The sequence below is a fragment of the Streptomyces sp. NPDC088554 genome (assembly GCF_044752945.1).
GTDB lineage: Bacteria > Actinomycetota > Actinomycetes > Streptomycetales > Streptomycetaceae > Streptomyces.
In genome coordinates, this window is sequence record NZ_JBIVMF010000012.1 from 1 (window position 1) to 47593 (window position 47593).

At 69.7% G+C, this 47593-nt stretch carries 29 protein-coding genes, 1 tRNA gene and 4 pseudogenes; 15 read left to right on the forward strand and 19 right to left on the reverse strand.

All coding sequences use genetic code 11. The annotated features are described in order from the left end of the window. Positions 1-54 precede the first annotated feature (54 nt). Positions 55-813, reverse strand: coding sequence for a reverse transcriptase domain-containing protein (locus tag ACIP8W_RS15705; protein WP_402203342.1), 759 nt, complete (start codon positions 811-813; stop codon positions 55-57). A gap of 661 nt (positions 814-1474) precedes the next feature. Here ACIP8W_RS15705 and ACIP8W_RS15710 point away from each other — a divergent pair. Continuing rightward, positions 1475-1723, forward strand: a pseudogene (locus tag ACIP8W_RS15710) (tyrosine-type recombinase/integrase); the annotation flags it as partial. An 87-nt stretch (positions 1724-1810) separates the two neighbouring features. Here the strand turns inward: ACIP8W_RS15710 and ACIP8W_RS15715 are convergent. Continuing rightward, the gene (locus ACIP8W_RS15715) at positions 1811-2497 is read right to left on the reverse strand and encodes a DUF6193 family natural product biosynthesis protein (protein ID WP_401957683.1); all 687 of its coding nucleotides are present in this window, start codon (positions 2495-2497) and stop codon (positions 1811-1813) included. Between the two features lie 23 nt (positions 2498-2520). Continuing rightward, the gene (locus tag ACIP8W_RS15720) at positions 2521-10323 is read right to left on the reverse strand and encodes a ricin-type beta-trefoil lectin domain protein (RefSeq protein WP_402203344.1); all 7803 of its coding nucleotides are present in this window, start codon (positions 10321-10323) and stop codon (positions 2521-2523) included. A gap of 582 nt (positions 10324-10905) precedes the next feature. Here ACIP8W_RS15720 and ACIP8W_RS15725 point away from each other — a divergent pair. Beyond that, positions 10906-14520 carry a DNRLRE domain-containing protein gene (locus ACIP8W_RS15725; protein ID WP_402203346.1) on the forward strand — a complete coding sequence of 1205 codons (3615 nt, stop codon included), beginning with the start codon at positions 10906-10908 and terminating at the stop codon, positions 14518-14520. A gap of 111 nt (positions 14521-14631) precedes the next feature. On the opposite strand, the gene ACIP8W_RS15730 is transcribed toward ACIP8W_RS15725, so the two are convergent. From ACIP8W_RS15730 to ACIP8W_RS15745, 4 genes are all read right to left on the reverse strand, one after another. Beyond that, positions 14632-14970: a hypothetical protein gene (locus tag ACIP8W_RS15730; RefSeq protein WP_401957677.1), complete on the reverse strand. Its 339-nt coding sequence runs from the start codon at positions 14968-14970 to the stop codon at positions 14632-14634. A 314-nt stretch (positions 14971-15284) separates the two neighbouring features. Further along, positions 15285-16142, reverse strand: a complete 858-nt coding sequence (locus ACIP8W_RS15735) for a cellulose-binding protein (RefSeq protein WP_401957675.1) — start codon at positions 16140-16142, stop codon at positions 15285-15287. 179 nt (positions 16143-16321) lie between these two features. Beyond that, positions 16322-18643 (reverse strand): SUKH-4 family immunity protein, encoded by a 2322-nt coding sequence (locus ACIP8W_RS15740; protein WP_402203348.1) that lies wholly within the window; start codon positions 18641-18643, stop codon positions 16322-16324. Further along, positions 18640-19617 (reverse strand): SMI1/KNR4 family protein, encoded by a 978-nt coding sequence (locus tag ACIP8W_RS15745; RefSeq protein WP_402148247.1) that lies wholly within the window; start codon positions 19615-19617, stop codon positions 18640-18642. The genes ACIP8W_RS15740 and ACIP8W_RS15745 overlap by 4 nt, the downstream gene beginning before the upstream one ends. Positions 19618-20030: 413 nt before the next feature. Here ACIP8W_RS15745 and ACIP8W_RS15750 point away from each other — a divergent pair, with 413 nt between their 5' ends. Both ACIP8W_RS15750 and ACIP8W_RS15755 read left to right on the forward strand, forming a co-directional pair. After that, positions 20031-20531, forward strand: a complete 501-nt coding sequence (locus ACIP8W_RS15750) for a YwqJ-related putative deaminase (protein WP_402148249.1) — start codon at positions 20031-20033, stop codon at positions 20529-20531. Positions 20532-20533: 2 nt separating this feature from the next. Next, on the forward strand, positions 20534-21025 hold the full coding sequence (locus ACIP8W_RS15755) for an SUKH-3 domain-containing protein (RefSeq protein ID WP_401957666.1): 492 nt from the start codon (positions 20534-20536) through the stop codon (positions 21023-21025). Positions 21026-21115: 90 nt separating this feature from the next. Here ACIP8W_RS15755 and ACIP8W_RS15760 read toward each other — a convergent pair whose 3' ends face one another. After that, entirely contained in the window at positions 21116-22459 is a 1344-nt protein-coding gene (locus ACIP8W_RS15760) for a sensor histidine kinase (RefSeq protein WP_402203350.1), read from the reverse strand. A gap of 164 nt (positions 22460-22623) precedes the next feature. On the opposite strand from ACIP8W_RS15760, the gene ACIP8W_RS15765 reads away from it, so the two are divergent. From ACIP8W_RS15765 to pth, 6 genes are all read left to right on the forward strand, one after another. Further along, positions 22624-23523, forward strand: a complete 900-nt coding sequence (locus ACIP8W_RS15765; RefSeq protein ID WP_402203352.1) for a hypothetical protein — start codon at positions 22624-22626, stop codon at positions 23521-23523. Further along, positions 23509-23580 (forward strand) — tRNA-Gln (locus ACIP8W_RS15770). Before ACIP8W_RS15765 ends, ACIP8W_RS15770 begins: the two co-directional genes overlap by 15 nt. A gap of 111 nt (positions 23581-23691) precedes the next feature. After that, positions 23692-25140: a bifunctional UDP-N-acetylglucosamine diphosphorylase/glucosamine-1-phosphate N-acetyltransferase GlmU gene (gene glmU, locus ACIP8W_RS15775; protein ID WP_402148254.1), complete on the forward strand. Its 1449-nt coding sequence runs from the start codon at positions 23692-23694 to the stop codon at positions 25138-25140. A 127-nt stretch (positions 25141-25267) separates the two neighbouring features. Beyond that, positions 25268-26245: a ribose-phosphate diphosphokinase gene (locus ACIP8W_RS15780; protein ID WP_401957655.1), complete on the forward strand. Its 978-nt coding sequence runs from the start codon at positions 25268-25270 to the stop codon at positions 26243-26245. Positions 26246-26536: 291 nt separating this feature from the next. Continuing rightward, complete coding sequence (locus ACIP8W_RS15785) at positions 26537-27121, forward strand: 50S ribosomal protein L25/general stress protein Ctc (RefSeq protein ID WP_401957653.1); 585 nt, start codon at positions 26537-26539, stop codon at positions 27119-27121. A gap of 147 nt (positions 27122-27268) precedes the next feature. Continuing rightward, positions 27269-27865 carry an aminoacyl-tRNA hydrolase gene (gene pth / locus ACIP8W_RS15790; RefSeq protein WP_401957650.1) on the forward strand — a complete coding sequence of 199 codons (597 nt, stop codon included), beginning with the start codon at positions 27269-27271 and terminating at the stop codon, positions 27863-27865. A 109-nt stretch (positions 27866-27974) separates the two neighbouring features. Here the strand turns inward: pth and ppc are convergent, their stop codons facing one another. Beyond that, on the reverse strand, positions 27975-30704 hold the full coding sequence (gene ppc / locus ACIP8W_RS15795) for a phosphoenolpyruvate carboxylase (RefSeq protein ID WP_401957648.1): 2730 nt from the start codon (positions 30702-30704) through the stop codon (positions 27975-27977). A 213-nt stretch (positions 30705-30917) separates the two neighbouring features. On the opposite strand from ppc, the gene ACIP8W_RS15800 reads away from it, so the two are divergent. The 3 genes and pseudogenes from ACIP8W_RS15800 to ACIP8W_RS15810 all read left to right on the forward strand — a co-directional run. Beyond that, a complete protein-coding gene (locus ACIP8W_RS15800; protein WP_401957647.1) occupies positions 30918-31907 on the forward strand; it encodes an acyl-CoA desaturase in 990 nt (329 codons plus the stop codon). Continuing rightward, complete coding sequence (locus ACIP8W_RS15805) at positions 31904-32611, forward strand: TetR/AcrR family transcriptional regulator (RefSeq protein ID WP_401957645.1); 708 nt, start codon at positions 31904-31906, stop codon at positions 32609-32611. Before ACIP8W_RS15800 ends, ACIP8W_RS15805 begins: the two co-directional genes overlap by 4 nt. Positions 32612-32711: 100 nt before the next feature. Continuing rightward, positions 32712-33367, forward strand: a pseudogene (locus tag ACIP8W_RS15810) (Uma2 family endonuclease); the annotation flags it as partial. A gap of 153 nt (positions 33368-33520) precedes the next feature. Here the strand turns inward: ACIP8W_RS15810 and ACIP8W_RS15815 are convergent. Further along, the gene (locus tag ACIP8W_RS15815; RefSeq protein WP_402203355.1) at positions 33521-34366 is read right to left on the reverse strand and encodes a trans-aconitate 2-methyltransferase; all 846 of its coding nucleotides are present in this window, start codon (positions 34364-34366) and stop codon (positions 33521-33523) included. 114 nt (positions 34367-34480) lie between these two features. Here ACIP8W_RS15815 and ACIP8W_RS15820 point away from each other — a divergent pair, with 114 nt between their 5' ends. After that, on the forward strand, positions 34481-34978 hold the full coding sequence (locus tag ACIP8W_RS15820; RefSeq protein WP_401957640.1) for a MarR family winged helix-turn-helix transcriptional regulator: 498 nt from the start codon (positions 34481-34483) through the stop codon (positions 34976-34978). On the opposite strand, the gene ACIP8W_RS15825 is transcribed toward ACIP8W_RS15820, so the two are convergent. The 9 genes and pseudogenes from ACIP8W_RS15825 to ACIP8W_RS15865 form a co-directional block, all read right to left on the reverse strand. Further along, the gene (locus tag ACIP8W_RS15825; RefSeq protein WP_401957638.1) at positions 34979-35764 is read right to left on the reverse strand and encodes a LuxR C-terminal-related transcriptional regulator; all 786 of its coding nucleotides are present in this window, start codon (positions 35762-35764) and stop codon (positions 34979-34981) included. A 412-nt stretch (positions 35765-36176) separates the two neighbouring features. Next, on the reverse strand, positions 36177-37304 hold the full coding sequence (galK, locus tag ACIP8W_RS15830) for a galactokinase (RefSeq protein WP_401957687.1): 1128 nt from the start codon (positions 37302-37304) through the stop codon (positions 36177-36179). A 95-nt stretch (positions 37305-37399) separates the two neighbouring features. Beyond that, complete coding sequence (galE, locus tag ACIP8W_RS15835) at positions 37400-38482, reverse strand: UDP-glucose 4-epimerase GalE (protein ID WP_402203357.1); 1083 nt, start codon at positions 38480-38482, stop codon at positions 37400-37402. Next, on the reverse strand, positions 38479-39522 hold the full coding sequence (galT, locus tag ACIP8W_RS15840) for a galactose-1-phosphate uridylyltransferase (RefSeq protein WP_401957635.1): 1044 nt from the start codon (positions 39520-39522) through the stop codon (positions 38479-38481). Before galT ends, galE begins: the two co-directional genes overlap by 4 nt. 339 nt (positions 39523-39861) lie before the next feature. Next, positions 39862-40590 (reverse strand): LuxR C-terminal-related transcriptional regulator, encoded by a 729-nt coding sequence (locus tag ACIP8W_RS15845; RefSeq protein WP_402148271.1) that lies wholly within the window; start codon positions 40588-40590, stop codon positions 39862-39864. Positions 40591-40821: 231 nt separating this feature from the next. Next, the gene (locus ACIP8W_RS15850) at positions 40822-42552 is read right to left on the reverse strand and encodes a PQQ-binding-like beta-propeller repeat protein (RefSeq protein ID WP_402203359.1); all 1731 of its coding nucleotides are present in this window, start codon (positions 42550-42552) and stop codon (positions 40822-40824) included. A 95-nt stretch (positions 42553-42647) separates the two neighbouring features. Further along, complete coding sequence (locus tag ACIP8W_RS15855) at positions 42648-44528, reverse strand: PQQ-binding-like beta-propeller repeat protein (RefSeq protein ID WP_402203361.1); 1881 nt, start codon at positions 44526-44528, stop codon at positions 42648-42650. A 231-nt stretch (positions 44529-44759) separates the two neighbouring features. Next, positions 44760-44996 (reverse strand): annotated as a pseudogene (locus ACIP8W_RS15860) (ABC transporter C-terminal domain-containing protein); the annotation flags it as partial. 62 nt (positions 44997-45058) lie between these two features. After that, positions 45059-46592 (reverse strand): annotated as a pseudogene (locus ACIP8W_RS15865) (ABC-F family ATP-binding cassette domain-containing protein); the annotation flags it as partial. Between the two features lie 309 nt (positions 46593-46901). Here ACIP8W_RS15865 and ACIP8W_RS15870 point away from each other — a divergent pair. After that, the gene (locus ACIP8W_RS15870; protein WP_401957625.1) at positions 46902-47453 is read left to right on the forward strand and encodes a hypothetical protein; all 552 of its coding nucleotides are present in this window, start codon (positions 46902-46904) and stop codon (positions 47451-47453) included. Positions 47454-47593 lie beyond the last annotated feature (140 nt).

Genomic DNA, 47593 nt, shown 5'->3' on the forward strand with positions numbered 1-47593 from the left:
GGGAGATTATCTGGCCGCCACCAGGGACACCCACGAGGCCACCAGCGGGGAAGATCACTGGCCGCCCACGGGGAGCACTACGAGGCCGTTGACATTCCATGGCGCCATCACGTGCTCGTCGAGCGCGGACAGCGCGATGTTGAAGATCAACGGGGACAGGATGCCGCCCTGGGGTGTGCCGGTGTGGGTGTTGCGCTGCTCACCGAGTTCGGTGAGCACACCGGCCTTGAGGAACGCCTTGACCAGGGCCAGCACGCGTTTGTCCTTGACGCGCGCCCGCACTCGATCCATGACGAAGGAGTGTGAGAGGTTGTCGAAGGCCGCCTCGATGTCCGCGTCCAGCACCCAGCGGTATCCCCGGGTGCCGAAGTGGTGGATCTCGGCGATCGCGTCGTGTGGCCTGCGCCGGGGCCGGAATCCATACGAGACCGGCTCGAAGTCGGCCTCGAAGATGGGTTCCAGCACCAGTTTCAGCGCCGCCTGGACGACACGGTCGGCAAGCGCGGGAATGCCCAGCTTGCGGACCTTCCCCGACCCGCCCGGTTTGAGGATCTTCCTCTCCCGCACCGGCAGCGGCCGGAACGAGCCGTCCCTGAGGGCGGCCCGCAGATCGTCCAGGAAACCGGGGACCCCGATCCGCTCCTCGATCCCGGCGACCGTCAGGCCGTCGACACCGGGAGTGTTGGCCCCCTGGTTGCCCGCGACCCGGTCGAACGCCATGAGCAGCGTGGCCGGGTCGTGCACGAAGTTGAACAAGTCATCGAACCGGCGGCCCGGATCGGCCGCCGCCCAACGGTGAAGCTTGGTCTGCATCCCCGATACCCTCGCCCATGACCCGGCAGGTCCCGGACGCGGAGCGCCGCCATTCAGCGGTGCTTCTTCCGGCATTACAGTCTCCAGTCCTTCTCGAAACCGCTGCCGCCCTTCCCCATGTGCGCGGGCTTTCCCCGGCTCGGAGTACTACGGCGGCTCCGCCCCGTCCCAGGCCGATCGGCGGTCGGTGAGCCCAGCCCCAACGCCCGCGCTGGATGCGCGGGCTGAGGGCAGGCCCGGGACAGTTCCCGTGTTCACAGTGATTCGCTCGTCGAAGTAGGAGCCCGACTATGCCCCTGCGGCATCGCTGCGAGTACGCCGCAGACCTTCCTCGCAGCCTCCCTGGCAGCTCGTACCCACCGCCTCAGGAGTTCCCCGCCCACACGCTCGTCGGGTGCGCGCCGCTCCCGGCCCAGATCCACCAGGTTCGAGCCGGTGTCGCATCAAGGGGGTGTCACACGCCGGTTCCTCGCGTACTCCTCTCCGTCCCGCTAGCCGAACCCGCACCATCTGGCAGTACTGGCACGTCCCGGCGTTGTCAGGGCTGCTCCCACCCTCCCCGGCACCACCCGGATCAGGCTGCCCCCAGCTCCACCGTCCCGCTGCGACGGGATCAGCGATGAAGGTCTCTCACCTCCACTCGAACCACTGCGCCTCACGGCGCACCCACGACCTCCGCCACTCCACCGCCACCCTGCTCCTGGAACAGGGCGTCGAACTCGTCGTGATCAAGGAACTCCTCGGCCACGCCCACATCGGCGTCACCGCGACCGTCTACGCCCACGTCCGACTCCGTCTCCAACGCGACGCCATCGACACCCTCAGCACCGCCCTCGGCACCCCGGAGATCGCCAAGACGGTCAACAGCAACGACGACGAACCGCCGCCCTGCCCCGCCCTCGTGCGCTGACGTTGCCGTCAACTACTGCCGTCACCCAACGCAGGAGCCCCGCCGGACCAAGGTCGGCGGGGCTCCTCATTTACTGAAGTGAACGTGTCATTCGTTACTCGCGAGAGCTTCAGAAGCCACAGTAAGAGCCTCCCTCAAAGAATCTACGACCGTCGGGTCGAGCAATCGAGGATTCTCCACACGGTAGGAACCTCCAGAAAGTGGAGTAATGCTCACTTCCTGGGCCCCTTGCTCTCGGCGCACCGATCTAAGCCGTAGCGTTCCATGGCTGAGAGTTGGGAAGGAATAGCCGAACCGACCATCTGCGTAGGCCGCTTCCACAAGCGGGCGCTCCTCGGAGAACTCCTCAGCAGTCCGCAACCAATTCCACTGAGCGGGTACCGAGTCTCCCGACTCGTGGGCTCTCGCGAGCCGCCCCGGCATCATGAATTGGAACCTTTCAGCGAAGTCATCCACCGAAATGCCATCCCGCCATGCAGCCAATGCCTCAATCAGATCGCCTAGATCATCGGTGGCACCCTCAGCCCATGTGAATCCCTGCCCCTGGATTGCTACGTAGAAGGTCCTGCTTTGGCTACTGAGCTGAATAGAAGCCCTTCCGTGACTCGAATCCAGCTCAGCCGTGGCTAGCAGGCCAGGTCCCGATGCGTAGTGACTGTAGAGCCGTCCCAGGTCGAGATCTTTCTTTGCCGACGCTAGCTCCATCGCCGAGATGAGGCCGCCCGCAGCGAAGAGGTCTGGGTAGAGACCTGGGTCAAGCGAATCCATGCTCATGAACCCCCCTTCGGTTCGTTTCGCTAGCAGCCACAGAACTTCCCTGCATCCGATATGAAGGGCCTGAGCCTACCGAAGCTCGCCCAATCTGGTTCCGCGACATCGACTCTTTCAAGAGCCCCCTTCGCGTTCGGTCGATAGAAGTTAATGGAGGACCATGACCGTTCGCCATTACCGACAGCTCTGGCGATCCAGCCCATCTCCATATCAGTGGCGTACGCTCCTGGCTGGAGCCCGGTCTTCGCCGATTCAGTGAAGTTGCCCAAGCCGCGGAGATTTACGTGAAGCGTCACCGACGAGTCCCGGATCGCGTTCTCCACTGGGCCCTGCCATGCGTCAGGAGCATAGCCGCCAAAGTGCTTGAACCCCTCACCGTCCGCCCATGAATAGGTGCCTTCCGCCTTCTGCCCCAGCGCCACGTTGCAGTTGTGGACGAGTACCGGCGTCGCGCCCGCCAGCACATAGTACGTGTGGTGATTCGTGACGGTGAGGTTGTGGACGGTCTCCGTGGTGGCTGTCCAGCGTTTGATCGCGGTGATCTGGACGAACGTTCCGGCGCTGGTCCGGAGCCATTGGCCGGCCTTCAGGTCGGTGGCGTCGATCCAGTCGTTGAGCTCCGGGACCCAGAAGGGGTGGCCGTCCGTGGCCGTGACCGTGGCGTTCACCGAGCCGATGTCCCCGTCACCGGCCGTGGTGATGGTGATCTGGACCAGGTTCTTGGTTCCCTGACCGGTGATCTCCGCCGACACCGTCTCCACCGTGGTCTCACCCGTGACCGGGTCGGTGGCCAGGACCTTGTCGCCGTTCCTGATGTCCTCGATCCGCTTGCTCGTCCCATCGGCCATCAGAACGAGAGTGCCCGGCGCGAAACTGTTTCCCGTGGCGCACGAACCACCGCCCCCGCTAGGGCTGTTGGTCCGCACAGCGGTGTTGCCGCGGGCAGGGCTCGCCGCCTTCGCACCGCTGCCACCCGTACTGGACTTGGTGAGGTTGGCCCTCGCCTGTCTCTGCACAGGTTTACCCGTGGGAGCCTTCGCACGGGCGACCCTCGCCCGTAGCTCCTGCGCCGCCGCCGCGGCCTTCGCCTTCCTCGCCTGCGCGGCCTTGCGGGCCTTCTCCTTCGCCGCCTTGATCCGCTTCGCGGCCTCGGCCGCCTTACGCGCCAGCTCGATGATCTGACGCGCCTTCGCCTGCGCCGAACGCCACGCGCTGATCGCGCTCATCGTCGCGTTCAACGCGTTCCAGATCTTCTTCGACTTGGAGAAGACCGCGCTCCACGGAATCGCGTCCATCGCCATCGACGCACACGACCACAGGTCACCCCGGGTGAAACAGCCCACCACGTCGTTCCAGCCCAGGAACTCCTTCAGGACCGCCCAGCCGACGTCCCGGATCACATCCATCATCGACCGGCTCAGCATCGACCGCGCCCACGACTGCTCCCCCGCCGACGGACCGCCCACCGCCTCGTTGCCGCCGGCCGGGGCCAGGCCCGACGGGTCGGAGAAGGTCATGGGGTTGTTGTTCGCGTAGTTGTAGCCGTTCATCTGGACCGGATCGCTCTGGTCCAGCACCGGGTCCGCCGACAGGAAACGTCCCGTATACGCGTTGTACTCCCGCGCCCCCAGATGCGTCAGCCCCGAGCCCGCGTCCCTGTCACCCCCCACAAACCCCCGATGGCTCAGCCACGTACCCGCCTCGGCACGCTCCACACCGAACGGATCCGTCTTCGACAGTTTCACCGTCTGTCCCGATGACAGCGAAACCTCCGCCATCGGCGTCCCGTGATGGTCCGTCACCAGAGCGAACAACGCACCATTGCTGCCACCGGTCAACGACACCCGTCGCATCACCGTCGGCGCACCCGGCTGGCTGTAATACCGCTCGGTGTACGCGTGTTCCCCGGAGGCGTTGGTGGCGACCGTCGTATCACCCAGATACAGCGTGCGCTCACCGCCGCTGACCGCCAGCAGCCGGTTGCCACCCGCGTCATAGATGTACGACGTCACATCCGAGGGTGACCAGAGCTGACCCGCGCCCGAACCACACGTTGTGATCTGGAGTTGCGTGCTGTTGGCCGTGGAGCCGCCCGGAACGTCCAGGCAGCGCCCCGACGACACATGCTTCAGCCCACCCGCCGCGGTCACCGTCCACTGCTGGTTCGCCGCACCCGAGCAGTCCGCGAGAACCGTGAGCGCGCCGTTCGCCGTGGCGTTGCCCGCCGGGATCACACACTTACCCATGATCTTCAGCGCACCGGTGCCCGACTGCGTCGAACCAGGCGCGTCGATACGGAACTTCTGCGCCTTCGACCCGTTGCACGCATGCAGCTGGATCGCCGTACCCGCCGCCGCTTCGCCCCCTCTGGCGTCCAGGCACTTCTTGCCCAGGCCCACCCAGGGGCCCGCGCCATTGGCACCGAAGCCGGTGACCTTCTCGACCTTGCCGTCCCAGGTCCAGGTCAGCCCCTGCTCGTCGCCGCCCACCACCTGCTTCGTGGTGTTGCCGCTCACGTCGTACGTGAGGGTGGCCGCCTCGTTGATCTGCGCCCCGGTCTCCGTCCGGTACTTCGACGTCATCGAGGTCAGGGTGTGCGGCTGCGAGCCGTCCTTCTTGCCGTATGTGTACTCGGTGGTGGCGTCCTTCGAGGTGTCGCCGCCCGGGTGGTGCGCGACGAGCTTGGTGCGGTTGCCCATCGTGTCGTACGAATAGGTCTGCCAGTAACCGGAGTTGGCGGCGGTCACATTGAGTGTTCCATCCGCGTTCACCGGGTCGGCCGTGCTCTTGCCCTTTGCCGCGCAGGAGTCGGCGTTCGGCGTGGTCCACGCCTGGGTCAACTGCCCCTGGACGTCGTACCCGAAGCACTGACGGTCCGTCACGCCGTCGAGCCGGTCGGCGACAGTGGTGACGTTCCCGGAGTCGTCGTAGCCGTACGTACGGGAGTTGACCCGGGTTCCGGTGGCCACCGATGTGTCGCCGGCGTTCTCGCGGTCCGTGATCGTCCGGGTGAGCCGGCCCGAACTCTCGTCGAAGAGGTTGGTGTTCCACACCCGGTAGGGCTGCTGGCCCGTGACGGTACGCAGCACCTCGCCGTACGGGCTGTACGAGGTCTCCGCCGTGTACCAGTCCTTGCCCGATGTCGAGATCGGCAGTCCGGCCTCGTTGTAGCGGACCACGACCCGTTCGGAGCCGAGCGCGCCCGCCGCCGGCAGTGTCACCGCCTCGGCGAGACCGGACTTGGTGTACTCGTACGTGTAGTCGTAACTCTGCTTCAGACCGTAGGCGGCGGCGATGTCCTCGGGCAGGGTGACGCGCTGACCGGTCGGCTGGTAGTCCGTGTTGTACCCGGTTACCTGGGTGGTGTACGGCTTGCCGTCGGTGTAGCGGGTCGCGGCCGCCGGAAGGCCCTTGGCCCCCGCCATGTCGTAGGTGAACTTGGTGAGTTCGGTGCCCTTGGCGTCGTTCAGCCGCTGTCCGGTGGGGCGGGACAGCTCGTCGTAGCCGGTCCACACGGTCACCCCGGAGGCGTTCTCGACGAGGTACGGCCGGTTCAGCTCGTCGTACCAGGTCCGGGAGGTGCCGGTGTCCGGGTCGGTCGCGGCGGTCAGCCGGCCGCGCACGTCGTACGTCCAGGACCAGGTGTTCTTGCCGCTGTCGCGCGCCGCGATCTGGTCACCGCGCGCGTCGTACTCGTACCGGGTCGAGAAGTACGCCTGCGGACCGCTTCCGGTGAGGGTGTCGATCCGGACCGTACGGCCCAGGGCGTCGCTGTACGTACGGGTGGAGGCGGAGCCCTTGGGCTCGGTCACCGTGGTGTAGTCGGCGCCGTACTCGTACGTCACCGCCTTGCCGGGCTTCGCGCTGCCGTCCTCGTACGGTGTCTCGGAGATCACCCGGCCCAGACCGTCGTACGCGTACAGCGTGGCGTTGGGCACCTGGTACTCCGACTTCAGCGAGAACAGCTGGGCCGAGGGGGCGCCGGTGGCGTAGTAGGCGTTGTTGGTCTTCTTGACCGTGCCGTTGGGGCTGTAGAGGACATCGCTGATCAGCCGGCCACGGCCGACCGCGGGCGTCTGGGTCTGCCGTTCGCGGCCCAGGCCGTCGTAGATGACGACGGATTCGGCGTAGGTGTCGTCCTCGCCGAGGGTCTCGGTGACCACCGAGACCGGCTCACCGATGGTGGTGTTGTAGGTGAAACGCACCGACGGCGGGTCGTTCTTGTCCTGCCCGGCGCTCCAGCCCTCGGTGGAGCGGCCCAGCGCGTCATAGGCGAAGACCGTGGTCCGCCCGTTGGCGTCGGTCTCGCTGAGCGCGGTGCCCCGGCCCGGCTCCACCACCGATATCGCGGTGTGTTTCAGGGGGTTGCTGGTGGCGACCTCGTGGACCTGACCGTTGTCCGGGGTGTAAGTGACGGTGCTGGTCTGCCCCTTGGCGTCGGTGGAGGAGACGACCCGGCCGTAGGAGTCGTAGCGGGCGCTGCCCGCCTCGGTCCAGCGGCCGCCCTTCTCGGTGACGTCCAGGGTGCTGGTGGCCAGACCCTTGGTGGGGGCCTCGCCGAACTCCTTGCCGTCGTATGCGACACGCGCGCCGGAGATCCAGTCGGAGCCGGTGGTGTTGTCGGCATCGGCGCACAGACCAGTGACGGTCAGGGATTCCTTGGAGAGCCCGATCAGGTGCTCGGCGGTGTTGTGGACGTAGGAGAGCGTGGTGCAGGTGTCGTCGTCGGTGTTGTTACCGGCCCCGGCGCTGTAGTCGTTGTACTCGTTGATCCTGACCGGCAGGCCGTAATCGCTGTCGTACTCCGTGGTGGTGCGCAGTGTGCGCTCGGTGCGCTTGTCGTCACCGCTGCCGGAGGACTTGGTGATGTCACGGCTCTCGGTCTCCAGCACCCGCCATGCCTTGAGCGCGGGTATCCCGTCCTCCCGGGCGCGGGAGGCGAGCTGCACCGCTTCGGGCCGGTCCACACTGCGGGTCAGCCAGTCGGTCGCCGTCTCCGAGGTGTAGGTGACGCTCTCCGCGACCCGGCCCTGGAAGGGCTCGCTGTCCTTCGCGATGGTCTCGCCCTCGGTGTCCTCGACCGTGACGGACCGTTTGCCGTCCTTGGGCAGCGGATCGCCGTCCATGCCCCGGAAGTAACGGACCTCGCTCATGCTTCGCGCGGTCTGCTGGTAGGAGGCTGTGGACTTCTCACCCGTATAGGTCTTGACCCGGGCGAAGCCGCGCCACTGATCGTAGGTCCGGGTCTTCTTCTTGGAGAACTCGGCCTGGTTGAAGGCCCAGGCGCCACCGTCGAGGTACTCGTACGACGTCCTGCTGGACGGCACACCGGTCAGCGCCGGCATCTCCTCCACGAAGTCGACGACGTACTTGTTGAACCACGAGATGGTCTCTTTGTCCGAATCCGGGTGCCAGTACACGGGGAAGCAGAGCCCGGTGTTGGCCTCCACGGCGGGGAACCCGGAGCCGGTGGCGCAGGGGCCCGTCGGCGCCTTGTACACGACGCGCGTCTCGCCGCCGTACTCGCTCACCACCCGGCCGATCCGCAGCCGGTCGAAGGACGGGCCGGTGTCGTTGGCCGGCTTGACCCGGTTGGCCATCGGCTTGGTGTTGGCGAGGAAGCTCACCGGGTTGAGGGTCTTCGTCTCGCCGGCGGTGTCGTACCCGGTGCGGGTGACGGCGGAGAGCCACAGCGCGGTGCCGTAGTCGGTGTGATCGGCCGGCAGGGTCTGGCTGAGGTTCCAGTGGTCCACCCTCGACAGTTCGGTGGACCCCTTGGTGCGCTGCGCCCAGGTGGTCACCTTCGCCAGCCGCTTGCGCGACCAGAAGGTGGGCACCGGTACATAACACTCCTTGCCGGTGGCACTGGAGCAGTACAGATCGGCGGGGGTGTCGTACCAGATCCGGTTCTGGTCGAAGTTGCCCGAGGTGAAGTTCTCCTCGGAGCAGGTGAGTTGACCCTCGGCGAAGCAACGCTCGGCGACGTCGAAGGTGACCTGGGCGATGGGTTCGGCGGGGAAGAGGGAGCCGGCACGCAGTCCGTAGTCGATACGGGAGAGGTAGCCGCCCCGTACGTAGGAGACCGGCTTCTTGTACGCGTTGTTCCGCGCGTAGTGGTTGGTCTCCTTCTTCCACCACAGACTCATCGCGTTGTCGCTGGTGTCCACGACGTAGTCGAGGTTCCAGCGCCATGCCTGCCGGCAGAAGGATTCGGCGAAGGTGGCGCGGTAGCAGGGCTCGCCCTTCTGGTTGCCGGACACCGGCACGGTGAACACCGAGTCGGTGACCTGGTCGCCGGTGTTCCAGCCGGGCAGCTTGTGCCGGCCGAAGTAGTACTGGGTGCCGTCCCGGGTGGTGACCCTCCAGTACTCACCGTCGTTGTCGCCGTTGTCCAGCTCGGTGTTCTTCAGCAGTTCGACCTTGGAACCGTCGCCGCTGGAGGTGACCCACTCGCCGCTCTTGTCGTCACGGACCAGTTCGGTGGTGGTGCCGCCGAGGGTGAGGGTCGCGTTGTCCGATCCCCAACACAGGTCGGCGGTCTTGTGCTTGGCGTTGTTGCCGTCCTTGATGTCGTCCCGGCAGCTGCGGTACGCGCGGGTGACGGATCCCGCGTTGTACTCCCAGCCGTCCCCGATCCAGGAGGGCTGGTTGTTGGAGGCGGAGGTACGGCCGTCCACCACCTGGGAGTTGTAGCCGAAGGCCACACTCGGCGAAGGGCCGCCCGGCACCTGGGGCACGTTCAGCGGGTAGGTGTAGCCGAAGCCGCCCGCACTGCTGCCTGCCGACCAGGAACCGGCGGCGACCAGCGGGGTCGCGGAGAAGTCGCCCTTGGAGCCGGATCCTTTGTCGGTGCTCAGCAGTACGGAGCCGCCGGAACCGGCCGAGGCGGCCGCCTCGGCCGAGACGGGCAGGAGGGTGCGCAGCCCGGTGTCGGCCCCGGCGGCCGGATCGCTCCAGGGAAACTCACCCGCCGGGCGGTTACGGAAGAGGGCATCGTTCGTGGTGCCGGTGCCCGCTGCGGCGACCTGGGCGGCGTCTCCGTCCGTCGCGTCCGTCCCGCCGATGCGCAGTGCCGCCACGTCGAAGGTGGCCAGGATGCGGCGTTCATCGCCCTGCACCACGTTCTCGGTGGCGACCTCGGTCGGCTCGGCGCACTCCTCGGACCCGGGGTCGGTCAGAAAGCAGGCCGGGTACTGCACGAAGGCGAGCCGGTCGGCCCAGTCCGCGCCGTACAGCTCGGCGAACTTGGTGTATTCCAGCGCGATCACCGCGTCGCCCTCGGCCTCGGCCGGCGGGGTGACGGTGAGGGCCATGCCCTGGATGGAGGTGGCCTCGATGGCGGCGGGGGTGGCGAGTTCGACCTGCCAGGTGCCCTCCAGCGCCTTGGCCTCGGCGCCGGTGGCCTTCTCCGGCGCGCCGACCTCGACCGGCAGATCACCGACCTTGACGAGGTCACCGGCGGCGAGTCCGGCCAGCCGCTGGCTGACGTTGCCGCCCGCCGGCGGCTCGACGGCGACCGGCTCGTAGTCCTCGCGCTGCTCGGCGTCGGTGGGGGTCAGCGCGGCAAGCTGCTCGTCATCGTCGCCGGGCGCCTCTTCGGCCTTCGGCAGATCGGCCAGCTCGACACCGTTGCGCCGGGCGTCCGGCGGCACGGCGACGGCCATGCCCGGCAACAGACCGGCCACCAGGGCCAGGGTCAGCGTGCCGATGAGGGTGAGCAGGCCCCGCTTGCTCGGCCGGTGGAGGGCGCGGAACGGCGCGACGCCGAACCGCGCCCGGCTCCGGGCACGCCGGAGTCGCCAGAACTGCCAGAACTGCGGTCGCCGCACGGCGATATCCCCCCACGCTCACTGCTGTGGGCACCAGCGGTGATCCTGTGATCACGCAGCGGCCCCCCCGATGAGCACGAATCCTGAGCCATGAATTTACTGAGCGTCAACCAGCTTTTGGTTGTGGTGATCTACCTCACCGAATAAATTCCACCGCGCGCTGACTAATGACGCGAAAAAACCATGTAGCTACCATGTGGGTTAAACGAGGGATATTTTCGTCAATTCACCACGCGATCACCAACGAGCCTTCAAGCGGACATAAAGAACAGATAAAACACCCGCTTTCGCCGCCTTGCGTACGTTTCTTCCACGCTGGTTCGCACCCCACCCGACCTGCTCCTTCGCGTACAGAAACGACTCGGGCGACCACGCCCCGCTTCCTCGGGCGCAGGAATCCCTGGCGTGTCTCTCATGGCATGGGCCATGCTCTTCCCTCACGCACCCCGGCAATGGCGGGGTGCGGCCGTGAGGTTTTTGGGAAATGGCATCGGACACGGGCGGTTGCCGGGGGCGTCGTCATCGCGCGTGACACCGGGGGCTTTCTGTTGCCCTGCCATTGAGGAGGGGGACTCCAGCACCGTGGAACGTCGTCGCTTCGGCCTGCCCGCATCCCGGCGCACCGCGGGGGGCGTGGCCGCCGTCATCGCCGCAGCGCTCACCTTCGGGCTGCTCCACGCCCCCGACTCCGGCCCACCGGACCCAGCGGCCGGGGGGCGCGGGGCAGGGGATGCGCGGACGCCCGGCCCGGCCGGGGCGCTGTCCGAGGACGCCGCGTTGGAACAGGCCGTCGCCAAGGGCAAACAGGTCGAAGTGGATGCCCTGCGGACCCCGACCTCGACCACCTACGCCCAGCCGGACGGCTCCTTCCGGCTCACCGTGCACGCCGCTCCGGTCCGTGCCGAGGTGGACGGGAAGTGGCGGCCGATCGACACCGATCTGGTCGAGGTCGACGGCGGCTGGGCTCCGAAGGCGGCGGCCGACCCGGTGGTCTTCTCCCCCGGCGGCGCCCGGAGCCCGGACACCGGCAAGCCGACGGCCGCCAAACGCGCCGTGTACACGGTGGGTGGTGGTGGGTCCGGTACGGGAACGGGCGTGGCCGCTGGATCCCGTACCACCGCCGGCTTCCTCACGGACACGGGCGTTTCGGGAGGCGCTACCCTGCGGGCCGCCGACGCGACGGACAACTACCACGACCTGGCCACCGTGAGCAGCGGCGGTCACGAGGCGACCCTGAGCTGGCCCGGCGAGCTTCCCGAACCGGTGATCTCAGGGCCGAGCGCGCTCTACCGGAACGTGTTCACGGATGTCGACCTGCTGCTCACCGCCAAGGACAGCGGCTTCAGCCATGTGCTGATCGTGCACAACGCCGAGGCGGCCGCCGATCCGGCCCTGGCCACGCTCTCCTACGGGCTGTCCTCCCCCGACCTGACCTTCCGGATCGACCCGGGCTCCAAAGTCGTGACCGGGGAGGACGCCACGGGACAGGAGGTCGTCATCTCGCCCACCCCGCATATGTGGGACTCGGCGGGCACACCGACCGTGGGGGCGGGGGAGAACTCGCCGCCCACCGACGGGACCGAGACACCCGGTCCCATCCCCTCCGATCCCCCGGACGAGGACGTTCCCGACGAGAGCACGGACACCTCGGACGGCCTCGACACCGCCGCGCCGGAGCCGCCCAACGGTTCCGGCGCACCGGACGACGGCCCCGACACGGAGGTGCCGGGGGAGCCCGCGGGCCCCGGGGACCAGGACATCCCCGACCCGGACGAGAGTGACGGGGGCAACGGTTCGGCCCGCCGCTCGAACGGATCCGCCGACCACGCCTCGTACCGTACGGGCACCTCGGCATCGGGTACAGCCGTACGGCCCGCCGTGCTGAGCGCCACCGACATCCTCGCGCTGCCCGGACTCGCCGGGCCCGAGAACGGCAGCCGACTGGCCACGCTGGACGCCACCCTCGGTGCTCCCGCCGCCGGTGGCGTCTCCCCCCTGCGGCTGATCCCCGACCAGTCGCTGCTGACCGCGGAAAGCGCCACCTACCCGGTCTTCATCGACCCGACGATCCACGGCAAGACGAAGGGCTGGACCACCGCGTACAACCGTTATCCCACCTCCAGCTTCTACGACGGCGCCAACTACAACTCCGGTACCACCGAAGCCCGGGTGGGCTACGAATCCACCACCTGGGGCACCTCGCGCTCCTTCTTCCGCCTCGTTTGGACCACCAGCATGAAGGGCGCCACCGTCCGGTCGGCGAACCTGAAGCTGCTGGAGACCTACGCCTGGTCGTGCTCGGCGCGGGAAGTACAGGTGTGGCACACCGGCGACATCTCCTCCAAGACCACCTGGGACAGACAGCCGAGCTGGAAGACGAAGATCGACACCCAGTCGGTGGCCCACGGCTTCAACTCCTCCTGCCCGAAGAAATATGTCGAGGTCAACGCCAAGTCGCTGTTGCAGGACGCGGCGGACGGCAACTGGAAGCAGGTGACCATCGGACTGCGGGCGAGCACCGAGGACTCCGCCTACTCGTGGAAGAAATTCCAGGCCGAGCGCGAGAGCGCCCCCAAGGTCGATGTGATATACAACCGCCCTCCCAAGAAACCGAGTTCGCTTCAGCAGTCACCGGGCAAGGGGTGTGACACTACTGCTCCGTACCAGAGCATCGGCAAGAACGACCTGACCCTGTCGGCCGCGTCATCCGACCCGGACGACAACTCGACCCGGCAGGATCTGGAATTCCTGCGCTTCCAGCTGTGGCGTACGGGCCACGGCGACGACAAGATCCTGGACCGGAAGATCGCTGTCACCGACTCGGGCAAGGCGTCCGTGACACTCGCCAGGTCGAAGCTCACCAACACACACCAGTACTCCTGGCGGGTCCAGGCCATCGACTCGATGGACACTCCGTCCGGCTACGCTCCGACGGTCGGCCCGAAGGTCTGCCGGTTCGTCTACGACAGCTCGAAACCCCTGGCACCGGATGTGACGTCGACAGTCTTCCCGGAAGCCAATGCCGACGGCACCGCATGGTCGAAGGACGCCTTCGGCACCGCCGGCTCCTTCACCTTCGCCCCCAACGGCGAGTCGGACATCAACGTGTTCCAGTACTCGTTCAACAGCAGTTCCTACAAGAACCACGTGAGTGTCGAGCCGAAGAAGTCCCTTGTCCGCACCCTGAGTCCGCCGTTCGCGGGACCGAATGTGCTGTATGTGAGGTCCGTTGACACGGCAGGCAATGTCTCGGACGGCACCAAGTACATCTTCTACGTGAAGCCCGGGGACGAGGCGGACACCTTCGGGGACGTCACCGGTGACGGCACCCCCGATCTGTACACCATCCAGGACACCGGGCTGCTGCACATGTATCCGTCGGACCCTTCCGGCGATCTGCACCTGTCGCTGGAGGGTGCGCACCGGGGCGGGACCGTCCTCTCCCAGGAGGACGGCTACGCCGACCACTGGATCGGCAGTGACGGCAAGCCCGCGCTGATCGCGCACGGCGGGGACGCCTATCCCGGTGACGGCATCACCGATCTCTTCGCCCGGATGCCGGACGGCAAGCTCTACCTCTACCGGGGGGACGGCTACGGCAGCGTGGACATCGAACAGCGGATCCGGCTCCGGCTGCCCGCAGGCGCCCCCGACCCGGCCACGTACCAGCAGATCATCGTGACCGACTACAACAAGGACAAGCGTCCCGACCTGTTCGTCCTCACCACGTCCGGCGCGCTGTGGGCCCTCACCGGCTACACCGGGGCCGTCTTCTCCAGCGCGCACCGGCTCGCCGCGACCGCCTGGCTGGACCGCGATCTGATCTCCGTCGGCGACCACGACAAGGACGGCGCCCCGGACCTGGTCTGGCGCTCCGGCGGCTCCGGCAACCTCTACATCCGCTACGGCAAGGCCGATTCCGCCGACGGCTCCACCCTGGCGTCGCTCGCGTCCGCCGCCGACTCGCGCACCGGCGTCGACACGACGTACGCCACCGGCTGGACGAAGTCGGCCAAGCCGATCCACCTGGTCTACGGCACACCGGACGTGACAGGCGACGGCATCCCGGACATCTGGGCCCTGACCGACGACGGCGGCATCGCCATCCACAAGGGCGGCAAGGCAACCCTGGGCGCGGCAACCACGGTGATCAGCGCGGACAGCGGCTGGAAGACCAGCAAACTCACCTTCGGCTGACCTCGCCACCACAGCCCCGGCCGACCGGGGACGGGGCCGGCCGATCGGGGACGGCGGGCACCGTCCCCGATCGGTCATCCAACTCCGGTACACGACCGTTCAGTTGATGGTTCAGTTGAGGACGACGATGTCCGTACGGATTCGGAGGCCACTGCCCCAGGCGACGTTGATCTTGACGGTGACGAGGCCCGCCGCCGGGACGATGTTCGCCACCGTGATGGGCGCGGCGCCCATGAACCGGACGTTGTTGCCGTCGATCTCGCTGGCCGCGACGAGCACCGTCGAGTTCGCGTTGATGACGTTCCACGTGATCGGGTAGTTGACCCAGTTGTTGTACGGGCCCCAGTTGACCCAGCCGCGCCACACGTCGGTGACATTGCCTCCGGCGACCAAGCCCTCGATGTGCTCGGCCATTTCCACGCCGGTTTCCGGTGCGGTGATGATGGACACAGCGGTCTCCTCTCATCCTGGGCGGGCCCGTACGCCGACCGGCCGCTCCGGTCGAGGACCACCACCCGTTGCATTCAGTGTCCATCTCACTACGGTACGTAACAACCCCTCGAAAGAGTGAACCCTCCCGACCCGCCCGTACCGGAACGGATCTGGCGTCCGGGGGAAGTGATAGTGGGCCCCCGCTCTCGGCACGGGCCCCAACGCGGCCGGTCCTGATGAGTGTTGGAGGACACTCATCAGGACCGGAGGCCCCACCCTACGTCCTGGTCCAGTCCTGCCCGATACACAGGCCGGTGTTCGGAGCCACGGTGTCAGTCCTCCGTCGGCGGCCGGCCCGTCAGGGCCGCCAGGCTGTTGCGTACATGCGCCATATGCGCCCGCATCTCCTCACGGGCCTCGTCGTGCTCGCGCACCAGCCGCTCGGTGTCCCGCAGCACCTTGTCCGCCCGCACCCGCGCCTGGGCCATCAGCTCCGCCGCCGTGTCCTGCGCGTCCTCCTGGCGGTGCCTCGCCTGCTCGCCCGCCTCCGAGAGCATCCGACGCGTCTCCGAGAGCCGCGCCTCCGCCGACGCGACCAGTACGTCGTTCTCCGCGTCCAGCGCCGCGCCCCGGCGGCCGAACTCCCGGTCGTCCGCCGCCAGCATCTCGGCGTGCTTCTGCTCCAGGTCGTCGATCACCCGCTGCGTACGCCTGCGCACCTCCTTCAGCTCGTCCAGCGCCTCCGCGCGCTGCGCGTCGGCCTCCGTCCGCGCCTCGGACCTGAGGTCCTCGGCCGCGTCGAGCGAACGGTCGGTGACCTGCTCGGCATACGCCTCCGCCTCGGCCCTCAGCTCGTCGGAACGCTCCTTCGCCGCGTCACGCAGCTTCCTCGCCGACTCCTGCGCCGCGTCCAGGACCGCCTGGCACTCCTCGCGCACCTCGCGCCGTACGCTCTCGTCCTCCGCCGCCGTCAACGCCAATATCTGCCGCGCCCGGTGGCCCAGCGTCTCGTACGTCTGCGGTTCGAGCCCCGCGACCTGCTCGGCCAGCCGGACCGACTCGCTCTCCATCCGCTCCGCAAGCGCGGTCAGCCGCTCCACCCGCTCCCAGGCGTCCTCGCAGTCCTTGGTCAGCGCCGCGATCTTCTTATCAACCTGTACGGGCCGGTAACCGCGACCCCACACGGACACAAAGCCATGAGTCGACAACGGTGCAGCACCCATCTTCCAGCCCCTCTCGGACACCCAACGCAACACACAACGCACCACCCGACCCCGCGCCCCGCCCAGGTCGGATACGCCCGGGGCGCCCACCCGCAACAGCGAGGGCGCCCCGGTCATCCCCTACGGCACAGCGGTTCGACGAACCGTCACAGCAATCCGTCCCACATCTGCTCCAGCAACACCGACCACCAGTTCTCCGGTGACGACAGCGCCGCCGGATCGAGCGCCGCCAGGTGCGCCTGGAAGTCGACCGTCCAGCGACCCGCCTGCTCCGGGGTGAGCCCGTAGCGCAGCCGCCACATCCGGCCGAGCAGCGCCAGCGAACGCGTGAACTCCGGCAGCCCGGTGTTCACGAACTGCGCCGGCGCCGACTGCCCGCCAGGACCCGCCTCGACCGGCACCGCCATGATGTGCGCCGTACCGTACTGGACACAGAGCGCGCGGCCGAAGTCGCTGCCCATCACCAGATACGATCCCGCGTCCACGGCCGGCCGCACCTGTCGCTGCGCCGCCAGTTCCGCCAGGGTCGGTACGACGGGCTGCGGCTGCTGCGCCCAGAAGAACGGCCCGAAATCGGCCGGCAGCCCGGCCCAGACGAGCGTGCGCGCCACCAGTTCCGGCACGCCCTGCCGGGACACCGCGCGCTGGTCGAACCGGCAGATGCCCTGCGGCCCGAACGCGCCCATCAGCTCCTGCGCGATCCCCTCCGGCGGCAGCGGCGGCGCGGGCTGCACCGGCGGCAGTGGCGCGCGGACCGGCGCGGGGCGCGCGGGCCCGTCCGCGACCTGGTGCAACTCGCCCTGGTGCGTGAGCAGATGACGCATCCCCTGCTGACGGCCCGCGTGATCCTGGCCGTACGGAGCCACGCTCGTGATCCGGACCTGCGGCCAGGTCTCCCGGATCATCCGGGCGCAGTAACCGCCGGGCAGCTCACAGGACTCCAGTTCGGTATGGAGTTCCAGCACCTGCTGCGGCGGTACGTTCATCGCGCGCAGCTCGTACAGGATCTGCCACTCGGGGTGCGGGGTGCCCGGCGCCGAACGGCGGATGATCCGCGCCTCGGAACCGTCCGGCGCGCGGTAGCGCAGCACCGCCTGGTAGCCGGGGCCCACGGTCGGCAGCCCGGACGGCTGGGGCGGATAGCCGTACGCGGGCGGGCGCGGCAGACCGGACAGCGGACCGGGACCGGGCACAGGACCCGGGCCACCCTGCGGCGCCCCCGGGAAGCCGGGCGGGGCCGGCGGCTGCGGGCCACCCCCGCCGGACCCCGCGAGCATGGTCGCGGCATGGTGCACCGCGCCCGGCGGCGTCCCGGGAACACCAGGCGCACCCGGCGGCCCGGGCGGCTGCGGGCCGCCGGACGTCGCGTTCGGGTCCGCGAACATCGTCGCCGCGTGATGCACCCCGCCCGGCGGCGTCCCGGGAACACCGGGCGGACCGGGCGGACCGGGCGGACCGGACGGCTGCGGGATGCCCCCGCCGAGGCTCGGGGCCGGCCGCGTCGGCAGATACCCGCCCGCCGGGGCACCGGGCGCGCCCGGACCCGACGACGGCGGAGCGGAGGGCGGCGGCGGGGTCGCCCCCGGCGGACGCGCGCCCGGAACGCCGGGGGCGCTCGGCGGCGGCGGAGTCGTCGCACCGCCCCCACGCGCACCACGCGGCGACACGGACGCCTTGCTCGTCGCCGCATCCGCGATATCCCGGGCACCGGCCACCGAACCGGGACCCGCAGGAGCAGGCCCCACAGGCCCCTCCGCCCGCAGCGCGGACGCCACCGCCGTACGCGGCAGCTGACTGCCGCCCGACATCAGCGCGGTCGGCGCCTCCGCGCCCACCACGGGCTCCGGTACGTCCTCGTCGTCCGCCCCCGAGAGCGGCGGCGCGAACACCGTCGCGGGCATCGGTACGGAACCGTCGTCCCCCGAAGCGGACGGCGAGTTGGTGTCCGTCCCGGCCCAGGGCGTGTCCCCGGCCGCCGGACCCGGCCCGCCCGTACCCGTACCCGTACCACCAGCAGAAGCACCACCGGAAGCCTCAGCGCCGGAAGCAGCCGCGGCCTCAGCCCCCTCCGGCGTCCGCCCGTCCGGGATGCCCAGCTTGTCCGCCGCGTCCTGGAGCCACTCCGGTGGCGTCAGCAGGAACGACGTCTGGTTCAGATCGATACGCCGCGGCGGCTCCGGTTCCGGCGGCGCCCCGACCGGTGTCCCGTACTCCTCCTCGTACCGCCTGATCACCTCGCCCACCGGCAGCCCCGGCCACAGCGTGGCCTCACCGCTGTCCCGGGCGATCACCAGCCGCTGCCGGCCGCCGTCCGACGTCGGGCCGTCCTCACGGTCCTCCGCCCACGCCACGAAACCCAGCCCGAACTCCCGCACCCGCACCTCACGGTGCTGATAACCGGGCAGCTCGCCATTGACCCACTCTTCCGCGCGTTCCTGCGCCTGCGCGAAGGTCACCACCGCGCTCATCCCTCCGCCGGGACGGCGTGCGCGAAGCCACCGTCCACCATCAGGTTCGCCACGGTCTCCAGCTCCGGCGGACTGCCCGCCAGCCGCAACAGGAAGTCGTCGAAATCGTCACCACAGGGCAGCAGCAACCGCTCCACCCGCTCCTGCACGGTCAGCCCGTCCCGGTCGCCCGCGTCGTCGTACGCGCAGAACCAGACCGAACCGACCCGCTCGCCCTTCACCTTGACCGCGAGAACTCCGCCCTGGACAAAGGCGACCGCCAGATAGTCCTTGGTCAGATGGTCCCGCAGACACTTGTTCACGTACACCAGGTCGTTGACCGCCGCCTCGTCCCGCACCGTGAAGAACGGCTGGTCCACCAGCAGCCCCAGCGCCGGATCGAGCGCCGCGCCGATCGGCGCGCAGCCGCCCGCCGCCTTCAGGAACGAGCGGTAGGCACCCGGCAGCCGGTACCCGAGATCCTCCTCGACACCCAGCACCTGCTGCTCGCCGACCGCCACCGCCCCCCTCGGCAGTCCGAAGTGCACCGGCCGGGTCTCCTGGAGCGGGCGCGTACCGCGCTTGGTGTGATCGACCCGCGCCGTCGCCAGCCCCCCGTGGTGCCTCAGCAGCGCCTTCACCTCGGCCGGCACCAGCACCATCCGCCGCGAACCCCGCAGGTGGTGCCAGGTCCAGCCGTGCGGAGTGGCCACCGCGGGAACCGTCTCCCACAGCTCGTGCCCGGCGGCGTGCGACGCGGCATTGGCCGAAACGTAGTCGGTGAGCCGCAGCTCGTCCACGCCGAAGCCCACAGGGGGCTCGGCTATCTCCGCGATCGCGCGCGCGTACGGCGTGAAATCCGGATAGCCGTCCGCGTCCACCCGCACACCCCTCGGGTGCCGGGCAGCCCGGACCGGGTCCGGGAAGTGCACGACCTGCCCGGCGTAGGCCGCGTTCGGTGGCGCGGCTTGCTGCCCGAGCCGACCTGTCGTCATGACGGTTGCCCCCTGCTGCTTACGGCTGGTTCACCACAGCCCTGGTTCGGCACAGCCTATGCGGTGGAGCGGGAAGGGACCGGCCCCTCCTCCGCGGTGACAATCAGCCACTTCGACCGCCCCGGCAGCGCCCCGCCAGCGGCCCGTAGCGGTACGCCACCACCCCGCGCGCCCCGCTCCGCGAGATCGGGCGCTTCGCCCCGGTCCACCCGCGTCGACCTGGTGACCACAGGTCACACGAACGGGACCCAGGGCCCGCGCCACGCCGTGAACACTGCGGAAACGCACCGATCATCGTCCCAGGTTCCCCCCAGCTTCCCCACAGTGCGTCACATTTGGCAGGCTGTCCCAGCAACATGGGGGGCGTGACGCCAGCGGCTACCGGCCGTCGGCAGGGGGAGGGACAGCACCGAATGCACACCGCTCAGACCAACACATCCGGCGACCCGCGTCTCAGCTGGAGCAGCACCGAGACCACCGGCCCGCCGGTCCTCGTCAGCCGCCGGGACGGCATCCTGCCCGCCGTCGCGGCCGCGCTCTCCGTCCGCGGCCAGACACTGACCTGCGTCGCGGGCAAGGGCGACCAGCCCCCCGCGCTCCACGACCTCGTACAGGACTTCCTCTCCACCCTCACCAGCGGCCAGCGGGAACGATTCACCGGCCGCTGCCCGGAAGCCATCCTGCTCTCCCGCCATCTCGCCGCCGCCGAGGAGGCGAGATCCAAACGCGCCAGACGCAAACCCCTCACCCACGGCGAGGCCAAACGCGCCCTCAAACACGCCAAACTGACCGCCCGCCGGATCCGCGAGGACGGCGACCCCCTGCACGGCAGCTACGCACCGCCCTGCCGGTCCTGTACGGCGCTGCTCGCCCACTTCGGCGTACGGCCCGTCGACCTCACCGAGAACGGCTGAACATGCCCGACCTCAGCACCACCCGTTTCCCCGTCCCCGTCGACGCCGCGCTGCGTGACGCCGGCTGGCGACCAGGACGGTGGGACATACACCGGGCCGAGGAGTGGGCCGACACCCTGCGCGCGCACATCACCCCCGCGGGCCACCGGCTGACGGTCCTCCCCGCCGCCGTCGAAGCCTGGGCCGAATTCGGCGGCCTGCGCATCACCGCGCCCGGCCCCGGCCGGCAGATAGCCCCGGCCACCCTGCGCATCGACCCGACCGCCGGCATCCACCTCGCCCGTACCCTCGCGGACCTCGGCAGGTCGCTGGAGACGGAGCTGTGCCCGCTCGGCGAAGAGGGCGACGCACAGGCGGTCCTCGCGATCGACACCGACGGCCGGGTCTTCAGCATCGACCACACCGGCGACTGGTATCTGGGCCCGAACATCGACCGGGCACTGGGCACGCTGATCACCGGACTGGAACCGGTACGGCTGACCCCGTCGTCCTGACGCCGGCCTTCCGGGACTTCGGCTTTCCGGGACTTCGGCCTTCCGGGACTTCGGCCTTCCGGGGACGGACCGGCCCGGCCCCGGAGCCGGTCAGGCAGCGGCGCCACGGTCCGGCAGCACCGCCGACACCCGGAAACCCCCCGCGTCCGTCTCCCCCGAGACGAACACCCCACCGAGCGCGGTAACCCGCTCCCGCATCCCCACCAGCCCGTTACCGCCGCTCGGCAGCCCCGCGTCCTGCGCCCCGCCGTCCGAAGGACCGTTCTCCACCTGCATGGCCACCTCCGCCTCGCGATGCGCGAGGCGGACCACCACCTTCGCCCCCGCCGCATGCTTCAGTACGTTGGTCAGCGCCTCCTGGACCACCCGGTAGGCGGTCTGCTCCACCACCCGCGGATACGCGCGCGACTCCCCCAGGACCGACAGCTCCACCACCATCCCGGTCTCCCGCGACTGGCCGACCAGCGCCTCGATATCGGCCATCCCCGGACCCTCCCCGGCAGCCGCGGCGGCAGCCGCGGCCGACGCCGCCGCCAGCCCGACCGCCGCGAGCGGCACCGCCTCGACGGCCCCCCCGGCCCGCCCCGCCTGCCGCGCCGCCACCGACTCCCCCGACCGCAACACGCCCAGCATCTCGCGCAACTCCGTCAGCGCCTGCCGGCCCATGTCACCGACCAGCGCGGCGTTCTTCACCGCCTTCGGCGGGTCCTTCAACGCGACCGCCTGGAGCGCCGCCGCGTGCACCACCATCAGCGACACCCGGTGCGCCACGACATCGTGCATCTCCCGGGCGATCCGGGTCCGCTCCTCCGTACGCGCCCACTCCGCCCGCTGCTCCGCGCGGTCGGCCAACAACGACAGCTCCTGCTCCAGGCTGTCGGCGCGCTCGCGCAGGCTCTCCATCAGCCGCCGCCGCGCCCCGACGTACATCCCGAGCAGCACCGGCGGCGCGGTCAGCCCGGCCGCCATCACGACCGAAACCATCGGGACGTACCACTGGTGGACGTCCACCCCGGTGTCCGCCACGTTCTGCCGGGTCCGTACGAAGGTCACGATGAACGTCCCGACCAGCGACATCCCGGCCAGCGAGCCTATGACCCGGCGCGGCGCCTCCGAGGCGGCGAGCGTGTAGAGCCCGACCAGCGACATCAGATAGCCCATCTCGGCCGAGGTCACCGCGATCGACACCAGCACCACGGCGAACGGCCACCGCCGCCGTACCAGCAGCACCGACCCGGTCAGCAGCCCGAACACCACCCCCAGTGGTACCGGCACCCCCGCCGCCCGCGCGAACGAGATCCCCTCCAGCCCGCACTCCAGGGCCGACACGAACGCCAGCCCCCCGTCCAGCACCGCACTCCGCCGCCGCTCCCACCACCACGGACCACGGGCTCTCATGCCCGCCGTGTCCTGGTGCGCCCCCGTTGTGGTCATGGCTCCCAGACTACGGGCGCTCGCATCCCCATTTCCGACAACTGGGACACCCATCAGCACGAAACCCAGCCGGAAACGCCGGGAACGAACGCCAAACCCTCGAACTGGTGAATCGCCCGCACATTCGACCCGGAACCCGGCATTCCGGGGTGACGATCTCTCTCATGACCACACTTCACAGCAAATACACCGACTTCGAAGCCTTACGCGAACAAGCCATCACCCTGCGCCGCGAAGGCTTGAGCCGCCGCCGGATCCGCGACCGCCTCCACATCGACAACAACGACATCCTCAACCGCCTCCTCGAAGGCGAACCACCCCCCAAGTGGACGAAACGCCCGAACGCGAAGGACGACCTGCGGACGAAAGCCCGCGAGCTGCGCCTCAAGGGCCTCACCTACGACCAGATCCAGCTGGAGCTGGGCTGCTCGAAGAGTTCGATCTCCCGCTGGGTACGGGACCTCCCGAAGCCGGCGCGACGCGAACCGAAGGAGCAGGCCGAGCTGGCCGCCCGCAAGCGCTGGGACCACGAGCTGGCGGTACGGGACGAGGAGCGGCAGCGGACGAAGGCCGGGGCGGCGGCCGAGATCGGCACGATGTCGGAGAGAGAACTCTTCATGGCCGGTGTCACCCTGTACTGGGCCGAGGGCACCAAGGACAAGCCCTACGACCGGCGCGAGTCACTCCTGTTCATCAACAGCGACCCCAACGTGATCAAGCTCTACCTCCGCTGGCTGGAACTGCTGGAGGTCCCACGCGAACGGATGCACTTCCGGGTCAGCATCCACGAGTCGGCGGACGTACCCGAGGCCGAGCGGTTCTGGGCCGACCTGACAGGCGTCGACCTGGCGGACTTCAAGAAGGCGACGCTCAAGAAACACAACCCGAAGACCACCAGAAAGAACATCGGCGGGACATACAGAGGCTGCCTGATCGTCTATGTCACGAAGAGCGCCGATCTTTACCGTCGCGTAGAGGGGGCCTGGTACGGCATAGTGTTAGGTGCCAATTCGACACCTCAACGAAATGCCCGTTTTGGCCAATGCCGTTCCCCCGTGGTGTAATTGGCAGCACTGTGGCTTTTGGTGCCATCTGTCCGGGTTCAAGTCCTGGCGGGGGAGCTTTCGGTCTTGCGGGTCCCGACCTCACCGGTCGGGACCCGCACTCGTTTCCGCCTCGAAACCCCCCGGTATCCTGCGGATGTCCATCACCCGAAGCCGAAGGGCATTCCCGTGAGCGCCAACCGCCCGGCAGCCGTCGTCGTTCTCGCAGCGGGTGAAGGAACCCGCATGAAGTCGAGGACCCCCAAGGTTCTGCACGAGGTCTGCGGGCGTTCGCTCGTGGGGCACGTCGTGTCGGCCGCCCGTGAACTGGGTCCCGAGCAGCTCGTCGTGGTCGTCGGCCACGCCCGTGAGCAGGTCGAGGGCCACCTCTCCCGTATGTACGAAGGCGTCCGCACCGCCTATCAGGCCACCCAGCTCGGCACCGGGCACGCCGTGCGGACGGCGCTCCAGGAGCTGGGGAGCACGCCGCACGGGACTGTGGTCGTCGTCTGCGGCGACACGCCGCTGCTCTCCGGGGAGACGCTGAACGCGCTCGCCGGGACCCACGCCGCCGACGGCAACGCCGTGACCGTGCTCACGGCCGAGGTGCCGGACGCCACGGGATACGGGCGGATCGTGCGGGACGGCGCGAGCGGCGCGGTCACCGGGATCGTCGAGCACAAGGACGCCTCCGACGCGCAGCGGGCGATCCGGGAGATCAACTCCGGGGTGTTCGCGTTCGACGGGCAGCTGCTGGCGGACGCGCTGGGCAAGGTACGTACGGACAACAGCCAGGGCGAGGAGTACCTCACCGATGTGCTCGGCATCCTGCGTGCGTCCGGACACCGGGTCGGGGCGTCCGTCGCCGCCGATCACCGGGAGATCCTGGGCATCAACAACCGCGTACAGCTCGCGGAGGCACGGCGGCTGCTGAACCAGCGGCTGCTGGAGCGGGCGATGCTGGCCGGGGTGACGGTGGTGGATCCGGCGTCGGTGTTCGTCGATGTGACGGTGACGTTCGAGCAGGACGCGGTCGTGCATCCGGGGACGCAGCTGCTGGGCTCCACCCATCTGGCCGAGGGGGCCGAGGTCGGCCCGAACACGCGGCTGAAGGACACGGTGGTCGGCGTGGGCGCGCGGGTGGACAACACGGTGGCGGACGGCGCGGAGATCGGCGCGGGCGCCACGGTGGGCCCGTACGCCTATCTGCGGCCGGGGACGCGGCTGGGGGCGAAGACCAAGGCCGGTGCGTACGTCGAGATGAAGAACGCGACGATCGGCGAGGGGACGAAGGTCCCCCATCTGTCGTATGTCGGGGACGCGACGATCGGTGAGTACACCAACATCGGCGCGGCGAGTGTCTTCGTGAACTACGACGGTGAGCGCAAGCACCACACGACGATCGGGTCGCACTGCCGGACCGGGTCGGACAACATGTTTGTGGCGCCGGTCACGGTCGGGGACGGTGCCTACACCGCCGCCGGCTCGGTGATCACGAAGGACGTACCGGCCGGTTCGCTGGCCGTCGCCCGTGGCCAGCAAAGGAATATCGACGGTTGGGTGGCCAGGAAGCGTCCGGGGAGCGCCGCCGCGCAGGCGGCTTCGGCGGCCTCGGGAACGGGTGAGAACGAAAGCTGACCGGATGTGACCGGAAAGAGTCGCGCCCATCTCGGCGTACCGTGATATCTGCACATCTTTACGATTCGGCTGGCTCGCAGGGACGCGCGGGCTCAGCGGCCATCAACACGTCTGAGGAGACAGTGCTGTGACCGGGATCAAGACGACCGGCGAGAAGAAGCTGATGTTCTTCTCCGGCCGCGCCCACCCCGAGCTGGCCGAGGAGGTCGCGCAACAACTCGGGGTCGGGATTGTACCGACCAAGGCATTCGATTTCGCCAATGGTGAGATCTATGTGCGTTATCAGGAGTCGGCGCGCGGCGCGGACTGCTTCCTGATCCAGAGCCACACCGCTCCGATCAATAAGTGGATCATGGAGCAGCTGATCATGATCGATGCTCTGAAGCGGGCCTCGGCCCGGAGCATCACCGTGATCGTGCCGTTCTACGGCTATGCCCGTCAGGACAAGAAGCACCGCGGGCGCGAGCCCATCTCGGCGCGGCTGGTCGCGGATCTGATGAAGACCGCGGGCGCCGACCGGATCCTGACGGTGGATCTGCACACGGACCAGATCCAGGGCTTCTTCGACGGCCCGGTGGATCATCTCTTCGCGCTGCCGATCCTGGCCGACTATGTCGCCGGGAAGGTGGACCGGTCGAAGCTGACCGTCGTCTCCCCGGACGCGGGCCGGGTCAGGGTCGCCGACCGCTGGTGCGACCGGCTGGGCGCGCCGCTGGCGATCGTGCACAAGCGCCGGGACAAGGACGTCGCCAACCAGGTGACGGTCCACGAGGTCGTCGGTAATGTCGCGGGCCGGGTGTGTGTGCTGGTGGACGACATGATCGACACCGGTGGCACGATCTGTGCGGCGGCGGACGCCCTGTTCGCGCACGGCGCGGAGGATGTCATCGTGACGGCGACGCACGGGGTGCTGTCGGGTCCGGCGGGCGACCGGCTGAAGAACTCGAAGGTGAGCGAGTTCGTCTTCACGAATTCGCTGCCCGATCCGGGGAACCTCGACATAGACAAGATCACGGTGCTGTCGATCGCGCCGACGATCGCGCGGGCGGTCCGTGAGGTGTTCGAGGACGGTTCGGTGACGAGCCTCTTCGAGGAGGAGGCGTGACCCTTGGCCTTTCGGGGCCGAGGTGGATCTGCTGAGGTAGATCTGCCGAGGTGGATCTGCCGAGGTGGATCTGCTGAGGTAGATCTGCTGAGGTGGATCTGCTGAGGTAGATCTGCTGAGGTAGATCGATTTCTGGGGCGGCCTCCCCGCCGGGTAGACTCACTGAGTTGCTCGGCGAGGGAGGCCGCACTCATGTGCGGTTCGTCCGTTATCGACGCGCTCTTCGTAGCAGGCCCTTGGTGGCCGGGTGACCCGTGTTTTTCCGACTCACCTTCTACGAGGAGTGCCACCATGGCCGAGGTCAAGATCAGCGCCGACATCCGCAGCGAGTTCGGCAAGGGCGCCGCCCGTCGTACCCGTCGCGCCAACAAGGTTCCCGCGGTCATCTACGGCCACGGCGCCGACACCGTCCACGTGACGCTTCCGGGCCACGCCCTGATGATGGCGCTCAAGACCGCGAACGCGCTGATCGCCCTGGACATCGAGGGCCGCACCGAGCTGGTCATCCCGAAGGCCGTCCAGCGCAACGCGCTCAAGGGCGACATCGAGCACGTCGACCTCCTCGCGGTGAAGCGCGGCGAGAAGGTCACGGTCGAGGTCGCGGTGCACACCGAGGGCGAGCTGGCCCCGGGCGCCAACCTGCTGGAGAACGTCCTCAACACCCTGACCGTCGAGGCCGAGGCCACGCACATCCCGGACTCCGTCACGGTCTCCGTCGCGGGCCTGGACGCCGGTGCGTCGATCCTGGCGAAGGATGTCCCGCTGCCCGCCGGCACGACGCTGGTGACCGACGAGGACGCGGTCGTCATCCAGGTCCTGGCCGCCCAGGCCGAGGAGCCGGCCGCCGACGCCGACGCCGCGGGTGCCGAGGCCTGAGCCTCGCTTCCGTAGCGTGACCGCTCTGTAGCGTGTACGGGGTGGCGGGGCCGGATCCGGCCCCGCCACCCCGTACGTGTGTGCGCGTACGTGTGTACGTAACGTATGTGTACGTTCCTGGTACGACGACGAGGAGACCGATCCCCCATGACCACGGACCCCAACGCCCCCTGGCTGATCGTGGGGCTGGGCAATCCCGGGCCGGGGTACGCGGCCAACCGGCACAATGTCGGGTTCATGGTGGCCGATCTGCTGGCGGAGCGTATCGGCGGTTCGTACCGGCGGGCACCGAAGGCGCAGGCCCAGGTGATCGAGGGGCGGCTCGGGGCGCCGGGTCCGGCCGGCCGACGGGTGGTGCTGGCCAGGCCCACCTCGTACATGAACCTCTCCGGCGGTCCGGTCGTCGGGCTGCGGGACTTCTACAAGGTGGAGACGGCGAACATCGTCGCGATCCATGACGAGCTGGACATCGATTACGGCACGCTGCGGCTGAAGCTCGGCGGCGGGGACAACGGCCACAACGGTCTGAAGTCGATGACGAAGGCGATGGGCCCGGACTACCATCGGGTGCGGTTCGGGATCGGGCGGCCGCCGGGGCGCATGCAGGTGGCCGACTTCGTGCTGAAGGACTTCTCGTCCGTGGAGCGCAAGGAGCTGGCGTATCTCGTCGACCGCGCGGCGGACGCGGTGGAGGCGCTGGTGACCGAGGGTCTGGAGCGGGCGCAGAGCTCGTACAACTCGTAGGTGTACACATCCACGCGTACGCCCCGGTGTACGGGGGCGGCCCGGGGCCTGGTCCTCGGCGAATGCCGGCGAATTCCAGGGGCCCGGGCCGTTTCCGTACCGCTCGTGCTCAGCCGGTGTTGCGCAGTCCGGCCGCGACTCCGTTCACGGTGAGCAGCAGGGCCCGTGCGAGCAGCGGGTCGGGCGTCTCCTCGCGGGTGGCCGCCGCGCGCTGGCGGGCCAGCAGGGAGACCTGGAGGTAGGAGATCGGGTCCAGGTAGGCGTCCCGTACGGCGAAGGTCTGCTGGAGCGCCGGGTGGGAGTCGAGGAGCTTCGCGCCGCCGGTGATGCGCAGGACTTCCTGGACGGTGAGGGCGTGTTCGGCCTCGATGGCGGTGAAGACGTGCTTCAGGTGGTCGGGGACGAGGGTGTCGACGTAGTGGCGGGCGATGCGCAGGTCGGTCTTGGCCAGGGTCATCTCGACGTTGGAGATGAAGTTCTGGAAGAAGTGCCAGCGCTCGTACATCTCGTCGAGCGCCGTGTCGGGTCCGGCCTCGCGCAGCGCCTTGAGACCCGAGCCGACGCCGAACCAGCCGGGCACGATCTGCCGTGACTGGGTCCAGCCGAAGACCCACGGGATGGCGCGCAGGCCGTCGAGGCCGGCTCCCGAGTCGGGGCGGCGGGAGGGCCGGGAGCCGAGGTGGAGGTCGGCGAGCTGGTCGACGGGGGTGGAGGCGAAGAAGTACGCCGGGAGGTCCGGGTCCTCGACCAGGGCGCGGTACGCGGCGTGGGCGGCGTCCGAGACGGTGTCCATCGCGGAGTCCCAGCGGGCGAGGGCCTCGTCGGGCTGGCGCGGGGAGGTGTGCAGGGCGGACGCCTGGAGGGTGGCGGCGACCGTCAGCTCCAGGTTCTCCCTGGCCAGGGAGGGGATCAGGTACTTGTCGGAGATGACCTCGCCCTGTTCTGTGACCTTGATCTCCCCTTCGAGGGTGCCCCAGGGCTGGGCGAGGATCGCGGTGTGCGAGGGGCCGCCGCCGCGGCCGACGGTGCCGCCGCGGCCGTGGAAGAGGCGCAGCCGTACGCCGTGGCGGTGGGCGACGTCGCGCAGTCGGCGCTGGGCGCGGTGGATCTCCCACTGGGAGGTGGTGATGCCGCCGAACTTGGACGAGTCGGAGTAGCCGAGCATGACCTCCTGGACGTCGCCGCGCAGGGAGACGAGCAGCCGGTAGGAGGGGTCGGCGAGCATGTCGTCGAGGATGACGTCGGCGGCGCGCAGCTCGTCGGTGGTCTCCAGCAGCGGCACGATGCCGATCTTGGCCCAGCCGCCGTGCAGGTCGAGGAGCCCGGCCTCGCGGGCGAGGACGGCGGCGGCGAAGACGTCGTCGGCGCCCTGGCACATCGAGATGATGTACGACTCGATGACCTCGGGGCCGAAGCGCTCGAATGCCTGGCGCACGGTGTGGAAGACGCCGAGGGTCTTCTCGCCCGCCGCGTCGAGCGGGGCGGGGGTGGGGGCGAGGGGGCGGCGGGAGCGCAGCTCCTTGGCGAGGAGCTTCTGCCGGTACTCGCGCGGCATGTCGCTGTAGCGCCAGGATTCCTCGCCGAGCCGGTCGAAGAGCTGCCCGAGCGCGTGGTGGTGGGCGTCGGCGTGTTCCCGTACGTCCATGGTGGCGAGCTGGAGGCCGAAGGCGGCGAGCGTACGGATCGTACGGTCCATGCGGCCGTCGGCGAAGAGGCCGCCGCGGTGTTCGCGCAGGGAGGTCTGGATGAGGGTGAGGTCGGCGAGCAGCTCGGCGGTGCCGAGGTAGTCGCGGCCGTCCTCGTGCGGGGTGTTCCTGGCGAGGCGCTCGCGGGTGTTGACGAGCTTCTGGCGGATGCAGGTGGCCTTGAGGCGGTACGGCTCTTCCGCGTTGAGGCGCTTGTAGCGGGGGCTGATCTCCGGGAGCCGCTCTATGTCGGCGCGCAGGGAGTCGAGGAGCTCCTCGGTGGCGCCGGTGTAGCGGATGGAGTTGGAGAGCTGGCCGCGCAGCTGGTCGACGAGTTCGAGGGCATCGGTGATGCCGTGCTCGTGCTGGAGGATCAGGACCTGGCTGGTGACGTCGGGGGTGACGTTCGGGTTGCCGTCGCGGTCGCCGCCGATCCAGGTGCCGAAGGTGAGGGGGCGGGTGCCGGCGGGCAGCTCGACGCCGACGCGGTCGAGTTCGGCGACGAGGTCCTCCAGGACGTCGCCGACGGCACCGATGTGGAGTTCGTCGAGGTAGTAGATGGCGTTGCGGGCCTCGTCGGCGGGCTCGGGCCGGACGACGCGCAGTTCGTCGGTCTGCCAGATCAGGTCGATGGACTCGGCGAGGCGGAGATCGTGGCGGCGCCGGTCGGAGGCGATGACGGGGGCTTCGAGGAGTTCCGCGATGCGGCGGAGCTTGTTGAGGACGGAGCGGCGGGCGGCTTCGGTGGGGTGCGCGGTGAAGACGGGCCGTACGTTCAGGTTCTTCACGGTCTCGCGCAGGTGCTCGGGGTCGGCGTCCTTGAGCCGGTCGGCGGTACGGGCGAGGAGCCCGCCCTCGGCGGCGCGCCGGTCCCGCATTTCCCGGCCCCGGTGCACCTGTTCGGTGACGTTGGCCAGGTGGAAGTAGGTGGAGAAGGCGCGCACCAGCTTGGCCGCGGTCTCCAGGTCCGTGTCGCCGAGCAGCTCGGCGGCGGCTTCGCCGTTCTCGCGCGTCAGCGCGCGGACCCGCTCGACGAGCTCAAGGAGCTCCGGGCCTTCCTGGCGTACGAGTGTTTCGCCCAGGAGATCACCAAGACGGCGGATATCTGAGCGCAGCTCCGCGCTGGCGGATGGGGTCTGGTCGGCACTGCTCACAGGTGCGGCTCCTTGCAGTGTTTGAGCACGTCTGGAGGGTTCTGGAGACTTCGCGGACCGCGCTGTCCGAGGGCATAAGGATAGGTCGCCTTCGCCCGACGTTATCCACAGGCCTCTTGCTGCGGCGTTCGGCGCTGCCATACTTACGACGGCGTAGGTTACGCACCCGTATCAGGGCTTCTGCCCTTTTCCTCACCCGCAGAGGACTCTTCCATGACCACACCTCCTGATGTGCTCGACGACTCCCACGGCCCGTCACAGGGAGCATCCACCTCTCCACCCTCCGCGACGATCGGCGGGGAGAAGAAGGGCTCGGTCGAGCAGTTCGCGCTGCTGCTGTTCATCGTCGTGCCGTTCGCGGCCCTGCTGGCGGCGGTGCCGCTGGCCTGGTCGTGGGGCGGCGTGAGCTGGCTCGATCTGGGGCTGATGGTGGCGATGTACTACATCGGCTGCCATGGCGTCACGATCGGGTACCACCGGTATTTCACCCATGGCGCGTTCAAGGCGAAACGTCCGCTGCGGATCGTGCTGGCCGTGGCGGGCTCGCTCGCCGTGGAGGGTCCGCTGGTGCGCTGGGTGGCGGACCACCGTAAGCACCACAAGTTCTCGGACGCGGAGGGCGACCCGCACTCGCCGTGGCGGTTCGGGGAGACGCTGCCGGCGCTGCTGAAGGGGTTGTGGTGGGCGCATATCGGCTGGCTGTTCGATGAGGAGCAGACCTCGCAGCAGAAGTACGCGCCGGACCTGATCAAGGATCCGGCGCTGCGGGCGGTGTCCCGTCAGTTCATGATGTGGACGCTGGTCTCGCTGTTGATCCCGCCGCTGGTCGGCGGGTTGGTGACGATGTCGTGGTGGGGGGCGTTCACGGCGTTCTTCTGGGGGTCTCTGGTGCGGGTGGCGCTGCTGCACCATGTGACCTGGTCGATCAACTCCATCTGCCACGCGGTGGGCAGGCGCCCGTTCAAGTCCCGGGACCGGTCGGGGAACGTGTGGTGGCTGGCGGTCCTGTCCTGCGGAGAGTCCTGGCACAACCTCCACCACGCGGACCCGACGAGCGCCCGGCACGGGGTGCTGAGGGGGCAGCTGGACTCCAGCGCGCGGCTGATCCGCTGGTTCGAGCTGGTGGGCTGGGCGTCGGACGTGCGCTGGCCCGATGCCGCGCGTATCGACTCCCGACGCAAGAGCGCACCCGTCAAGGCATGATGGGCACCGTGGCGATAGACGGCAGTACCAGCAGTACGGACGGCAGGAGCAGCGCCGAGAAGCCCCGGACCCCGGGGGCCCGCCGGGTTCGCCGGGTCCGGATGACCGGCGCGGAGCGGCGCGAACAGCTGCTGGACATCGGCCGCACCCTGTTCGCGGAGAAGGGGTTCGAGGCCACCTCGGTCGAGGAGATCGCGGCGAAGGCGGGGGTGTCCAAGCCGGTCGTCTACGAACACTTCGGCGGCAAGGAGGGGCTGTACGCGGTCGTGGTGGACCGCGAGATGCGCCAGCTCCTCGACATGGTCACGAGCGCGCTGACCGCGGGCCATCCGCGCGAACTGCTGGAGCAGGCGGCGTTCGCGCTCCTGGACTACATCGAGACGTACACCGACGGCTTCCGCATCCTGGTCCGCGATTCGCCGGTCGCCCAGTCGACCGGCACCTTCGCCTCGCTCATCAGCGATATCGCCACCCAGGTCGAGGACATCCTCGGCATGGAGTTCAAGGCCCGCGGCTTCGACCCGAAGCTGGCGCCGCTCTACGCGCAGGCCCTGGTGGGCATGGTCGCCCTCACCGGCCAGTGGTGGGTCGACGCCCGCCGCCCGAAGAAGGCAGAGGTGGCGGCCCACCTGGTGAACCTGGCCTGGCACGGCCTGGAGGGCCTGGAGCCGAAGCCGCGGCTGGTGGGGCGGCGCAAGGTCTGAGCGGTCGCCCGTTGGGGTGACGTCACGTGATCGGGCCGCGCGGTCCGGGGTCCGGCGTCCGGGGTCCGGGGTCCGGGGTCCGGGGTCGACCATTCCGTCCATGACGGAACCCCTCGCGCACCCCCCGAAGCCCGTCCCGGCCGAGGCCACACCCCGGTGGCCCCGGCCGCCGGTCCATGACTGGACCGTGGACGACCTGTTCACGCTGCCGGAGCTGCCACCGCATACGGAGCTGATCGACGGAAGCCTCGTTTTCGCGAGCCCGCAGAGCCTCTTCCACAGCCGTACGACGGACCTGCTGACGGCGGGCCTGCGCGCTGCCGTGCCCTCGGGGCTCGGGGTCGGCCGTCGGATGACGGTGGTCCTGGACCCCCGCAACGGGCCCGAGCCCGATGTCTCCGTCGTCCATGCCGACGCGTGCACCGGGCTTGAGCAGAACAGCCAGCGGGCCGTGCCGACACGTGCACCGGGCTTGAGCAGGACAGCCAGCGGGCCGCCGATCTCGTACTCGCCGTCGAGGTGGTCTCGCCCGCCTCCGCATCGTGCGACCACGGCACCAAGCCACGCGCGTACGCCGCGGCCGGGATCCCGAACTTCCGGCTCGTCGAGATGGCCGGGGCCGACACGCATCCTGTCGTACAGGTCTACGAACTCGACCCGCTGTCCAGGTCCTACGCCCTGACCGGGATCCACCACGACCGTCTCAAGACCGGTGTTCCGTTCACCATCGACATGGACATCACGCTCGACGCGCTGACCAGCCGCGGAAAGGCGGCGGGCCGACGCTTGCGACGAGGGGCGGCGGCTTGGGGCTCTCCGTCATGCCGAGGATGTCCGCGCAGTACGCGCGCAGGGCGTCCCCGGAGCCCGGTGGAGCCGCCGGCAGGACAGGGTCGACGGCCGTGAGCATCAGGCGGCCCCGCGCGCCCGGGTGCCGTTCGTGGGTTTGTGGGCCACCGCGAAGACGCGGCGGAAGGGGAAGACCGTGCCGTGCGGGCTCAGGGGGTAGGCCGCGTGGAGCAGGGCGCGGTATTCGGTGGTGAAGGCGTCCGCCGCCCGGGGGTCGTCGGCGAGGGCGGTGAGGACGGGACGCAGGGCGGTGCCCTTGACCCAGTCGAGTACGGGGTCGGCTCCGGTGAGGAGTTGCAGGTAGGTGGTCTCCCAGACGTCGGCCGCGCAGCCCAGAGCGGTGAGGCGGGCCAGGTAGTCGGCGGGGGCGAGGACGCCCGCGCGGTGGGCCGGGCGGGCCAGGCGGGCGCGCCAGCGCGGGGTGGCGCAGAGGTCCGCGAGCAGGGTGTGGCTGGGGGCGGTGAAGTTGCCGGGGACCTGGAAGGCGAACGTACCGCCGGGGGCCAGCGCCTCGATCCAGCCGGCGAAGGAGTCCGCGTGGTCCGGCACCCACTGGAGCGCCGCGTTGGAGACGATCAGGCCGTACGGTTCGGCCGGGTCCGGTGTCCAGTGCGCCGCGTCGGCGGGCAGGAAGTCCAGGCTGCCACCGCCCGGGGTGGGGCCGGCGTACTCGATACGGGCGCGCTCCAGCATCTCGGGCGAGTTGTCGAGGCCGGTGATCCGGGCGGCGGGCCAGCGGTCCGCGAGCAGCGCGGTCACATTACCGGGGCCGCAGCCCAGGTCGGCGATGCGGACCGCCGGGCCGCCGGGCGGTTCGGGGATCCGGGCGAGCAGGTCCAGGAACGGGCGGGTGCGGTGGCCCGCGTGTCTGAGGTACTGCGTCGGGTCCCAGACCGGGGTGGGCATGGCTGGTCCTTCCTGCGCAGGGCGCGACCGGTTTGTCCGGCCCTTCCAGCCTGCACCCCCGACTATCTTGACGTCAAGAGACTTCATGTCGAGGGACCCTCTACACTGATCAGCATGGAGGACGAGGTCGACCGGCTGGTCGGAGCATGGCGCCGCGAGCGCCCCGACCTCGACGTGGAACCACTGGAGGTGCTCAGCCGCGTGAGCAGGCTGGCCCGCCATCTCGATCGCGCGCGCCGGATCGCGTTCGCCGAGCACGGACTTGAGCCGTGGGAGTTCGACGTACTGACCTCGCTGCGGCGCGCGGGCGCCCCGTACCAGCTCTCGCCCGGACAGCTGCTGACCCAGACCCTGGTCACCTCCGGCACCATGACCAACCGGATCGACCGGCTGGCCAAGAAGGACCTCGTCGAGCGGCTGCCCGACCCCAACGACCGGCGCGGGGTGCTGGTCCGGCTCACCGCCGAGGGGCAGAACCGCGCGGATCAGGCACTCGCCGGACTGCTCGCCCAGGAGCGCGCGATCCTCGCCGAGCTGTCCCGGGCACAGCGCGGCGAACTGGCCGGACTGCTCCGCCGGTTGACCGCGCCGTTCGACAACGTACCCGGGTGATCAGCCCGCCGAGGTGATCGGCCGCGCCGTCAGGTCCACCGGGCCGACCCCCGCCCTGCGGGCCAGTGCCACGGCGGCCAGGGTGGAGTGCACGCCCAGCTTCCCCAGCACGTTCTGCATATGCGTGCGGACGGTGTGCGGCGAGAGGAAGAGGCGCTCCGCGACCGCCTTGCGCCCCAGCCCAGCCACCATGCAGCGGAGCACCTCGCGCTCGCGCGGTGTCAGCGACTCGACCAGCCGCTCGCTCTCCGTACGGTGCTTGCGCGCCGCCGTCAGCTCCCGCAGTACGCCCGTGAGCAGCGCGGGCGGCAGATGCGTCTCGTCGCGCAGGACGCCCCGGATGACGGCCAGCAGCCGTTGCAGCGAGCAGTCCTTGGCGACCCAGCCCGACGCCCCCGCCTGGAGCGCGAGCGCCGCGCGGCCCGGGTCGTCCTTCTCGGCGAGGACGATCGTACGGACGGACGGCTGGCCCGAACGTACCCCCGCCACCAGCGAGATACCGTCCACGAGCGCCGTGTCACCGCCGTCCGGCACGGCACGGGCGACCGCCATCTGTACCGGCCCGCCCGGCGCCGGCCCGGTGCCGAAGACCGCGCCCAGATCGGCGTCGACCAGCATCACATCGAATCTGCGCCCCTCCGACGCCGCCCGTTCCAGACAGCGCAGCGCGGCCGGGCCGCTGCCCGCCGCCGCGACGTCGACATCGGGCTCGGCGGCCAGCGCGGCCGCGAGCGACTCGGCGAAAATGCGGTGGTCGTCCACCACAAGAACCCTGATACGTACCAATGAACACCCCCTCAAGGCGGGAGCGGACAGGCACGGGCACAGCGCCCGGCGCGCGGGTGATATGTCAGTGGCACGGCCGCCGCCGTGTGTTCACTGATACCCCGCCCCGGGCGTCGTACCCGTTCGTCTCCACCCCTGATCAGCGACCGGCCCCCACCGGTGCTGTGCATCAGCGTACGGGCGCGGCCCCCGGGCGGAAGGAATTTCACGAACTCTTCCCGGAACTCGTTGGCCACGGTGTTTATGGTGTGCCAGATGTTTCGTATGGGGTCGGTTGGAGTCCAATTAAGGGCCGATTGAGGCTCGTTGAAAGCTGGTTGCTCAAAAAGAGAAAGAGAGCGGCCGGGGGTCAGGACCCGGCCGCTCCCGGTCTCGCTCCGGCCCGGGTCCGCTCCCGGCCCGGGTCCGCGTCTCACACCTCCCGGCGCGCCCCCTTCGAGGCGATGGCCGGGAAGACCCGCGGCGCGGTGTGGCCCGCCGCCGCGAACGCCTCCGTGACCGCCTTCGCGATCGTGTCCGCCGCGGACGCCTCGACCAGGACGATCGCCGAGCCGCCGAAGCCGCCGCCGGTCATCCGGGCGCCGAGCGCGCCCGCCGCCGTCGCCGTCGTGACGACGAGGTCCAGCTCGGGGCAGGAGACCTCGAAGTCGTCGCGGAGCGAGGCGTGGCCCTCGATCAGGAGCGGCCCGACGGCGCGGACGTCGCCCGCGTCGAGCAGCTCGATGACCCGCTCGACCCGGTGGTCCTCGGTGACGACATGGCGGACGTACCGCTGTACGGTCTCGCTCTCGCCCGCCGCCGCCAGCCGTTCGAGCGCGGCGGGCAGCTCCGCGTACGGGATGTCCCGCAGCGCGGGGACCCCGAGCGCCCGCGCGCCCGCCTCGCAGCCCTCGCGCCGCTCGGCGTACTCGCCGTCGCCGAGCGCGTGCTTGACGCGCGTGTCGACGACCAGCAGCCGGAGCCCGCGCTCCGCCAGGTCGAACGGCACCTGGCGCTGCGCGAGGTCGCGCGTGTCCAGGTACAGCGCGTGCCCGTCGATACAGCAGGCCGAGGCCATCTGGTCCATGACCCCGCAGGGGACGCCGACGAAGTCGTTCTCGGCGCGCTGGGCGAGGACCGCCAGCTCGGTGCGGGACAGGCCGAGTGCGTACAGGTCGTTCAGCGCGAGCGCGGTGACGACCTCCAGCGCGGCGGAGGAGGACAGCCCGGCGCCGGTGGGCACGGTCGACGCGAGGTGGATGTCCGCGCCGGTGACCGGGTGTCCGGCCGCGCGCAGTGCCCAGACGACGCCCGCCGGATAGGCGGCCCAGCCGGTGTCGCCGTGCGGGACGAGGTCGGCCAGGTCCAGTTGGAAGACGCCCTGCGCGATGTCGGCGGAGTGGACGCGCAGGACGCCGTCCGTACGGCGGGACACGGCGGCCAGCGCCCGGTGCGGCAGGGCGAGCGGCATGACGAAGCCGTCGTTGTAGTCGGTGTGCTCGCCGATCAGGTTGACCCGGCCGGGGGCCGCCCAGACGCCTTCCGGCTCGGCCCCGTACAGCTGCCGGAACTCGGCGACGACGGCGGCGAGGTCCTCGCCGGTCGTACGGTCCGTGACCGCGCCCGTGTCCGCTCCCGTGTCGGTACCGGTCTCGCTCACGCCTGGTTCTCCTCGTCGCGTACGGAGTTGGGTCCGGAGTCGCGTCCGGAGTCGCGTCCGGAGTCGCGTCCGGAGTCGCGTCCGGAGTCGCGTCCGGAGTCGCGTGCGAACGCCCACGCGTCCGCGACGATGCCCGCCAGATCGGCGCGGCTCGGGGTCCAGCCGAGGCGCTCGCGCGCCGCTTCGGCGGAGGCGACCAGGATGGCGGGGTCGCCGCCCCGGCGCGCGGCGACGGTCTCGGGCACCGGGTGCCCGGTGACCCGGCGGACGGTCTCGATGACCTCGCGGACCGAGAACCCGCTGCCGTTGCCGAGGTTGCAGATCAGATGCTCGCCGCCGGTCGCCGCGTCCAGCGCGCGCAGATGCGCGTCGGCGAGGTCGGCGACGTGGATGTAGTCGCGTACGCAGGTGCCGTCCGGGGTCGGGTAGTCCTCCCCGTACACGGAGATCGACTCGCGCGTGCCGAGCGCGACCTGGAGGACCAGCGGGATGAGGTGCGACTCGGGGCTGTGCCGCTCGCCGTAGGTGACGCCGGACGGGGAGGCGTACGCGCCCGCGACATTGAAGTAGCGCAGCGAGACGGCCGCGAGCCCGTGGGCCGCGCACTCACCGCTGATCATGTGGTCGACGGCGAGCTTGGTCGCGCCGTACGGGCTGGTGGGGGCCGTCGGGTCGGACTCCGTGAGCAGCGGGGAGACCGGCTCGCCGTAGGTCGCGGCGGTCGACGAGAAGACCAGCTTGCGTACGCCGGCGGAGCGCATCGCGGCGAGCAGCGCCATGGAGCCGCCGACGTTGTTGTCCCAGTACTTCTCGGGCTTGGCGACGGACTCGCCGACCTGCGAGGACGCGGCGAAGTGCAGGACCGCGTCGTACGAGGGGTCCAGCCATTTCCCGGCGTCCTGGATCCGGCCCTCGATGAACTCGGCGCCCGCCGGGACGGCCGCCCGGAACCCGGTGGAGAGGTCGTCGAGCACGGTCACCCGGTGCCCGGCCTCCAGCAGATGCGCGGCGACGACGCTGCCGACATATCCCGCACCGCCTGTGACCAGGTACGTGGATGACGACGTCTTGTTGCTCACTTGCTCGCTACCTCTCGCAGTCGCTGGGCCGCGGCCTCCGGCGGCACATCGTTGATGAACACGCTCATGCCGGATTCGGAACCCGCGAGGAACTTCAGCTTGCCGGACGTCCGTCGAATGGTGAAAAGCTCCAGGTGCAGGGCGAAGTCCTCACGGCCCTCCGCCCGGAACGGCGCCTGGTGCCAGGCGGCGATGTACGGGGTCAGCGGTTCGCCCTCGCCGAAGATCCGGTCGAAGCGCTTCAAGAGTTCCAGATACATCTGTGGGAACTCTGTGCGCGCCGCGCCGTCGAGCCCCCGCAGATCGGTCACCCGGCGCTTGGGGTAGAGGTGCACCTCGTACGGCCAGTGCGCGGCGTACGGCACGAACGCGACCCAGTGCTCGCCCTCCAGCACCACCCGGCCGCCCTCGGTGGTCTCCCGCTCCAGGATGTCGTCGAAGAGGTTGCGCCCGGTCGCCTCGCGGTGCTCGCGCGCGGAGCGGAGCATCAGCGCGGAGCGCGGGGTGACGAAGGGGTACGCGTAGATCTGGCCGTGCGGATGGCCGAGGGTCACGCCGATCTCGGCGCCCCGGTTCTCGAACGGGAAGACCTGCTCGACCTCCGGGAGCTGGGCGAGTTCGGCCGTACGGTCGGTCCACGCCTCCAGCACCAGCCCCGCCTGCTCCTCGCCGAGGTCGGCGAACGACGCGTTGTGGTCGGAGGTGAAGCAGACGACCTCGCACCGGCCCGCGTCCCCGGCCAGGGACGGGAAGCGGTTCTCGAAGACGGCGACGTCGTACTGGGAGTCCGGGATCTCGCTGAGCCGGCCGTCCTCGGACGGGCAGAGCGGGCACTCGTCGGCGGGCGGGTGGTACGTACGGCCCTGGCGGTGCGAGGCGATGGCGACGGAGTCGCCGAGCAGGACGTCGTGGCGGATCTCGGAGGTGGTCGAGATCGGGTCGAGCGGCCTGCGGTCGGGGGCGTCGCGCACGGCATCGTCCCGGGAGTCGTAATAGACGAGCGCGCGGCCGTCCGCGAGCTTCGTCACCGTCTTCTTCATCGGTTGCCTCCGGGCACCACGCGATCACACAGGACGTACCTACGATGGAACTACCGATGACCATACTGAACAGAACCCAACACAACAACCCACAAACCAACAGCATGATCATGCGTGGGGTGGGGTGGGGTGGGGTGCGGTGCGGTGCGGTGCGGGTGCGGGCGTGGATGCGCGTGTGGGCACGGGTGAGTACGCGTGTGGCGGTACGGAGCCGTGCGGGCGCCCGGGACCTCTCGGGCGCCCGGGGCCTCTCGGGCGCCCGGGATCGGCCCGGCGGTCGGTCCGTACGGGCGCCCGGCGTCGGCCCGGCGGTCGGTCCGCCCTCGGCCGCCGGACGGTCTACTGGGTCGCCGCGTCCGTCCCCGGCATCGGTCCCGCCCCCGACCCCGGCCCCGTCGGTCCTGTCAGCAGCGCCCGGTCCAGCAGGCCCGTCCGGGCCGCCAGGGCCGCCGCCTCCAGGCGGGAGCCCACGCCGAGCTTCATCAGCACCCGCTGGACATGCGTCCGCGCGGTGCTGGGCGCGATGCCCATGCCCGCCGCGATCACCCGGGTGTCCTCGCCCTCGGCGACCCTGACGAGCACCTCGATCTCGCGCGGGGTCAGCATCCGCAGCAGCCGCTGCCCCTCGTCGTCCGGCTGGGCCGCCGGGTTGAGCAGCTCGGTGAAGGCGCCCTGGAGCAGCTGGGGCGCCACCGCCGCCTCGCCCGCCCGCGCCTTGATCATGGCGCGCTCGACGCCCTCGATGCGCTCGTCGTGCCGTACGTAACCGGACGCGCCCGCGGCGAAGGCCGCCGCGATCCCGCGCGGGCTGGGCACCGGGCCGAGGACGACGACCGCGACCTGTGGGCGGTCCCGTTTGATCCGTACGATCGGATCGAAGGCGCCCGGCTCGGCGGGCGCCGAGGTGCCCAGCAGACACACCTCGGGCGCCCTGCTCACCACCAGTTCGGCGGCGCCCGCCGTGGGCGCGGCCGCCGCGAGCACCCGGTGCCCGCGCAGTTTCAGTGCCGAGGCGAGTGCCTCGGCGAGCAATCTGTGATCGTCGACCACCATGAGCCGAACGCCCATCGAGCAATCCCATCCCCGCTGGTGATTGGCCCCCCGGCCTCCTGCCCCGGCAAGCTACACGCTTGTTCGACATCGCGCGCCCCTTACCGGTCAGAAGCCCCTCGGATTGTCGAATTCCCGGCCATTCAGGACTACCGACGGCCGGTCACCGCTACAGCGAAGGGCCCCGGCCCATGGATCACTCCACGGGCCGGGGCCCTTCCCCACCGCTGAACTGCCTTTTCGCCGCTGCTACTTCGTGGTGAAGGCGATGACCAGATAGCGCTGCGTCTGGTACGGGCTGGGTTTGCTCAGCGCGGGCGGCGCGACGTACATCCGGCCGTCCTCGTAGAGGAGTTCCGCGGTGTCCCAGGCGTAGCCGCTCTCGGCGTCGCGTACGGCCTTGTCGCTCGGGTTCTCCATCAGGACCGTCTCCTTGAAGGTGGAGCCGTTGAGCGAGACGATCCGACCGCCCTTGTCGTACGGGGCGATCTTGTACGCGATGATGTCGGTGCCGTCCATGCGCAGCGGGAACATCTGGTAGCGCTCGCCCGCCTCCGCCCGGTCCGTGGTGCTCTTGCCCGTGGCCAGGTCGAACGAGACGATCTCGTTGGTCCGCCCGTACTCCGCCTCGCCCTCGTGCTCCCCGGTCGGCAGATAGATCCGGCCGTTGCCCACGACGATGTGCGTGCACTTCTCGACGTCGGTCGAGCCGCACCGGGCCGCGAACTTGCCGGCGGCGGAGATCTTCGCGAGCAACTTGCCGGTCTTGGCGTCGATCGAGAAGAAGTCCGAGATACCACTGCCGTCGCCCGCCGTGTCACCGACATCGGCGGCGACGACGAGCGGCTGGGTGGAGACGATGTGCGGGTAGTCGACACCGGACGGCATCGTGTACGCGGAGATCGGGGTGCCCGTGGCCGGGTTCAGCGTCTGGACGGTCAGCTGCGGGTCGTCGGCCGTGCCGCACTTGCGGACCGCGACGAGGGCGGCGCCGCCGCCGTACCCGGTGTCGTAGCAGCCGTCCGAGCTGACCTCGGGCTTCCAGCGGACGGCCCCGGTGTTGACGTCGAAGGCCGCGCCACCGTCGTAGCCCGCGCCCGCGACCGTCGTACCGCTGAGGGTGATCTCGCTGAACGCGACATCCCTGTCACCCACGTTGGAGCCCTTGACCGACTTGTCCCAGAGCACCTTGCCCGACTCCAGGTCGATCGCGGCGATCTTGCTGCACCTCGGGTACGGATTGTCGGCGGTGCGCTTGGACACCTCGTAGGAGATGGCGGTCTTGTAGTCCTCGGTCATGTGGCGGGAGTACGCGCACACCTGGCCGTCGAGCGGGATGCTCCAGAGCTGGGTGCCCTTGTCCCGGTCGTACCCGACGACCTCGCTGATACCGGTCTTCACATAGGTGGTGTCGGTGACCCAGGAACCATAGACACCGGTGATGTCGTCGACCTTGGGCAGCGGCACCTGGAAGGCGACCTTGGACCTGGTGTTGGCGGGGGCCTTCTCCTTGCCGCCGCCGGAAATACCGTTGCCGCCGCTGTCCTTGGCACCGTCGGTGGAGCCGGACGAGCTGTTCTTGGCCTCGTTCTTCTTGCCGTCGCTCCCACCGGAGTTGGCGAAGTAGAGACCCGTGCCGATGATCAGGACGACGGCGACGGCCGCCGCGATGATGATCTGGAGCTGGGTGTTCGACTTCTTGGGCGCCTGCGGGGGCTGCGGAGCCTGCGGGTACTGCTGCGGCGGGTACGGGTACGACTGTTGCTGGTACTGCTGTTGCGGGTAGGGCTGTTGCGGGTACGGAGGCTGCGCGGGGTACCCGTACCCCTGCGGGGGCGTCTGCGGGTAGCCGTACGAAGGGGTCTGCGGCGGCGGGGTCGGCGCGCCGAAACCACCGGGCGGGGGGTCCTGCGGAGGGCCGAAACCGCCGGACGGGGGCTGATTGGGCGGCTGGGACGGGGGTGGGGGCGGCTGTGACATGCGTGCGTACCTCGGAAAGGAAGTCGGGGGAGAGGGAGGAAGACGGAAGCGGGAAAGAGACGGGGAAGAGGGGTCGGGCCGGGGTCAAGGTCGGGTCACTTGCCGAAGGCCATCATCGTCTTCGTCTTCAGTTCCTCTTCGTCCTTGCTCGCGCTGATCCGGCCGCCGATCAGATAGAAACGGCCGTCCTCGTACGCGTACTTCGTCTGGTAGAACGACCGCTCGATGGCGCTCGTGGACGCCGGGTTCTTGAGCAGTACGGTCGGGGCGCCGCCCGCCGGGGCGATGGTCACGACCTGGCCGCCTTGGTCGTACGTGGGCTCCACATAGGCGAGGACGTTCCCGCCCTCCATCCCCAGCGGGGTCATCGTGCGGCCCTCGGGCGCCTTGGCACGCCACTTGGCGGCGCCGGTGGCGAGGTTGTAGGCGATGACCTCGTTGGCGCTGCCGCTGTCGGTGGAGGTCGCCATGTAGAAGGTGGTGGCGTCCGCGGCGACGCCGACGCAGCCGCGCAGGTCGTTGCCGAGGACGAAGGAACCGCCGCAGCTCACCGAGAACTTGTCGGCGCCGCCCTTGAGGACCGAGCGCTGGGTGCCGTTCGCGTTGAGCGCGACGACGCTCCAGCTCTTCTTCTCGCCGTTCTTGACGGAGACGACCAGCAGGGCGGTCGAGTAGACCTTGTCGACCTCCCAGTCCTTCTGGAGCTGGAAGGTCCACTTGGCCTTGCCGGTGGCCGGATCCAGCTCCTGTACGGCGTCGCTTGTCGTACCGGTACGACAGCTCGCGGCCGCGATCAGCCGGGTGCCGCCCGCGAAGGAGTACGGCTGGCAGTCGCTCGACGAGTCGGCGAAGACATCCTTGCCGTCGCTGACGCGGTAGGCGTTGGCGTGGCTGGTACGGCCGACCGCGAGGGTGTTGCCGGTGATCGCCAGGGAGAGGTCGCCGAAGAAGTCGAAGCTGCCCTGCTTCTCGATCGTCTTCTTCCAGCCGCCCTTGCCGTTGGTCAGATCGACCTGCTGGAGCTGGGTGCACCGGCTCTTGTCGGTGTTGCCGTCGTTGACCGCGAAGACGATCTTTCCGTCGGCCGTGGCGGTCTCGGGGGCGCCGCAGATCGGGGCGTCGACCGGGAACGTCCACTTCTTCTTGCCGTCGGTCGCCGAGTATCCGACGACTTCCTTGTACATGGCCTTGATGATCGTGTCACCGACGAACCACGGACCGTAGACGTCCGAGCCGTTGCGCGGCAGGTCGACATCGTTGGTCGTCATGAAGTCGATCCTGGACTCGCCGTCCTTGCGTCCGGCGTTCAGGTCGTCGTCGGCCTGCCGGCCGGTGCCGCTCCCGTCGCCCTGGTCGACGCCGGGCGAGCCGCTCGGCTCCGGCTGGTCGCTCTTGGCGACGACGGGCTTCTTGTCGCCGTCACCGCTGTCGGTACCGCCGAAAACGAGCCATGCGCCGGTACCGACGACCAGCAACCCCGCGACGGCCGCCGCGATCATCATGGCGGGCTTGCCCTTGAAGGGCCCCTTGCCGCCGGGCGCCACAATGGGCGCGCCGGGGAACTGCGGGGCGCCGGACTGCGGATAGCCGTACGGACCGGGCTGCTGGCTGTAGGGACCGGGCTGCGGACCGTACGGGCCGGGCTGACCGTACGGGCCGGGCTGCTGTCCGTACGGGCCGGGCTGCTGCGGACCGTACGGGCCGGGCTGCTGCGGGTAGCCGTACCCGGGCTGACCGCCGGGCGGAGTCTGCGGATACCCGTACCCGGGCTGGACCTGCGGCGGCTGCCCCTGAGCCAGTGGCGGCCGGCCGGGGGGCTGCGGCGGTTGCGCCGGCATCTGCGGCGGGAAGCCCGGCTGTTGCGGGAGCCCCTGCGCTCCCTGCGCTCCCTGGGCCCCCTGCGCTCCCTGGTCTCCCGGATCCTGCGGAGCGCCGAAGCCTCCCTGCGTCGGTTGCCGGCCGGGTGGCTGGGTCATCAGCGCTTTCCCCCTGTTGAGTACGGTCCGCCACCCGGTCGGACTCCCCCGTGTTCCCGGTGGATGACCGACCGGAATGAAGCGATTCGGGTGTGGTTTCCGCATCGTCACATCAGTCGAGCGGGGCTTCTTTGTATCACTCGGACCGTTGTACGGTACGGGCCGGTCACCCCTTGTTCCCAAGGGAGGACCGGCCCGTGATGCGGTTGTTACGCGCTCTGCGCGCCGCCTTTACACGTCCTCCGCCAGCTCCAGCCAGCGCATTTCCAACTCCTCGCGGTCCTGCCTGAGTTCACGCAACTCCGCGTCCAGTTCGGCCACTTTCTCGAAGTCTGTGGCGCTTTCGGCGATCTGTGTGTGCAGGGTCTTCTCGCGGTCGTCCATCTTGCTGATCTGACGCTCGATCTTCTGGAGTTCCTTCTTGGCCGCGCGCCCGTCCTTGGCCGAGACCGCGCCGGCCGGAGCCGCGTCACCGGAGCCGGAACCGGAGCCCGGGGAGGAGGCGGTCGCCGTACCCGTACCGGACAGCACCATCCCGCGACGGCGCTCCAGATACTCGTCGATCCCGCGCGGCAGCATCCGCAGCGACTTGTCACCGAGCAGCGCCATCACCTTGTCGGTGGTCCGCTCGATGAAGAACCGGTCGTGGGAGATGACGACCATCGATCCCGGCCAGCCGTCGAGGAGGTCCTCCAGCTGGTTGAGCGTCTCGATGTCGAGGTCGTTGGTGGGCTCGTCGAGGAAGAGGACGTTGGGCTCGTCCATCAGCAGCCGCAGCAGCTGGAGCCTGCGACGCTCACCACCGGACAGGTCGCCGACCGGCGTCCACTGCTTGTCCTTGCTGAAGCCGAACTGCTCGCACAGCTGGCCCGCCGTCATCTCGCGGCCCTTGCCCAGGTCCACCCGGTCCCGTACCTGCTGGACCGCTTCGAGGACCCGCAGCGTCGGCTTCAGCTCGGTGACCTCCTGCGAGAGGTACGCCAGCTTGACGGTCCGGCCGACGACGACCTTGCCCGCCTCCGGCTGGATGTCCCCCCGGCTGGTGGCGGCCTCGGCCAGCGCGCGCAGCAGCGAGGTCTTACCCGCGCCGTTCACCCCGACCAGACCGATGCGGTCACCGGGGCCGAGCTGCCAGGTCAGGTGCGTGAGCAGCACCTTGGGGCCCGCCTGGACCGTCACGTCCTCCAGGTCGAAGACGGTCTTGCCCAGCCTGGCGTTGGCGAACTTCATCAGCTCGGAGGTGTCGCGCGGCGGCGGTACGTCCGCGATCAGCTCGTTGGCCGCCTCGATCCGGAAGCGCGGCTTCGACGTACGGGCGGGGGCGCCGCGCCGCAGCCAGGCCAGCTCCTTGCGGACCAGGTTCTTCCGCTTGACCTCCTCGGTCGCGGCGATGCGCTGGCGCTCGGCTCGGGCGAAGACGTAGTCGGAGTAGCCGCCCTCGTACTCGTGCACCGTCCCGCCCTGGACGTCCCACATCCGCGTACAGACCTGGTCCAGGAACCACCGGTCGTGCGTCACGCAGACGAGCGCGGACCGCCGGGCCCGCAGGTGCTCCGCGAGCCAGGCGATGCCCTCGACGTCGAGGTGGTTGGTCGGCTCGTCGAGCACGATCAGATCCGGCTCGCCGATCAGCAGCTTCGCCAGCGCGATCCGCCGCCGCTCGCCACCCGACAGCGGCGCGATCACGGTGTCGAGCCCCTGCGGGAACCCCGGCATGTCCAGCCCGCCGAACAGGCCGGTCAGCACATCGCGGATCTTCGCGTTCCCGGCCCACTCGTGGTCGGCGAGATCACCGATCACCTCGTGCCGTACGGTCGCGGCGGGGTCCAGCGAATCGTGCTGCGTCAGCACCCCGAGCCGCAGTCCACCGCTGTGGGTGACCCGGCCCGTATCGGCCTCCTCCAGCTTCGCCAGCATCCGGATGAGGGTCGTCTTGCCGTCGCCGTTCCGCCCGACGACACCGATCCGGTCCCCTTCGGAGACACCGAGAGAGACACCATCGAGCAGCGCACGAGTGCCGTACACCTTGGTGACTGCCTCGACATTGACCAGGTTGACGGCCATTTTTCTCCTGTTACGGGGGGACGCGATCGGCTTCCCAGGGTAGTCGCCCCGGCGACGACGACTGGGCCATCGGTGGGACGGGTACGCCACACCGCACCGGATCACGCCGGATCGCGCCCGACCGCGCCGGATCTGTCCGGCGCGGTCCGTACCACCGCGTACCACGGGGGACTGGTTACCACCGGGTTGGGATCCGGCCATGATCGGCCCGGGGCAGGACTACTACCCTGCGGAATTGCGTACCGGCCGTCGCAGCACACCTCACGACGGCCCGCGCCTCCCCCCTCTCTTCGCACGAAACGGATCCCCGTGAAGAACATCCTCCGCAAGGTCATGACGCCGGCCGCGGCCCTCACCGGCGCCCTCGCGCTCACCCTGGGCCTGTCCTCCCCCGCCTCCGCCGCCTCCGCGTACCGGCAGGTCGTCGTCAACGGCGACACGTTCAACCTCGTCGTCGCCGCTCCGAGCCACCTGTCCAAGGACGGCTCGGACGTACGCGTCTTCGGCACCGGCTTCAACCGCGCCCAGGGCATCTTCATCGCCCTGTGCGTCATCCCGGACTCGGTCGACCCCCGCGACCCCGCCACCTACACCGAGCGTCCCACCCCCTGCGTCGGCAACGGCCCCGGCGACACCAGCGGCGCCGCCCACCGCGTCACCGACACCGCCACGGGCACCCCCGGGATCACCTCCCGCTACGGCCCGAACGGCAGCTTCCGCGCCCTGCTGAAGCTCACCCCGAAGCTCGCCGACGGCTCGGTGTGCAGCGTCGACGTCCGCTGCGCCCTGGTCACCCGCGCCGACTTCACCGCCACCAACGACCGCAGCTACGACACGTACATCCCCGTCACCTTCAGCTGACACCACCGGAGTGGGGGCGGCCCCCCGCCCGGCCCCCCCCCCCGCCCCGCCCCCCCGCGCCCCGGGGGGGGCATGCCCCCGCGGGGCCGGGGGAGCGAGGGCGCACCCAAAACCCCCAACCGGGGAGCCGGGCCGCGCGG

Excerpts from the sequence above, each read along its gene's own strand:
- ACIP8W_RS15705 (WP_402203342.1), bottom strand. The coding sequence starts at position 813 with ATGCAGACCAAGCTTCACCGTTGGGCGGCGGCCGATCCGGGCCGCCGG.
- ACIP8W_RS15715 (WP_401957683.1), bottom strand. The coding sequence starts at position 2,497 with ATGAGCATGGATTCGCTTGACCCAGGTCTCTACCCAGACCTCTTCGCT.
- ACIP8W_RS15740 (WP_402203348.1), bottom strand. The coding sequence starts at position 18,643 with ATGAGCGCGGTGGTGACCTTCGCGCAGGCGCAGGAACGCGCGGAAGAG.
- ACIP8W_RS15745 (WP_402148247.1), bottom strand. The coding sequence starts at position 19,617 with ATGACGACAGGTCGGCTCGGGCAGCAAGCCGCGCCACCGAACGCGGCC.
- ACIP8W_RS15750 (WP_402148249.1), top strand. The coding sequence starts at position 20,031 with ATGCACACCGCTCAGACCAACACATCCGGCGACCCGCGTCTCAGCTGG.
- ACIP8W_RS15755 (WP_401957666.1), top strand. The coding sequence starts at position 20,534 with ATGCCCGACCTCAGCACCACCCGTTTCCCCGTCCCCGTCGACGCCGCG.
- ACIP8W_RS15760 (WP_402203350.1), bottom strand. The coding sequence starts at position 22,459 with ATGACCACAACGGGGGCGCACCAGGACACGGCGGGCATGAGAGCCCGT.
- ACIP8W_RS15765 (WP_402203352.1), top strand. The coding sequence starts at position 22,624 with ATGACCACACTTCACAGCAAATACACCGACTTCGAAGCCTTACGCGAA.
- ACIP8W_RS15785 (WP_401957653.1), top strand. The coding sequence starts at position 26,537 with ATGGCCGAGGTCAAGATCAGCGCCGACATCCGCAGCGAGTTCGGCAAG.
- pth (WP_401957650.1), top strand. The coding sequence starts at position 27,269 with ATGACCACGGACCCCAACGCCCCCTGGCTGATCGTGGGGCTGGGCAAT.
- ACIP8W_RS15800 (WP_401957647.1), top strand. The coding sequence starts at position 30,918 with ATGACCACACCTCCTGATGTGCTCGACGACTCCCACGGCCCGTCACAG.
- ACIP8W_RS15805 (WP_401957645.1), top strand. The coding sequence starts at position 31,904 with ATGATGGGCACCGTGGCGATAGACGGCAGTACCAGCAGTACGGACGGC.
- ACIP8W_RS15815 (WP_402203355.1), bottom strand. The coding sequence starts at position 34,366 with ATGCCCACCCCGGTCTGGGACCCGACGCAGTACCTCAGACACGCGGGC.
- ACIP8W_RS15820 (WP_401957640.1), top strand. The coding sequence starts at position 34,481 with ATGGAGGACGAGGTCGACCGGCTGGTCGGAGCATGGCGCCGCGAGCGC.
- galT (WP_401957635.1), bottom strand. The coding sequence starts at position 39,522 with ATGAAGAAGACGGTGACGAAGCTCGCGGACGGCCGCGCGCTCGTCTAT.
- ACIP8W_RS15845 (WP_402148271.1), bottom strand. The coding sequence starts at position 40,590 with ATGGGCGTTCGGCTCATGGTGGTCGACGATCACAGATTGCTCGCCGAG.
- ACIP8W_RS15850 (WP_402203359.1), bottom strand. The coding sequence starts at position 42,552 with ATGTCACAGCCGCCCCCACCCCCGTCCCAGCCGCCCAATCAGCCCCCG.
- ACIP8W_RS15855 (WP_402203361.1), bottom strand. The coding sequence starts at position 44,528 with ATGACCCAGCCACCCGGCCGGCAACCGACGCAGGGAGGCTTCGGCGCT.